Source organism: Gordonia sp. McavH-238-E (genome assembly GCF_022348225.1).
Classification (GTDB): domain Bacteria; phylum Actinomycetota; class Actinomycetes; order Mycobacteriales; family Mycobacteriaceae; genus Gordonia; species Gordonia terrae.
In genome coordinates, this window is record NZ_JAKRFE010000024.1 from 1 (window position 1) to 50,538 (window position 50,538).

General features: G+C 69.2%; 42 protein-coding genes, 1 pseudogene and 1 riboswitch. Of the genes and pseudogenes, 23 read left to right on the forward strand and 20 right to left on the reverse strand.

What is annotated here, in order from left to right:
• Positions 1-187 precede the first annotated feature (187 nt).
• Entirely contained in the window at positions 188-4,054 is a 3,867-nt protein-coding gene (locus MHN80_RS24040; RefSeq protein WP_239403962.1) for a Pls/PosA family non-ribosomal peptide synthetase, read from the reverse strand.
• 157 nt (positions 4,055-4,211) lie between these two features.
• Between MHN80_RS24040 and MHN80_RS24045 the strand changes: the two genes are divergently transcribed.
• The 3 genes from MHN80_RS24045 to MHN80_RS24055 all read left to right on the forward strand — a co-directional run bounded on the left by MHN80_RS24045 (position 4,212) and on the right by MHN80_RS24055 (position 5,932).
• Positions 4,212-5,186 carry an alpha/beta hydrolase gene (locus tag MHN80_RS24045; RefSeq protein ID WP_239403963.1) on the forward strand — a complete coding sequence of 325 codons (975 nt, stop codon included), beginning with the start codon at positions 4,212-4,214 and terminating at the stop codon, positions 5,184-5,186.
• Positions 5,187-5,190: 4 nt separating this feature from the next.
• The gene (locus MHN80_RS24050; RefSeq protein WP_239403964.1) at positions 5,191-5,577 is read left to right on the forward strand and encodes a DUF202 domain-containing protein; all 387 of its coding nucleotides are present in this window, start codon (positions 5,191-5,193) and stop codon (positions 5,575-5,577) included.
• Between the two features lie 73 nt (positions 5,578-5,650).
• Positions 5,651-5,932, forward strand: a complete 282-nt coding sequence (locus MHN80_RS24055; RefSeq protein ID WP_033205231.1) for a hypothetical protein — start codon at positions 5,651-5,653, stop codon at positions 5,930-5,932.
• 182 nt (positions 5,933-6,114) lie between these two features.
• On the opposite strand, the gene MHN80_RS24060 is transcribed toward MHN80_RS24055, so the two are convergent.
• From MHN80_RS24060 to MHN80_RS24070, 3 genes and pseudogenes are all read right to left on the reverse strand, one after another.
• Positions 6,115-8,031: an ABC transporter ATP-binding protein gene (locus MHN80_RS24060; RefSeq protein ID WP_239403965.1), complete on the reverse strand. Its 1,917-nt coding sequence runs from the start codon at positions 8,029-8,031 to the stop codon at positions 6,115-6,117.
• A gap of 131 nt (positions 8,032-8,162) precedes the next feature.
• Positions 8,163-8,861 (reverse strand): annotated as a pseudogene (locus MHN80_RS24065) (cysteine hydrolase family protein); the annotation flags it as partial.
• An 82-nt stretch (positions 8,862-8,943) separates the two neighbouring features.
• Positions 8,944-10,320: a cytosine permease gene (locus tag MHN80_RS24070; RefSeq protein ID WP_239403966.1), complete on the reverse strand. Its 1,377-nt coding sequence runs from the start codon at positions 10,318-10,320 to the stop codon at positions 8,944-8,946.
• A 183-nt stretch (positions 10,321-10,503) separates the two neighbouring features.
• Here MHN80_RS24070 and MHN80_RS24075 point away from each other — a divergent pair, with 183 nt between their 5' ends.
• Together MHN80_RS24075 and fgd are read left to right on the forward strand one after the other, a co-directional pair.
• Positions 10,504-11,190: a GntR family transcriptional regulator gene (locus tag MHN80_RS24075; protein WP_239403967.1), complete on the forward strand. Its 687-nt coding sequence runs from the start codon at positions 10,504-10,506 to the stop codon at positions 11,188-11,190.
• A gap of 133 nt (positions 11,191-11,323) precedes the next feature.
• Positions 11,324-12,334: a glucose-6-phosphate dehydrogenase (coenzyme-F420) gene (gene fgd / locus MHN80_RS24080; RefSeq protein ID WP_033205237.1), complete on the forward strand. Its 1,011-nt coding sequence runs from the start codon at positions 11,324-11,326 to the stop codon at positions 12,332-12,334.
• Between the two features lie 98 nt (positions 12,335-12,432).
• On the opposite strand, the gene MHN80_RS24085 is transcribed toward fgd, so the two are convergent.
• A complete protein-coding gene (locus MHN80_RS24085) occupies positions 12,433-13,332 on the reverse strand; it encodes a LysR family transcriptional regulator (protein ID WP_239403968.1) in 900 nt (299 codons plus the stop codon).
• Between the two features lie 94 nt (positions 13,333-13,426).
• Here MHN80_RS24085 and MHN80_RS24090 point away from each other — a divergent pair, with 94 nt between their 5' ends.
• From MHN80_RS24090 to MHN80_RS24115, 6 genes are all read left to right on the forward strand, one after another.
• Positions 13,427-14,515: a DMT family transporter gene (locus tag MHN80_RS24090; protein ID WP_239403969.1), complete on the forward strand. Its 1,089-nt coding sequence runs from the start codon at positions 13,427-13,429 to the stop codon at positions 14,513-14,515.
• A 274-nt stretch (positions 14,516-14,789) separates the two neighbouring features.
• Positions 14,790-15,086 (forward strand): hypothetical protein, encoded by a 297-nt coding sequence (locus MHN80_RS24095; protein WP_239403970.1) that lies wholly within the window; start codon positions 14,790-14,792, stop codon positions 15,084-15,086.
• A 17-nt stretch (positions 15,087-15,103) separates the two neighbouring features.
• On the forward strand, positions 15,104-15,706 hold the full coding sequence (locus tag MHN80_RS24100; protein WP_101820798.1) for a TetR/AcrR family transcriptional regulator: 603 nt from the start codon (positions 15,104-15,106) through the stop codon (positions 15,704-15,706).
• Between the two features lie 14 nt (positions 15,707-15,720).
• Positions 15,721-17,331: an FAD-binding oxidoreductase gene (locus MHN80_RS24105; RefSeq protein WP_239403971.1), complete on the forward strand. Its 1,611-nt coding sequence runs from the start codon at positions 15,721-15,723 to the stop codon at positions 17,329-17,331.
• A 40-nt stretch (positions 17,332-17,371) separates the two neighbouring features.
• Positions 17,372-19,570 carry a phosphate acetyltransferase gene (gene pta, locus MHN80_RS24110; protein WP_239403972.1) on the forward strand — a complete coding sequence of 733 codons (2,199 nt, stop codon included), beginning with the start codon at positions 17,372-17,374 and terminating at the stop codon, positions 19,568-19,570.
• The gene (locus MHN80_RS24115; protein ID WP_239403973.1) at positions 19,567-20,769 is read left to right on the forward strand and encodes an acetate/propionate family kinase; all 1,203 of its coding nucleotides are present in this window, start codon (positions 19,567-19,569) and stop codon (positions 20,767-20,769) included. The genes pta and MHN80_RS24115 overlap by 4 nt, the downstream gene beginning before the upstream one ends.
• Positions 20,770-20,885: 116 nt before the next feature.
• On the opposite strand, the gene MHN80_RS24120 is transcribed toward MHN80_RS24115, so the two are convergent.
• From MHN80_RS24120 to MHN80_RS24130, 3 genes are read right to left on the reverse strand one after another with little or no spacing between them, the layout of a single operon-like run.
• On the reverse strand, positions 20,886-23,480 hold the full coding sequence (locus MHN80_RS24120; RefSeq protein ID WP_239403990.1) for a serine/threonine-protein kinase: 2,595 nt from the start codon (positions 23,478-23,480) through the stop codon (positions 20,886-20,888).
• A 5-nt stretch (positions 23,481-23,485) separates the two neighbouring features.
• The gene (locus tag MHN80_RS24125) at positions 23,486-24,490 is read right to left on the reverse strand and encodes a glutamate ABC transporter substrate-binding protein (RefSeq protein ID WP_374206412.1); all 1,005 of its coding nucleotides are present in this window, start codon (positions 24,488-24,490) and stop codon (positions 23,486-23,488) included.
• A gap of 5 nt (positions 24,491-24,495) precedes the next feature.
• Entirely contained in the window at positions 24,496-25,947 is a 1,452-nt protein-coding gene (locus MHN80_RS24130) for a hypothetical protein (protein WP_004019761.1), read from the reverse strand.
• A 351-nt stretch (positions 25,948-26,298) separates the two neighbouring features.
• Between MHN80_RS24130 and MHN80_RS24135 the strand changes: the two genes are divergently transcribed.
• Positions 26,299-26,781, forward strand: coding sequence for an NUDIX hydrolase (locus tag MHN80_RS24135; RefSeq protein WP_101820842.1), 483 nt, complete (start codon positions 26,299-26,301; stop codon positions 26,779-26,781).
• A 17-nt stretch (positions 26,782-26,798) separates the two neighbouring features.
• Here the strand turns inward: MHN80_RS24135 and MHN80_RS24140 are convergent, their stop codons facing one another.
• Both MHN80_RS24140 and thiE read right to left on the reverse strand, forming a co-directional pair.
• Positions 26,799-27,182, reverse strand: coding sequence for a hypothetical protein (locus tag MHN80_RS24140; RefSeq protein ID WP_239403975.1), 384 nt, complete (start codon positions 27,180-27,182; stop codon positions 26,799-26,801).
• 323 nt (positions 27,183-27,505) lie between these two features.
• Complete coding sequence (thiE, locus tag MHN80_RS24145; protein ID WP_239403976.1) at positions 27,506-28,231, reverse strand: thiamine phosphate synthase; 726 nt, start codon at positions 28,229-28,231, stop codon at positions 27,506-27,508.
• 47 nt (positions 28,232-28,278) lie between these two features.
• Positions 28,279-28,389: riboswitch (TPP riboswitch) on the forward strand.
• Between thiE and thiO the strand changes: the two genes are divergently transcribed.
• The 6 genes from thiO to MHN80_RS24175 all read left to right on the forward strand — a co-directional run bounded on the left by thiO (position 28,384) and on the right by MHN80_RS24175 (position 34,924).
• Positions 28,384-29,448 (forward strand): glycine oxidase ThiO, encoded by a 1,065-nt coding sequence (gene thiO / locus MHN80_RS24150; protein WP_101820845.1) that lies wholly within the window; start codon positions 28,384-28,386, stop codon positions 29,446-29,448. It overlaps the preceding riboswitch by 6 nt.
• Entirely contained in the window at positions 29,445-29,645 is a 201-nt protein-coding gene (gene thiS, locus MHN80_RS24155) for a sulfur carrier protein ThiS (RefSeq protein WP_239403977.1), read from the forward strand. Before thiO ends, thiS begins: the two co-directional genes overlap by 4 nt.
• On the forward strand, positions 29,638-30,435 hold the full coding sequence (locus MHN80_RS24160; protein WP_239403978.1) for a thiazole synthase: 798 nt from the start codon (positions 29,638-29,640) through the stop codon (positions 30,433-30,435). The genes thiS and MHN80_RS24160 overlap by 8 nt, the downstream gene beginning before the upstream one ends.
• A gap of 69 nt (positions 30,436-30,504) precedes the next feature.
• On the forward strand, positions 30,505-31,443 hold the full coding sequence (locus tag MHN80_RS24165; protein WP_239403979.1) for an ABC transporter ATP-binding protein: 939 nt from the start codon (positions 30,505-30,507) through the stop codon (positions 31,441-31,443).
• Complete coding sequence (locus MHN80_RS24170) at positions 31,440-32,186, forward strand: ABC transporter permease (RefSeq protein ID WP_101820808.1); 747 nt, start codon at positions 31,440-31,442, stop codon at positions 32,184-32,186. The genes MHN80_RS24165 and MHN80_RS24170 overlap by 4 nt, the downstream gene beginning before the upstream one ends.
• A gap of 128 nt (positions 32,187-32,314) precedes the next feature.
• Positions 32,315-34,924, forward strand: a complete 2,610-nt coding sequence (locus MHN80_RS24175; RefSeq protein WP_239403980.1) for a LuxR family transcriptional regulator — start codon at positions 32,315-32,317, stop codon at positions 34,922-34,924.
• Between the two features lie 82 nt (positions 34,925-35,006).
• Here MHN80_RS24175 and MHN80_RS24180 read toward each other — a convergent pair whose 3' ends face one another.
• From MHN80_RS24180 to MHN80_RS24195, 4 genes are read right to left on the reverse strand one after another with little or no spacing between them, the layout of a single operon-like run.
• Positions 35,007-35,672 carry a phosphoribosyltransferase gene (locus MHN80_RS24180; protein WP_101820809.1) on the reverse strand — a complete coding sequence of 222 codons (666 nt, stop codon included), beginning with the start codon at positions 35,670-35,672 and terminating at the stop codon, positions 35,007-35,009.
• Positions 35,673-35,681: 9 nt separating this feature from the next.
• On the reverse strand, positions 35,682-36,152 hold the full coding sequence (locus MHN80_RS24185; RefSeq protein ID WP_101820810.1) for a nuclear transport factor 2 family protein: 471 nt from the start codon (positions 36,150-36,152) through the stop codon (positions 35,682-35,684).
• Positions 36,149-37,015, reverse strand: coding sequence for a hypothetical protein (locus MHN80_RS24190; RefSeq protein WP_239403981.1), 867 nt, complete (start codon positions 37,013-37,015; stop codon positions 36,149-36,151). The genes MHN80_RS24185 and MHN80_RS24190 overlap by 4 nt, the downstream gene beginning before the upstream one ends.
• 59 nt (positions 37,016-37,074) lie before the next feature.
• Complete coding sequence (locus MHN80_RS24195; protein WP_239403982.1) at positions 37,075-38,202, reverse strand: EamA/RhaT family transporter; 1,128 nt, start codon at positions 38,200-38,202, stop codon at positions 37,075-37,077.
• A gap of 275 nt (positions 38,203-38,477) precedes the next feature.
• Here MHN80_RS24195 and MHN80_RS24200 point away from each other — a divergent pair, with 275 nt between their 5' ends.
• From MHN80_RS24200 to MHN80_RS24210, 3 genes are all read left to right on the forward strand, one after another.
• Positions 38,478-39,674 (forward strand): hypothetical protein, encoded by a 1,197-nt coding sequence (locus MHN80_RS24200; protein WP_004022472.1) that lies wholly within the window; start codon positions 38,478-38,480, stop codon positions 39,672-39,674.
• 134 nt (positions 39,675-39,808) lie between these two features.
• Positions 39,809-40,009 carry a hypothetical protein gene (locus MHN80_RS24205; protein WP_239403983.1) on the forward strand — a complete coding sequence of 67 codons (201 nt, stop codon included), beginning with the start codon at positions 39,809-39,811 and terminating at the stop codon, positions 40,007-40,009.
• A 132-nt stretch (positions 40,010-40,141) separates the two neighbouring features.
• Positions 40,142-41,722, forward strand: coding sequence for an MFS transporter (locus MHN80_RS24210; RefSeq protein ID WP_239403984.1), 1,581 nt, complete (start codon positions 40,142-40,144; stop codon positions 41,720-41,722).
• Between the two features lie 10 nt (positions 41,723-41,732).
• On the opposite strand, the gene MHN80_RS24215 is transcribed toward MHN80_RS24210, so the two are convergent.
• Positions 41,733-42,308: a TetR/AcrR family transcriptional regulator gene (locus MHN80_RS24215; RefSeq protein ID WP_004022469.1), complete on the reverse strand. Its 576-nt coding sequence runs from the start codon at positions 42,306-42,308 to the stop codon at positions 41,733-41,735.
• Between the two features lie 120 nt (positions 42,309-42,428).
• Here MHN80_RS24215 and MHN80_RS24220 point away from each other — a divergent pair, with 120 nt between their 5' ends.
• Positions 42,429-43,667, forward strand: a complete 1,239-nt coding sequence (locus tag MHN80_RS24220; RefSeq protein ID WP_239403985.1) for an oxygenase MpaB family protein — start codon at positions 42,429-42,431, stop codon at positions 43,665-43,667.
• Here MHN80_RS24220 and MHN80_RS24225 read toward each other — a convergent pair.
• A complete protein-coding gene (locus MHN80_RS24225; protein ID WP_239403986.1) occupies positions 43,619-44,254 on the reverse strand; it encodes a pyridine nucleotide-disulfide oxidoreductase in 636 nt (211 codons plus the stop codon). The genes MHN80_RS24220 and MHN80_RS24225 overlap by 49 nt on opposite strands.
• A gap of 227 nt (positions 44,255-44,481) precedes the next feature.
• On the opposite strand from MHN80_RS24225, the gene MHN80_RS24230 reads away from it, so the two are divergent.
• Positions 44,482-45,969: a cryptochrome/photolyase family protein gene (locus tag MHN80_RS24230; protein ID WP_239403987.1), complete on the forward strand. Its 1,488-nt coding sequence runs from the start codon at positions 44,482-44,484 to the stop codon at positions 45,967-45,969.
• A 12-nt stretch (positions 45,970-45,981) separates the two neighbouring features.
• Here the strand turns inward: MHN80_RS24230 and MHN80_RS24235 are convergent, their stop codons facing one another.
• The 4 genes from MHN80_RS24235 to MHN80_RS24250 are packed head-to-tail and all read right to left on the reverse strand — an operon-like array spanning position 45,982 to position 50,381.
• Positions 45,982-46,659, reverse strand: a complete 678-nt coding sequence (locus tag MHN80_RS24235; RefSeq protein ID WP_239403988.1) for a TetR/AcrR family transcriptional regulator — start codon at positions 46,657-46,659, stop codon at positions 45,982-45,984.
• A gap of 50 nt (positions 46,660-46,709) precedes the next feature.
• A complete protein-coding gene (locus tag MHN80_RS24240) occupies positions 46,710-47,492 on the reverse strand; it encodes an ABC transporter ATP-binding protein (protein ID WP_239403989.1) in 783 nt (260 codons plus the stop codon).
• Positions 47,489-48,385: an ABC transporter ATP-binding protein gene (locus tag MHN80_RS24245; RefSeq protein ID WP_004022462.1), complete on the reverse strand. Its 897-nt coding sequence runs from the start codon at positions 48,383-48,385 to the stop codon at positions 47,489-47,491. The genes MHN80_RS24240 and MHN80_RS24245 overlap by 4 nt, the downstream gene beginning before the upstream one ends.
• Complete coding sequence (locus tag MHN80_RS24250) at positions 48,378-50,381, reverse strand: ABC transporter permease (protein WP_101820820.1); 2,004 nt, start codon at positions 50,379-50,381, stop codon at positions 48,378-48,380. Before MHN80_RS24250 ends, MHN80_RS24245 begins: the two co-directional genes overlap by 8 nt.
• Positions 50,382-50,538: the final 157 nt, after the last annotated feature.

Below are 50,538 nucleotides of genomic sequence, written 5' to 3' on the forward strand. Positions count from 1 at the left end.
ACGCGGCAACGAGAAAACGAAGAAGGAAATCATCCGATGCCTCAAACGCTACGTCGCCCGCGAACTCTACAAAGCCTTCACCACCGACCTCGGAGCGCTTGACAATCTATAGGACCATCTCGTCGCTTTCGCTCCTCGCACCTTAGGGAGCAGGGGCTGTGAACTGCGGTTATGCGGTCCCTTCGGATCAGCGAGGCCAGGGAGCGATGGGGTTTCCCTGCCAGCGGGTGTGAGCCGGGACCACATCTCCGCGCATGACCAGCGACGCCGGCCCCACGGTCGCCGAGTCGCCGAGTCCGGATGCGGGCAGCGCGACGCAGTGCGGGCCGAGGGTCGCCCCGGCCCCGAGCGTGACGCGGTCGATGGCCATCACACGGTCGTGGAACAGATGCGTCTGGACCACGCAGCCGCGTTGCACGGTCGCGCCGTCGCCGAGCGTGACGAGGTCGGCTTCGGGCAGCCAGTAGGTCTCACACCAGACGCCCCGGCCGATTTTCGCGCCGAGCATCCGCAGCCACAGGTTGAGGATCGGAGTGCCGGTCGCGGCGTTGGCGAACCAGGGTGCCGCAACGGTCTCGACGAACGCGTCGGACAGTTCGTTGCGCCAGACGAACGAGCTCCACAGCGGGTGCTCGCTGACCGTGATGCGGCCGACGACGAGCCACTTGGCCGCGGCGGCGGTGACGCAGGCGATCGCGCCGACGACGAGCAGGAGCAGGCCGCTCACCAGGGCCGCGACCCCGTAGTGCACGTGTACCGCGACGTACTGCAGCGCGAGCAGCAGCCCGACGCCCAGCCCGAACGACACCATGACGGGCACCAGGCGCAGCGTCTCGATGAGTGAGCGGGCGATCTTCAGGGTGGCCGGCGGGTCGAAGGTGCGCGAGGTGTCGATCTGGGCCGCGGTCCGGCGCAGGCGCACCGGCGGGCTGCCGAGCCAGCTCGACCCCGACTTCGCCCGATCGGGCGTTGCCGACAACACCGCCACCAGCCCGTTCTTGGGGACCTTGCGGCCGGGCCCGGTCATACCGGAGTTGCCGAGGAAGGACCTCTTGCCGATCTTCGCCTCGTCGATGTGCAGCCAGCCGCCGCCGAGTTCGTACGACGCGACCATCGTGTCGTCGGCGAGGAACGCGCCGTCGCCGATGGTGGTGAACCGGGGGAGCACGAGCGCGGTGGAGATCTCGGTCCCCACACCGACCTTCGCGCCGAGGACACGGAACCAGGTCGGGGTCAGCAGACTCGCGTACAGCGGGAACAGGTACGTGCGCGCGGCGTCGAGGAGGCGCTCGGTGATCCAGACCTGCCAGCCGACACGCGAACGAACCGGGTGGTACCCGGTGTGCAGGCCGATCGCGGCGAGCCGGACCAAGCCCGCGGTGATGGCTGCGAACACGAAGAGGCTCGTGATGGTGGCCGCAGGCAGCAGGATCAGCGCGCGAATCCCGGCGTCGCGCAACCGGTCCGCGGTCAGTGCCCAGGCCCCGATCACCGCCAGGCCAGACGCGAGGGAAATGAGCGGGATCGCGGCCAGCCCGAGCGACGACAACCCGTAGATCGGTACCCACCACGTCGCCCGCGGGGGCCGGTGGTCGGGCCACGGATGCTCGGCCTTCCCGATCTTGACCGCGGGGGAACCGGCCCAGTGCTGGCGGGCCTTGACCCGGCCGAACACCGCTGATCCGGGGGCGACGACGGCATCGCGTCCGACGACCGCGCCCGGGGTGAGCGTCGACCGAGCGCCGATCGACGCGCCGCGTTTGATGGCGATCTCCCCGATGTGGACGTCGTCGCCGTCGATCCACCAGCCGGAGATGTCGACCTCGGGTTCGACGGACGCGCCGTCGCCGACCGTGAGCAATCCGGTGACCGGCGGGATGGTGTGCAGGTCGACGCCGCGCCCGATCGTCGCTCCGAGAGCCCGCGCGAGATAGATCATCCACGGTGCCCCGGACAGGTTGGCGGCGCCGCTGGCGTCGAGGAGTCGTTCGGCGACCCACAACCGCACGTGGACGCTGCCGCCGCGCGGGTACACGCCCGGCGAGACGCCGGCAAGGAGCACTCGGGCGCCGAGAGCCGCGATGCACATGCGTCCGGGCGGGGTGATGAAGACGAGGAACGCCGCCAGCAGGACCCACCAGTTGATCTCGACCAGCCACTCGACGGTGCGGTCCATCCGCTCGGCGGCGAGCACCGCGAGGTTGTTGACCACGCCGAGCCAGGTGGCCCACTGCAGTCCGGTGAGCGTCGTCAGCGGGATGGTCAGCGCGAGCTGTGCCAGCCCGGCCGAGCGCGGGGTCGGTGCGATGTGGCGTTCGTCGATGCTCGTCGTCGGGCGGCGGGCGTCGAGCATCTCGGCCATCGACCCCAGGCGTGGATGGTCGTAGAGGTCGGCGACCGAGATGTCGGGGTATCGTTCGCGCACTGCGGTGACGAGCTGCGCCGCGGCCAGCGAGCCGCCGCCCTCGGCGAAGAAGTCGACGTCCGGGCTGGAGACGGTCATCCCGAGGACATCGGTCCACAGTTGCGCCAGCCAGAGCTCGGTCTCGCTCAGTTCAACGTCGTCATCCACTGGTCTGCTGCTGCCCGGCAGGGGCCAGGGCAGCGCATCACGATCAACCTTCCCCGAAGTGCGCGTGGGCAATTCGTCGACAAGGGCAAGGGTGGGCACCATCGCGGCGGGCAGTTGGCGGCGCAACTCGGCGTGCGCGTCGGCGACGTCGAAGCCGGGATCGGCCGACACGAGGTAGCCGACGAGCAGGCTGTTGCCCGCCGCGGACTTGCGAACGGCGGCCGCGGCGCCGCTCACCCCGGGCAGGTTCTGCAGTGCATTGTCGATCTCGCCGAGCTCGATACGCCGGCCGCCGACCTTGACCTGGTCGTCGGCGCGGCCCATGAACAGCAGGCCTGCGGTGTCCAGACGCACCAGATCGCCACTGCGATAAGCGCGTTCCCAGCCGAGGGTCGGCATCGGCGCGTACTTCTCCGCGTCCTTGGCCGGGTCGAGGTAACGGGCCAGACCGACGCCGCCGATCACGAGCTCGCCGACCTCGCCCTCGGTGACCGGTTGTCCCTGGGCGTCGACGACCGCGAGATCCCAACCACGCAAGGGCAATCCGATGCGTACCGGGCCGTCCCCGCCGAGTGGTGCGGCGCAGGCCACGACCGTCGCCTCGGTGGGGCCGTAGGTGTTCCACACCTCGCGGCCCGGGACGGCCAGCCGGTCGGCGAGCTCGGGCGGGCAGGCCTCGCCACCGAAGATCAACAGCCGCACCGCTTCCAGGGCCTCCGGCGGCCACAGTGAGGCCAGCGTGGGCACCGTCGACACGACGGTGATGTCCCGTGCCACCAGCCACGGTCCGAGGTCCATGCCGCTGCGAACCAGCGAGCGCGGCGCGGGCACCAGGCAGGCGCCGTTGCGCCACGCGAGCCACATCTCCTCACACGACGCGTCGAACGCGACCGACAGCCCGGCCAGGACCCGGTCGTGTGGGCCGATGGGGGCATCCGGGAGGAACATGGCCGCCTCGGCGTCGACGAAGGCCGCGGCGTTGCGATGGGTGACCGCGACGCCCTTGGGCTTTCCGGTGGACCCGGACGTGAAGATGATCCACGCGTCGTCGTCGGGCGTGGGGCGGGCGGGGGGTTCCGCGGGTGTCGACGTCGTCGTGGTCGACCGCGGTCCGTCGGCGTCGACGATGGCGTCGACACCGGCCTCGCCGAAGACGAGTTCGGCGCGTTCGTCCGGGTCGTCGGCGTCGACCGGCACGTATGCGGCGCCCGCGTAGAGGGTCGCCAGGATCGCGACATAGAGGTCTCGCGAGCCCGAGGGCATCCGGATCCCGACCCGGCTGCCCCGCCCGACGCCGACCTCGCCGAGCCGCGTGACGGTACGACGGACCACGGCCAGCAACTGGCCGTAGGTGAGGGTCATCTCACCGTCGTCGATGGCCGCCGCGTCCGGGTGCGCCCGCGCGGTGGCGGTGAGTACATCGCAGAGGGTGCGAGGGGGGTCTGCCTGCGCAGACAACAGGAACTGGGGAGGAATCGGCACCTAAACGGCACCTGCCGGGCACATCCGCGATCTGGTCACGAGTCCGAGAATATAGCCGACCAAGGTGACCGAACGACCTCGACACAGTGAACGGCGACCCCGACGAACGTACTGAAACGGACGGCCACGGGGTGTAGCTTCGGGCCAGGAGGATCTGATGCCCATCGTTCACCACCGTCGCCCGAGCCTTCGGTCTTTCCCCATGTGGTTCGGCGCACGAGTGTTCCTGAAGCCGGCGCTGTCGTTGTGGCCGGTCAACACGCCGGGGCTGGCGGGCCTGTTCCTCATCGACCGGATCATGGCGGTCGGACCCAAGCCCCGCGGCGTGGTCCGCGAACAGCTGGTCCTGGCCGGACGGCCGGCCGAGCTGATCATGCCGGTCGGACCCTCACGCCGGGACAGCGACACGGCGATGCTCTATCTGCACGGTGGTGCGTTCGTGGTCTGCGGACTCGGTACGCACCGATCGATCGCGGCGCGGATGGCGCGAGCGTGTGAGGTGCCGGTCTTCTCGCTGGAGTACCGCCAACTGCCGAAGGCGGGGGTCGGGACCTCCGTCGTCGACGCCGTCGACGCATATGCCGAACTGATCAACGAGCGGGGCTTCCGCCGTGTCATCGTCGCCGGCGACTCGGCCGGGGGGTTCTTGGCGGCGAAGGTCGTCGAGGCGGCCGTCACGCGCGGGTTGCCGACGCCGGCGGCGCTGATCGGGTTCTCGCCGCTGCTCGACATGGATCTCGGCGTTCATCCGGACCGGTCCAGCCGATCCGACGCCTATCTGCCCAAGTCCAAGATGGCCCGGCTGGCGCCCCAGTTCGACAAGGGGCCCGTCGAGCTCACCGGGGTCCGGCGCATCGCCGACGCCGACCTCACCTCGTTCCCGCCGACCGTGCTCGTCGCGGCCGAGGGGGAGATGCTCGAGCCCGACATCATCGACCTCGTCGAGTCACTCGACGAGGTGGGCGTCACCGCGGTGGCGCACACTTACGCGTGGCAGGTACACGCCTTTCCGGTGTTGAGCGCGCACCACCCCGAGACCCTGGACGCGGTCGAGGTGACCGCGGCCTTCGCCACCGAAGCGATTCGAGAGGGCAAGAGCACTGACGAACGAACGGGTAAGCGGGCCGGCTGACGGTGTGAGTGCTCCGGCGGCGCCGGGCCCGTCGTACGACGACGACCTGGAGATCAGGCCGCCCGGCGCGGTGGACGCCCGGTTCACCCTCGCCGCCGAACGCACCCTGCTCGCGTGGGTCCGGACCGCCCTCGGCTTCATCGCGGCCGGGATCGCCGTCGTCTACCTGTCGCCCGACGAGGCCACCCCGCTCCTCGACATCGTGCTGGGCGTCCTCATGGTCGCGCTGGGCGCCTCGCTGGCGGTACTCGGGGCCCGGCGATGGCGGCGGACGTCGCGGGCCCTGGTCACCGGCGGCGAGATGCCGGGGCCGCAGCAGGTCATGCTCGTGGTCGCTGCGATAGTGGTGGTGGCTGTCCTCGTCGCGGTCGTCATGGTGATCCAGTCCTGACCTGCGCCCACCACGACATCGTTTCCGCCGGGGCGGCCGTGCCAACAGTTGTCCCCGAATGCAGGAGATCATCGTGACCACCGGCCCCGACTTCTCGCGGAGCGCGCAGACGTTCTCGATGACACTGACCATCGTCGGCGCGACGATCCTCATCTTCTGCATCGGCTGGCTGACCGTCGGCTGGTGGCAGGAAGGCCGTTGGTTCTGGGTGGCCGTCGGGATCGCCGTGGTGGTCGTCAACATCGTGCTGATCGCCATGCAGCTCCGGCGCCGCCTCGGTGAGCGGGTCAAGGACACCGACGATCGTCCCCGGCGCCGCGGGCTGATCGACAACTTCGACGACCTCGACGACTGATCTCACCTCTGCCTCCCGAAGAAGCGTGAGGGCGACCACCCCTGCTCCCTGAGGAGCGGCCGGAGCTTGCGGGGGCCGCGGCCATCCCTGCTCCCTGAGGAGCGGCCGGAGCTTGCGGGGTCGGCGGCCATCCCTGCTCCCTGAGGAGCGGCCGGAGCTTGCGGAGGCCGCGTCTCGAAGGGTCACGCCGTCAGCGAATCCGAGTCCTCGGGGTCGTCGTCGGCGAACTGGGTGCGGTAGAGCTCGGCGTAGCGCCCGTTGCGGGCGAGGAGCGTCGGGTGATCACCGCGTTCGACGACGCGCCCACCCTCGAGCACGACGATCTCGTCGGCGGCCCGGATCGTCGAGAGCCGGTGGGCGATGACGATCGAGGTCCGTCCCTCGAGGGCCTCGCCGAGCGCCTCCTGAACCGCCGCCTCCGACGTCGAGTCGAGATGTGCGGTCGCCTCGTCCAGGATGACGACCGACGGCTGGGCCAGGAGCAGACGGGCGATCGTCATCCGTTGCCGCTCACCGCCGGACAGGCGATAGCCGCGTTCGCCGACGACCGTGTCGAGCCCCTCGGGCAGCGAGCCGACCAGGTCGTCCAGCCGAGCGCGACGGAGCGCGTCCCAGATCTGGTCGTCGGAGGTGTTCGGCTGCGCGAGAACGAGGTTGGCGCGGATGGTGTCGTGGAAGAGGTGGCCGTCCTGGGTGACGAGGCCGACTGTCCGGTGGACCGACGCCGTCTGCAACTTCCGGATGTCCACCCCGGCCAGCTCGATCGACCCCTCATCGACGTCGTAGAGGCGGGTCGCGAGACTCGCGATCGTCGACTTGCCGGCACCCGAACTGCCCACCAGGGCAACCATGCTGCCGGCCGGGACATCCAGGTCGACGTGGTGCAGCACCGTCGTCCCGGCTCGGTTGTCCAGCTGGGCAACCTCTTCCAGTGAGGCCAGCGACACCTTGTCGGCCGCGGGATAGGCGAACGAGACGTCGTCGAACCGGACGGACACCGGTACGGGCCGCCCACTCTCGGTGCCGGGCACCGCTATCGCGTCCGGGGCGTCGGTGATGAGGGGCCGGAGATCGAGCACCTCGAAGACGCGCTCGAAACTGACCAGCGCACTCATGATCTCGACCCGGGCATTCGCCAGGGCGGTCAGTGGCGCGTACATCCGGGTCAGCAGCAGTGCCAGTGAGACGACCGCGCCCGCGGACAGATGATCCTGCACCGCAAGCCATCCGCCGAGCCCATAGACCAGCGCGAGGGCGAGCGCCGAGACCAGCATCAGGGTCGTCATGAAATACGCCTGCAGCATCGACCGGCGCACGCCGATGTCGCGGACGCGGTCGGCGCGCTCGGCGAACTCGCGCGACTCGAGGTCGGGCCGCCCGAAGAGTTTCACCAGCGTGGCGCCGGGGGCGGAGAACCGCTCGGTCATCTGTGTCGACATCCGGGCGTTGTGCTCGGCGGCCTCGCGGGACAGCGCGGCCATCCGCCGGCCCATCCGCCGCGCCGGTACGACGAAGACCGGCAGCAGGATCAGCGCGAGCAGCGTGATCTGCCAGCTGATCGCGATCATCACGGCGAGGGTCAGGGTGAGCGTGACGATGTTGGAGACGACGCCCGACAGGGTGTCGCTGAATGCGCGCTGAGCGCCGATGACGTCGTTGTTGAGCCTGCTCACCAGGGCTCCGGTGCGGGTGCGGGTGAAGAACGCGACCGGCATCTGTTGCACGTGGTCGAAGACGGCTCGACGCAGGTCCAGGATGAGACCCTCGCCGATGTTTGCCGACAGCCAGCGGACCCCGATCCCCGCGGCGGCCTCGGCGACGGCGATCAGCGCGATGGCGACCGCGAGTCCGACGATCATCGTCTCCGAGCCGCTCTCGGTGATCAGGTTGACGACCCGGCCGGCCAGCAGCGGGGTCACCACCGTCAGCACCGCGGTGAAGATCGACAGCACGAGGAACAGGGCGATACGACGCCGGTGGGGTCGGGCGAATGCGCCGATCCGGCGGAGGGTCGCCCGGCGGTCGCCCCGCAACCGCTTGCTGTTGGGCTGGGTGGAGGACTTGTACATCATGTCCCAGGCCACGGACTGCATGCTCATGCCAACCACGGTAGAACTTCAACCGAGCTTCAAGTCCAGTGTGTTCGCCACCAGAGGAATCGCCCGCCGCGAACACGCCCCTCACCAGGGGTGCAGGTGCTACACGGCGATATCGACGCCCGCTCCCGGGCGATCACGGCGAGGAGATCCGACGACGCGGCGACGGCGCCGAACACGCCACCCTGCATCGTGACCATGTTCAGGGCGGCCTCGTGATTGGCGGGATCGGTCGCGCCCGTGCAGTCGGAGAGGATGAGGCATTCGTAACCGCGGTCGTTGGCCTCGCGCATCGTGGTGTGAACACAGACATCGGTCGTGATCCCGGTCAGGATGAGGTGCGTGATCCCGTTGGTGCGCAGCACGAGGTCGAGGTCGGTGGCATAGAAGGCGCCTTTACCCGGCTTGTCGATGACGATCTCGCCGTCGCGGGGAGCGACCTCCGGTACGATCTGCCATCCGGGTTCGTCGCGGATCAGGATGCGACCGCAGGGACCGGCGGAGCCGATCTCGGCTCCGATCCGTCCCGACCGCCAGCGTTTGTTGGCCGGGAGATCGGACAGATCGGCGCGGTGGCCCTCTCGGGTGTGGATGATCGTGAGGCCGGCGTCGCGCGCCGCGGCCAGGACCCGGGCGGTCGGTCCGAGTGGCGCCCGCGTCAACGACAGGTCGTAGCCCATCGAGTCGACGTACCCGCCCGGGCCGCAGAAGTCGGTCTGCCAGTCGATGCAGAGGAGTGCGGTGGCGGTGGGGTCGAAACCGCCGTCGTAGGGCCAGGCGTACGGCCGTGCGGCGCCGATCGTCGAAAAGTGCTGTGATGCAGAGGATGTCATGGATGGTTCCTGCTTCGGTGGGTGGGGGCTGCTGCTCCCTGGGTGAGTGGGCCTGCCGGACCCCGGGGAGCCTCGGAGGGCGTCAGACCGGCGCCGATTCGACACCCTCGGTGGCTGCGGGTGCCGTCGTCGACTGTGCCGACGACCGCCGACTCAGGAGCGCGGCAAGGACTCCCGACACGAGGATCCCCACCGCGACGACGCACAGAACGGGGGCGATGTAGTGCGTGACGAGGGCTGCGACCGCGCCGCCGCCCCACGCGACGAACGACGTCGCGCGCCAGGCGACCGGGGAATCGGCCGATGCGGCCCGCTTCGTCCGTGGGAGCACCTGATCCACGATGAGGACCGCACCGAGCGGCGGGACGACGACGCCGAGCAGGTTGAGCCAATCCTCGAAGTGCTGCCAGATTCCGGCGACGGCGAGCGCGACACCGACGGCCCCGAGAGCGACGGTCAGGACGCGCATCTTGATGCCGGTCAGTTCGCTCCAGCCGACGGCGCCGTTGTAGAGGCAATGCGTGCACACCGATCCGAGGTTGATGAACACGAAGGCGATCGCGATCGGGACCAGCACGCCGCCGTTGTCGATCAGGATGCCGAGGAATCCGCCACCGTTGGTCGCCGGATCGTCGCCGGCGCCCATCGCGACGATGATGCCGCCGATGGTCAGCGCGATCGTGTTGCCGACCGGGAAGGCGCTGAAGGCGGCGAGGAACGCCTGCTTGCCGTTGACCGACCAGCGGGTGAAATCGGCTGTCATGGTTCCGGAATCGGCGAACAGGGCGACCACGAGTGTGACCGCGGCACCAAAGGTGAGCGCGGTGGCGCCGGCGCCACCGGCGTACGAGGTGAATTCACCGGCGCCGGGCGCGGACGAGGCGTCGGCGATGGCGAGGACACCGAGGACGAGATAGAGCGGTGCCGCGATGACGCCGATCACGGTCAGCGCCCGGATACCCAGCAGCGTCGCCGCCACGTACCCGACGCCGGCGATCAGCGCGATCACTGTGGCGTTCCACCCCATGCTCGCCTCGAGCGTCGAGCCGGTGAGGCCGGTCTGGAAGGCGAACCAGCCGATCACGACAGTGGTGAGGAAGGCCGCGGGGATGCGATAACCCTTCGCGCCGAACGTCCGGGCCGCCATCAGTGCGAAGTTCTCGCCGGTGCGTCCCGCCTGATAGCTGAGCAGGCCGACGTAGACCATCAGGATCAGGTTGCCGACCGCAATCGCGGCCATGCCCGGCCAGAAGCCGAGCGAGTAGACGATCATGCCGCCGAAGACCGCGCAGGTGAGGATCATCGGGAACCCGAGCCACACCGATGACACCGCGAAGAGTGACTTGCGCGCCGACGCCGGGACGGGCCGGTCCTCGTACTCGTCGAAGGTCGCCGCCGCGTCGGGGGCGGTGTTGCCGGGTCCCGTCCCGGCGACGGGTATGTCTGAGGTAGAGCTCATGGGTTCCTCCCGAACCTCGATGCAAGTTCCTATAGGAAACGCTCGAGTCGTCGCGCTCTCGTTGCCGCGTCGTTAACAACCGATTAACCGAGACAGGAGGGCATTCGCGGCGAACTCTCGTCACGACGGTGGCCGGCATCGAGCGAGGATAACGAGAATCCAGAATTCATATAGGATCTCGCCATGAGTGAGAGCGTCGTGGGCGTCACCCCGGCCCCGGCCGACCGGATTCGCGCCGAGGTGGAGGAGGGCATCCTCTCCGGACGACTCGCGCCCGGTACGCGCATCAACGCCGACGAGCTCGCCCGGGAGTCGGGGGTCAGTCACATCCCTGTGCGCGAGGCCCTCCGTTCCCTGGAAGCCGAGGGGTGGGTCGTCCGTCGTCACAATCGCGGCACCTACGTCCGGGACCGGGATGCCGCCGAACTGTCGGACCTGTTCGAGGCACGGCTCATCGTCGAGCGGAAAGCGGCGTGGCTGGCGGCGCAACGACGCACCGCCGCGCAACTCGACGAGCTGGTGCAGGTCGTCGAACGTCAGGATGCGACGACCGATGACGCGGCGCTGTCCGCGATCAATTGCGACTTCCACGTCGGACTGGCGAGTTGTGCGCACAACCGAGTCCTCGAGTCGATGGTCGCCGACGTGAACAAGCGGGTGCGTTTCTACTATCTGCCGACCGCGGGCCGGCGGCACGACGTGTCGGTGGCCGAGCATCGGGCGATCCTCGACGCCGTGCGCGACCGCGACTCCGAGCGTGCGGCCGACCTGCTGGAGCGGCACATCGCCGACACACGGGCCGGAGCGTCACGGACGTTGACCGTTGGCGAGCCCGACGAGGCGTCTGCGGCCGGCAGCAGGGCCGGCTGACGGGGCGACAGGCTGGCGACGCCGCTGTCTGCGCACATGCTCTACGTTGGTATGCGAGGTCACAACACGATTCGGCCGACTCCGCAGACCGGCCCGCGCCGGCGGTGAGGCCGGTGGCAGAGGAGCGATGGACATGGCAGAACTCAAGCTCGGTTTCAAGGCATCGGCGGAGCAGTTCGATCCGCGCGAGCTGGTGGAGATCGCGGTCGCGGCCGAAGAGCACGGCATGGATTCGGTTGCGGTGAGCGATCACTTCCAGCCCTGGCGGCACAACGGCGGTCACGCGCCCTTCTCGCTGGCCTGGATGGCGGCGGTCGGTGAGCGCACCAAGCGGGTGCAGATCGGCACCTCGGTGATGACCCCGACCTTCCGCTACAACCCCGCGGTCATCGCGCAGGCCTTCGCCACGATGGGCTGCCTGTACCCCGGACGCATCATGCTCGGCGTCGGAACCGGCGAAGCGCTCAACGAGTACGCGACCGGTTTCCAGGGCGAGTGGCCGGAGTTCAAGGAACGATTCGCACGCCTGCGGGAGTCCATCACGCTCATGCGCGAGCTGTGGACCGGCGAGGAGATCAACTTCGACGGCGAGTACTACCACACGCAGGGCGCGTACATGTACGACATTCCCGAGCAACCGATCCCGGTGTATGTCGCCGCCGGCGGCCCGGTCGTGGCCCGCTATGCCGGTCGCGCCGGTGACGGTTTCATCTGTACCTCGGGCAAGGGTCCCGAGCTCTACACCGAGAAGCTGCTGCCCGCGGTCGCCGAAGGTGCGCAGAAGGCCGAACGCAACGTCGACGACATCGACAAGATGATCGAGATCAAGATCTCCTACGATCCCGATCCCGAACTGGCGCTGGAGAACACCCGGTTCTGGGCCCCGCTGTCGCTGACCCCGGAACAGAAGCACAGCGTCAACAGCTCCACCGAGATGGAGCGCCTGGCCGACGAGCTGCCGATCGAGCAGGTCGCCAAGCGGTGGATCGTGTCCTCCGACCCCGACGAGGCCGTCGAGAAGGTCAAGTTCTACACCGACGCCGGGCTCAATCACCTGGTCTTCCACGCCCCCGGACACGACCAGCAGCGGTTCCTCGACAACTTCGAACGCGACCTCGCCCCGCGCTTGCGCAAGCTCGGCTGACGCGGGAGTGGCTTCGACTCGGGGCGTCGCTTCGCTCCGGCCCGGCTCAACCAGCGGTGAGGCTTGATCCCTCCCGCCGGCTGAGCTTGTCGAAGCCCCTACGAAAAGCTGTGCGCCACAGCGGAGTCGAGCATGTCGAGGACTTGTCGCACCGGCGGTAGGTCGAGCCCTGCCTGGCGCACCCGGACCCGCACCTCGCGCGCGGGCGTGGGATCGAGGATCGGGATCGCCACGACGCCCGGCGGCAGGTCGATCAGGGCCAGTCTGGGGACGACGGTGAGTCCGACCCCGGCCGCGACGAACCGGATCGCGGTCGGGTAGTCCTGTGTCTCCACGCTGAAATCGGGTACGAATCCGACCGACGTGCACGCGTCCAGCAGTGCCTGTCGGCACGGGCCGCGCGCCACGTCGTTGTCGACCCACGGGACCTGGGACAGCTCACGGAGGGTCACCGACTCGAGCGCCGCCCACGGTGAATCCTCTGGTACGACAGCGTGATACGGGTCGGTGGCCAGTCGGCGATCGTCGAAGCCGCCGACCTCGGCAGCGGGGCGTCGACTGTCCGCCACGTAGATCTCGATGTCGGGTGACGTCGACGAGGGGCCCATCAGTTCGATGAGGCGCAGATCGAGTCGCAGTCCGGGGAATTCGCGGGAGATCGCCGCGACGATGGGCGGGATCCAGGTGGCGCCGGCGGAGGCGAAATAGTTGATCCGCAACTGGCCGAGTCGTCCGTCGCGCAGCTCCGAGATCAGGCCGTCGACGCGGGCGATCTGCTCGAAGACCGTGTCGGACTCGCGCGCCAGGATGGTGCCGGCCTCGGTCGGCACGATGCCACGACCGTCACGCTCCACCAGCGACAGTCCGGTCTCGCGCTGGAGCGTGGCGATGTGCTGACTGACCGCCGACGGTGTGTACCCGAGCGCGGCCGCGGCCCCGCCGATGGACTGCTCGCCGATGACCGAACGCAGGACGCGGAGTCGGTGGATGTCGACCATGCGGCGAGTATAACGCGGTCATTTCAGTGTCACTGAAGTTTTGGATTCAAGTATCCACTTGTCCTGAAGTGCCGGATGGGCGACTCTGGACCGTATGTCCCCGCGCCTGCCGGCATCTGCTGCGTCCGCCTCCGCATCGCTGCCCGCGCTGGCAGCGATCGTCACCGTCGTGTTGTGGGCGTCGGCCTTCGTCGGGATCCGTGCGCTGGGCGACACGTTCTCGCCGGGTGCCATGGCTTTTCTGCGGTTGCTCGCCGCGGTCATCCCGCTGACGGTCCTCATGGCGGTGGTGCGTCTGCGCGCGCGGACCACCGGAACGCCGACACGTCCGCTGTTCCCGCGGGGTCGCGCACTGGGAATGGTCATCGCCTACGGCGTCGCGTGGTTCGCGGGCTACACGATCCTGCTGAACTGGGCCGAGCGTCACCTCGACGCCGGGACCGCGGCGCTGCTGGTGAACCTGGCGCCGATCCTCGTCGCCGTTGCCGCGGGACTGTTTCTGGGAGAGGGATTTCCGCGCCATCTCGTGATCGGCATGACGATCGCCTTCGCCGGCGTGGTGCTGATAGCGCTCGGCGGATCCGCGACCGCGGACGCGCACGCCGACTGGCTGGGCATCGTCCTCGGGGTCGCCGCGGCAGTCCTGTACGCGACCGGCGTGTTGATCCAGAAGTCCGCACTGCGCGCCGTCGACGCGCTGACCGCCACCTGGCTGGGTGCGGTCGCGGGTCTCGTGGCGACCGCGCCGTTCGCCCCGGTCGCCGTCGGCGAGTTGGCCGGCGCCGAGCCGGGGGCGATCTGGGCGGTCATCTACCTCGGTGTGGGGCCGACCGCGATCGCATTCTCCACGTGGGCGTATGCGTTGGCGCGCACTGATGCGAGCGCGATGGCGGCCACGACGCTCGTGGTCCCCGCGATCGTCATCGTCCTGTCGTGGGTGCTGCTCGACGAGTTGCCGACCGGCGTCGGCATCGTCGGTGGACTGCTCTGCCTCGCCGGGGTCGCCATCGCGCGCCGATTGCTGCCGAGAAGGCCGCGCATGGCCCGCCCTGCGCGTAGCCTGGACGCATCGTCGCCGGCGATGGCGCCTCCACACCCACAACGGGGTCCCGGCACGACCGCAACCGAGGGGACACCGTCATGCGCAAGCTCGTCGCCGGTCTCGCGATCGGCGGATCGTTGACCCTGGGCGCGGCGGTGACGCTTCTGACCGTCGACTCGGAATCGCCTGCGGCGCCGCCGAATGTGAGCTGTCCGCCGTTCGCCGGGTCGGGGCCCGTCCCCGGGTGTTCGGTACACGTCGACGGGACTCGCATCCAGATCGATCTGTACAACAACGCGACGCGCAACCCGGCCGTGGTGTGCACCCTCACGCCGAGCGGTGCGCTGCGGCCCACCGACTCGACGGCGATGGGGCCCGTTCGCGTGGTTCTCTCGCGGCCACGGTGTTCCCGAACGTGTCGAGAACCTTCGTCGTCGAGTGCCGGGGCGGCGGTTCGGGCACCGACCGCGTGGAGCGTCAGACGACGATCACCGCGCGGGCCGAGGCGCCGGTGCCCGAGCGGACGACGCCGTCGTTCCGACGATCGTCACCTCCGCCGGCCCCGTCCGCTCCGTCGCAGTCACGGGAGTCCGATCGGCCCGCCGACGACCCGGCACCGCAGACGAGCACCCGAGATGCCGTCCCGGACGAGACCACGACCACGGCGCCGACCGTCACGACGACCACCACGACGGTTCCCGCCTCAGGCTGATTCGCTACGGTTTTCGCATGGATCGTGACCGCATGGTGGATGTCGGAGTCGGGCTCGTCTCCCGATTCGGGGCCAAGACGCTGAGTCTGACGTCGGTGGCACGGCACGCCGGGGTCGCGCGCGCCACCGCCTACCGGATGTTCGGCGGGCGCGAAGCGCTGGTCACGGCGATCGTGGAGCGCGAGGTCTCGCTGCTGCGGGTGAAGCTGGTCGAGTGGTCGGCCAGTGCGCCTGACGCGGCGGGCAAGATCCACGCGCAGGTGGTGAACGTCCTGCCGTACATCCGCAACCACGACGCGCTGCAGTACGTGCTGCGCAAGGAGCCCGAGGAGGTCGTCCGCGCGCTGGTCGCCACCAGCGATCCGGCCGGGCCGACGCTCATCCACCAGATCGTGGCGGAGACCCTTCCCGACCTCGAACCCGAGATCGGGGACCAGTTGTTCCCGAATCCGCGGGGGGCCGCGGAGTTCCTCGTGCGGACCATCTACTCCCTCATGCTCATCCCCGACAGCTTCCTGAGCGACGAGCAGATCGCCGAACTGGTCGTCCGGGCGGTCGTGCGAGACGACGCCGGGGGCGCGGCGCCGACCGGCGGTACCGGGCCGGGCACGGCGCGATGAGCGGCGGCGATCCGATGTCCGACGAAACCGCGATCCCCGTCGTCGAAATGCAGCGGCCGCGATGGGGAGACCCGGCGCGCACCGCCGAACTGCCGGGTGCGGCGGCTGCTCTCGCCGGCGACCGACCGGTCGATTCCGGTGTCGACCCGGCGACGATCACGCTCGCCCGACCGGTCGTCGATGCCGCTGTGCGAGATCAGATCTCGGAGATCGTCGGTGCCGACAACGTCTCCGATGCGGATGCCGCCCGGGTTCAGCACACGCGCGGTTACTCCACCCCGGACATCCTGCGGTTGCGTGCGGGCGACGCCGACGACGCACCCGATCTGGTCGTGTACCCGGGTGACCACGACGAGGTGGTCGCGATCCTGCGACTGTGTTCGGAGCGGCGGATCGCGGTGGTGCCGTTCACCGGCGGGACATCGGTGGTGGGCGGTCTGACGCCGGACCGCTCCGGGGTCGCCGGTGTGATCAGCCTCGACCTGCGACGCCTCGACCGCGTGGTCGAGATCGACGAGATCTCCCGCATGGCGACGCTGGAGGCAGGCCTGCGGGGGCCGGCGGCCGAAGCGCTCCTCCGCGAGAAGGGCTGGACCATCGGACATTTCCCGCAGTCCTACGAGGGCGCGGGGATCGGGGGGTATGCGGCCACCCGGTCGGCCGGTCAGTCGTCGGCGGGCTACGGGCGGTTCGACGAGATGGTGGAAGGGCTGGTGCTGGCCACTCCGCGCGGCACGATCGAACTCGGTACCGCGCCCCGCTCGGCGGCCGGCCCCGATCTACGTCAGCTGGTCCTCGGCTCGGAGGGCGTGTTCGGTGTCATCACCAGCGTCCAGCTGCGCATCCGGCCCGTCCCGACGACCCGCGTCTTCGACGCCTGGCGGTTCGCGTCGTTCGCCGACGGCGCCACCGCGCTCCGTCGGCTCGCCCAGGACGGTCCGCTACCCACCGTGCTCCGGCTGTCGGATGAGGTGGAGACCGCGTTGAATCTCGCCGATCCGGCCGGCGCCGGCGCCGGCGCCGAGAGTGAAGCGGATGGCGGGTCCGGGTGTCTGGTCGTCGCCGGGTACGAGGGTGCGGCCGACGAGGTGGCGCGGCGGCGGGACGCGGCGTCGGCGGTGCTGACCGATGTCGGGGGCAACGCTCTGGGTGACGGTCCGGGAGAGGCCTGGCGTACAGGCCGTTTCGCGGGGCCGTATCTGCGCGATCCATTGCTCGACGCCGGGGTGCTCGTCGAGACGCTCGAGACCGTCGCCTTCTGGTCGCGGCTGCACGAGGTGCGCGCCGCGGTGACGGCCGCCGTCACGGACTCGCTCACAGCGTCGGGCACGCCACCGCTGGTGATGTGTCACATCAGCCACGTCTACGAGTCGGGGGCGTCGCTGTACTTCACGGTCGTCGCGCCGTTCGGCGAGGACCCGCTGGCGCAATGGGCGGCGGCGAAAACCGCGGCCAATACCGCGATCCGGGCGTCCGGCGCGAGTATCACCCACCATCACGCGGTCGGGCGGGATCACCGGGACGCCTACCACGACGAGATCGGACCGCTGGCCCTCGACGCGTTGCGGGCGGTGAAGGGGTCGCTCGACCCGGCCGGGGTGTGCAATCCCGGGATTCTGATCTGACGCTCCATCCGACGGCCCGGCGCCCGGCGCGACCGCCACTATGCTGGGGCGCATGGCCACGGATGCAGTCCAGACCGCGAACGCCGACGGACCCGCGAGTGCGGAACAGGTCGTCACCGACACCACGACGAGTATCTACATCGCCTCGGCCGAGGGCGAGACCGGCAAGTCCATCGTCGCGCTGGGACTGCTGGCGTTGCTGTCGGCCACCGGCGGGCGCGTCGGCGTGTTCCGACCGATCTCGCGGACGGCCACCGACGACCGTGATCCGATCCTCGACCTTCTCCTGGACTACGACTCGGCCGACATCCCGTATGAGGACTGTCTCGGCGTCACCTACGAACAGGTCCACGACGATCCCGAGGGCGCGATCGCGGAGATCGTCGCCCGCTTTCACGCCATCCAGTCCCGGTGCGACCGCGTCGTCATCGTGGGCTCGGACTACACCGACGTCGGAACCCCGTCGGAGCTGAGCTACAACGCCCGGATCGCCGCCAACCTCGCTGCTCCGATGGTGTTGGCGATCAGGGCGATCGACCGGTCGCCGGCAGAACTGCATGGTCTGGCCGAGGGTCTGATCGCCGAGGTGACGGCCGCACATGCGACCCCGATCGCGCTGGTTGCGAACCGGTGCGATCCCGACCGTCTCGACGAGATCCGGGACCAGTTGCGCAGCACCGGTGTTCCCGCACTGTGTCTGCCCGAGGAGCCGGTGCTGTTCGCTCCCACGATGGGCGAGCTGAAAGAAGCGCTCGGCGCGACCATGTACAGCGGCGACGAGGAGTTGCTCGATCGTGAGGCGCTGCGGGTGATGGTCGGGGGCATGACCGTCGAGCACATCCTCGAACGACTCACCGACGGCACGGTGGTCATCACGCCCGCCGATCGGTCGGATGTCCTTCTCGCCCTGGTGAACGCCAACACCGCACAGGGGTTTCCGCGCCTGGCGGGCATCATCCTCAACGGCGGCCTCAAGCCGCATCCGATGATCGAGGCGCTGGTGAGCGGCTTGAAGCCGACCCTCCCGATCATCAGCTGTCCACAGGGCACCTACGACACCGCGCGCACCGCCGCCCACACGCGCGGCCGGCTCGGGGTGGGCTCGGCGCGCAAGATCGAGGCTGCGCTGTCGCTCATGGAGACCCACGTCGACCCCGAGAAGGTCATGCTCAACCTCAACGTGTCGACGCCGACCGTGGTGACGCCGCAGATGTTCGAGTACCGCCTGATCTCGCGCGCGCGTGCCGACCGGAAGCACATCGTGCTGCCGGAGGGGGATGACGATCGGATCCTGCGCGCGGCCAACCGGCTTGCCCGGCGCGGGGTCGCCGACCTCACCCTGCTCGGTGATCCCGACGCGGTGCGCGAGCGCTCCATCGAACTCGGACTCGACCTGACCGACGTGACGGTCATCGACCCGGCCGAGTCGGAGTACCTCGACGAGTTCGCCCGGATCTACACCGATCTGCGCAAGCACAAGGGCATGGATTTCGAACGGGCGCAGGAGAAGATGCGGGACGTGTCCTACTTCGGCACGATGATGGTGCACACCGGGCGCGCCGACGGGATGGTGTCGGGGGCGTCGCACACCACCGCGCACACCATTCGACCGGCCTTCGAGATCATCAAGACCAAACCCGGGGTGTCCACCGTCTCGAGTGTGTTCTTCATGTGTCTGGCCGACAAGGTCCTCGCGTACGGGGACTGCGCCATCGTCCCCGACCCGTCCGACGAGCAGCTCGCCGACATCGCCATCTCGTCTGCGCAGACCTCGGCGGCCTTCGGTATCGACCCCCGTGTCGCGATGCTGTCCTACTCCACGGGAACGTCCGGATCGGGCGCCGACGTCGAAAAGGTCAAGACCGCAACCGAACTCGTGCGGGAGCGGGAACCCGAGCTGCTGGTCGAGGGGCCGATCCAGTACGACGCCGCGGTGGAACCCTCGGTGGCGAAGACCAAGATGCCCGACTCGCCGGTCGCCGGTCGCGCGACCGTGCTGATCTTCCCCGACCTGAACACCGGCAACAACACGTACAAGGCGGTCCAGCGCAGCGCCGGAGCCATCGCCATCGGACCGGTGCTGCAGGGCCTGAACAAACCGATCAACGATCTGAGTCGCGGAGCCCTCGTCTCCGACATCGTGAACACCGTGGCGATCACCGCGATCCAAGCCCAGCAGGAGGGTGTGGACCCGATCGCCGAGAACGCCGGCGCCGCCGACGAGGAGGATCGTCGATGAGCGCGGCGTCCGGTGCGGTGCTGGTATTCAACGCCGGCTCGTCGTCGTTGAAATATCAACTGGTGCAACCGGCCGACGGCACGGTGCTCGCGGAGGGCATCGCGGAGCGGATCGGCGACACCGGCTCGTCGATGACGCATGAACAGAACGGCGAAACGGTCACCGAGACAATGGAACTCGACGATCATCTCGCCGCGGTCCGGCGTGCGGAGCGGTTCTTCGCCGACAACGGAACCGATCTGGCGGACGCGGGACTGAGCGCGGTCGGGCATCGGGTTGTCCACGGCGGCAGGTCGTTCTACGAGCCGACCGTCGTCACCCCCGAGGTGATCTCGGAGATCGAGCGCATCTCTCCGCTGGCACCGTTGCACAATCCCGCGAATCTGGTCGGAATCCTGGCCGCGCAGGAGTTGCTGCCGGACGTCCCGTCGGTCGCGGTCTTCGACACCGCTTTCTTCCACGGACTCCCGGATGCGTCCGCGACGTACGCGATCGACCGTGCGGTCGCCGACGAGCATGCCATCCGCCGCTACGGGTTTCACGGCACCAGCCACGAGTACGTGTCCGGGCGGGTGGCCGAGTTCCTGGACCGCGACCCGGCGTCGCTGAACCAGATCGTGCTGCATCTCGGCAACGGCGCGTCGGCGTCGGCCATCGCGGGTGGGCAGCCCATCGACACCTCCATGGGCATGACGCCGCTCGAGGGGCTGGTGATGGGAACCCGCAGCGGCGATCTCGATCCCGGGCTCGTGCTGCACCTGAACCGGGTGGCGAACCTGTCCGTCGGCGAGATCGACACGCTGCTCAACAAACGGTCGGGACTTCGAGGCCTGTGCGGGGAGAACGACTTCCGCGCCATCACGGAGCTGATGGATTCCGGCGACGACGCCGCCCGACGCGCCTTCGACGTCTACATCCACCGCCTGCGCCGCTATGTCGGCGCCTACGCCTTCGCCCTCGGCCGCGTCGATTCCATCACCTTCACGGCGGGGGTGGGGGAGAACTCGGCAGTCGTTCGCTCTCGTGCGTTGGCGGGCTTGGAAGGGTTCGGGATCGTCGTCGACGAGGAGCGGAACGCTGCGCGCGGCAAGGCTGCTCGTCGGATCTCGGCGGATGGCAGTGCAGTGGAGGTGCTCGTCGTGCCGACCAACGAAGAGCTCGCCATCGCGCGGCAATCGGCGGCGGTGGTCGGCGAGTGACACCCGCCGCGAGGGCGCCAGAACCCACCCCTTTTCCGTAAACCCAGCGGCCGGTGTGGCGGTGGGTTTACGGAAAAGTGGTGGGCTTGAGCGAACGGTAGGTTGGGTCGGTCGTCCTAGAACAGAGTGTTCGGCCGGACATAGTTGGCGAGGTCGACCAGCATGAACCGGTGGGCACGGTTGGTGCGGGTCAGACGGGCCAGCTGACGTAGCGAGCGCTCGGTGCCGGTGCGAATCCCGTACTCGGTGAACGGGAATCCGAGCAACGTCGAGGGTTCTTTGTCCTGTGCGGCATCCTCGGGGTTGTCGTGGATCCAGCCCAGCGCCGTGCCCAGCACGATCAGCAGCATCCGGGCCTTACGTGGTTCGGTGTCCGGGATCTGCTCGAGACGTCGGGCCGCCTCGACGATCTGCTCACGGGTCACCTGCGTGGTGGGCCGGCCGTGGACGAGCGCGATGATCGCCGTCGCGCGTGCGGTGTTGAAGTGGCGACTGGTGGCCGGCACCTCGTCGAGCGGCTGGATGGCGGCGTCGATGTCACCGGCGGCCACCGCGAGCCGGGCCAGTCCGAAGGCGGCGGTGACGATGCTGTGGTCCGTGAGCCACAGGTCGTGATAGTGGTGCTGCGCAACGTCATACAGCTTGGCGATCTTGTCCGCGGACTTCGCGGGCCCCTTCTCGTCGGCCAGCCAGCGGCCGATGAGTTCGGCAGTACCGGCGACGGCGAGCTTCGGTGCCACCTCGCCGGGCATCGCGCCGAGGACCTCGTCGAAGCGCTCGTAGGCGAGTTCGGGCTCGTCGTTCATCAGCGCGCAGATGCCCATGTACCACTCGACCCGCCACGAATCGCCATGGTGGGCCCGGACTTCCTGCAGGAGGGCGAGCGCGGTGTCGACGTCATCGAGTTGCAGGTGAGCGCGTGCCTCGGCGAGATCGATCTCCCGAGAGGGGTGGGCGTTCTTGACCGGTCGGCCGCCGAAGAGCGACGCGAAACCCTCTGCACGGGCGGTGTTGATGGAGTCGAGGGTCTGGCGCGGATCCGACAGCGCCGCCGAGGTGAGCAGGCTCGCGGCCGGGTCGAGCGGGTTGACCAGTGGGACGGGCAGCGCGTTGGCGATGTCCACCGGGTCGTAGAACGCCGCCTGATCGGGGTCGAAGAAGCCGTCGACGGGCGCGAGCATGAGGTCGGTGCCGAAGGTCGAACGTTGCGGGGTGAACACCGTGGACAGCGCTGGACGCGGAACGCCGGTGTGCACGGCGACCGTCTCGCGCAACACGTTCAGCACCTGCGTGCTCATCTCCTCCGCGGAGACGAAGCGGTCGGCCGGATCGGGCGCCGTGGCGCGCTGCAAGAGGCGGTAATACGACGGATTGTTCCGGAACAGCGGCGTTTTCGACGCGGTGGGCAGGCCGTCGACGTAGCGGCCGTGGCGCATCTCCATCGGCACGGTGAGGACCGCGAGGGTACGTCCGATGCTGTAGATGTCGGTCGCGATCTGCGGTCCGGTCTTGACGATCTCCGGCGCCTGGAACCCGGGCGTGCCGTAGAGGTGCCCGTAACCGTTGATCGGGGAGACGGCACCGAGATCGATCAGCTTCACCTCGTCACTGCCGACCATGATGTTCTCGGGCTTGACGTCGTTGTAGACCAGGCCGACCGAGTGCAGGTAGCCCACGGCGAGAAGCACTTCCAGGATGTAGGCCAGACCCTGCTCGACCGAGAGCAACGAGTTGTCCGGGTCTCCTGCGGTGATCTGCTTGAGCGTCTGACCGCCGATGTACTCCATCACGATGTAGCCGAAGCGGTCATCGTCGTCGACGTGCTCGACGAAGTTGTAGATCTTGACGATCCCGGGATGATTCACCGAGGCCAGGAACTGCCGCTCGGCGACCGCGACGCGTTGTGCCTCCGAATCCGAGGAGTTCAGCAGGCCTTTGAGGACGACGGGCCGATCGCTCACATTGCGGTCGATGGCCAGGTAGATCCAGCCCAGGCCGCCGTGGGCGATCGCACCGGCGATCTCGTACTGGTCGGCGACCAGTGTGCCGGGAGCGAGACCGGGAACGAACGAGTATCGGGCGCCGCAGTTCCCGCAATCACCGGTCGGCGGTCCGGCACCCTCGCCCTCGACGCGGCCGACCGGTTTGCCGCAGCGCCAGCAGAACCGCTTGTTGTCGGCGATCACCGGGTCGTCGATGACGGCGTCCTCGGGTTCGATGTCGGTGATCTTCGGCATCTCGACCAGGCCGCTGCCGAGCCTGCGTTCGTGCACCGGAGGACGGCGCCGCGGCACGAGTCGCCGGCCGAGCGGACCCGAGTCGGGCTCCGGATGGGGCACGGCCGGACGGGACCGCACGACGCGGTCGGTCCGATCGTCGGGGTCCACCCCGACGGTGAACACCGGTGCGACAGCCTGTGTTCCGACATCGGGGTCGGTGCGCCGACCGGGCCGCGGGTCGGTGGTGTCGTCGGAGCCGGCCGTCAGCGCCGCGAGGTCGGCCTTCTGGGTGCCGACCTCGCCGACCTCGTCCTGCCCGATCTCGTCCTGCCCGACCTCGTCCTCGCCGAGAAGCGCGTCGAGCGAGACACGCTGGGTGCCGAGGTCCTCGCCCCGATCGTCCCCGCCCCGATCGTCACCGCCCCGATCGTCGCCCGCCTGATCGTGGCGGACATCGTCGGTGTCGTGATCGTTGCGCGCTGCGCCGTCCATGGGCATCAGTCCCGGTAGTACGGCTGGGGCGCGCCGTACCCGCTGTCGAGGATGGACAACCACCGGTCGCGGATCTCCTGCCAGCGACCGGTCACGCGGATGCGCTCCAGGACCCCGTTGACGAACCGGATCATGTCGTCCTGGCCCTTCGGGATTCCGACGCCGTAGAACTCCTCCCCGAGGCTGGGGCCGACGACCCGCAACCACGGGTCCTGGGCGGCCAGACCCGCGAGGATGGCGTCGTCGGTGGTCGCCGCGTCGATCTGCCCCTGTTGCATCAGCACCAGGCAGTCGGCCCAGGTCGTCGTGCTGACGATGGTGGCGCGGGGCTGGATGGCCTGGATGCGGCCGATCGAGGTCGTCCCGCGCGCCGCGCAGACACGCTTGTCCGCCAGCTGCGCCGGGCCGGTGACATTCGAATTCCGGAATGACAGAATGCGCTGCGAGGCAACGTAATAGGGAGCCGAGAAGCTGATGTCGCGCAACCGGTCGCACGTGATGCTCATCGTCTTGATCACCACGTCGACCGTCATGTCCCGCAGGGCGTCGATCCGCTGGGCGGAACTCAGGACCTGGAACTCGACGCGACGGTCGTCGCCGAAGATGGCGCCGGCGATCTCGTGCGCGATGTCGACGTCGAAGCCCTGGATGTCGCCGGTGATCGGGTCGCGGAAGCTGAACAGGTTGGAGCCGATGTCGAGGCCGACGATGAGCCGGCCGCGTTCCAGGATCCCGGCCATCGTCGAGTTCGGCGGCATCTGGCGCGGGAGCGGCATCTGGGCGGGCGGCCGAAGTGTCAGGGTCGCATTGCAGGCCTCGGAACTCGGCAGTGGTTCGACCGGCACGTCGACCTGGACGCCGGGCAGCACCGGTGGTCCGGCGGTGGCGGTGGGCGGGGGCGATTCGGGTGCGGGAAACCGCACGCACCCCGTGGCGACGAGGCCGGTGAGCGCGAGCAGGACCACGAACGTCAGCACGCGGTGACGTGACGGGGTATGAGGTGCGGGCATGGTCGTCATCGGTACTCCCGGATCCGGGGGATGAGACCGCCCACGATCGCGACACCGGCGAAGACGGTGAGCAGCAGGATGCCGGTGCCGGTGAACCCGAGGACGCGCTGCGCGGTGTTGATGTCGTCGCGGAACGAGTTCCGGGCGGTGGTGATCGCGTCGACCAGCGCGGTGTCGACCGCGGTGTAGGCGCGCGCGGAGCTGTCCGGTCCGTCGCCGACGGTGTGCAGGCGGGCGAGACCGAAGTTCCCGGTCTGGATGTAGCGGCGGACGGCGGCGTCGGTGCGCTTCCACTCCGTCAGCGCCGCGGTCACCGTGTCCAGCTGCTCGGCGGTGACCGCACTGTCGCCGTCCTCGGTTCCGCCGCGCACGTCGTCGACGATGTTGCCGATCTCGCTGGTCGCCGCGGAGAAGCTGCGTTCGAGTCCGCCCTGGTCGCCGCGGCGGATCAGCGACAGCGTCTCCGCCGACCGGGCCTGTTGGGTGAGGATGCGGGCAGCGGTCAGGTCGCGGAGCGGGTCGGCGCCCTCGGTGCGGGCGTCGCTGGTCGCCGCCACCGACATCAGGCCGGAGGCGAGCAGCCACAGCGTCCCGATGCTGAGGGCGAAGATGGCCGCGACGATCCCGAGGTTGAACCGGCGGCGGGTTCGGCGCGCGAGGTAACGCGAGGTCAGCACCAGCGCGGCGAGCAGGAACAACAATGGCGCGTACACGGTCCACGGCGGGCGGGTGAGCGTGTGTTGGGGATCGGCGATGGCCATCGACCGCCGCTCGTACAGGCGCTGTGCGGCCGGGAGGATCTCGTCCTGCATCATCGACGACGCCTGGCCGAGGTACGCCGAGCCGACCGGGTTGCCGAGTCGGTTGTTGGTTCGCGCCGTCTCGATGAGACCGCTGTACACCGGGATCGACGTGGAGAGGGTCTCGAGGTCGGCGCTGACGGCCTGCTCCGCCCGGTCCGACGCCATGCCGGAACCGGGTTCGCTGGACGTACCGGTCGCCAGGATCAACGACGACGACGCCGTCGCCAGCGCGTCGGAGTAGCGCTGCCGCAACTCGGGCGTCTCGAGACCGCCCGAGATGAACGCGGCGTTCGCGGAGGCGTCGGCGATCGACAGCGAGCTGTAGAGGACCTGTGCGGCCTCGGCGAGCGGTTCGGTCCGATCGATGAGGCGCTGCAGGGTCTGGGTGCGGTCCTCGAGAACCGTCGACGCGTACAGCCCGGTGCTCAGACAGCCGAGCGCCAGGATGCCGCAGATGATGATGAGTTTGCCGGGGGTGGTGACCGCGAAGTGCCGGAGGGTCTGGAAGGGCGACTGGGCGCGTTCCCGGGCCGTGGCGACGAGTTCGCGCCGGTCGGCGAGCACCTGTCGGATCGGGGGTGAGGATTGCGCCGGTCGGATCGTGCGACCGCCACGCGTCAGCGCCGTCCGCACGGAGGACGCGTCGCCGGTCACCTACCTGATCCCTTCTCGAACGCTGGATCGTCTCCGGTGCGGTCGTACGGTCACCGGTTCCCCGTTCCGGATTCGCGTGACCGGGCGATCAACGCCAGGTGTTGTGTCATCTGGGTCATCGTTCACCGGGTCGTGCGTGTTTCACCCTATGCCATCGGGCGGGGTTCCTCCGGGCTCGACCGGCCCCGAGTCGCCGACCTCGACCGTTCGGCTCGCAGTGCGTGCAACCGGGTCGCCTCAGGGTTCGCCACCCGGGATCCGCAAGCGCTGCGCGGACTCCCTGGCAGGTGGCGCGCGTCTCACTTACGGTGGAGGCACCCGGTCGACGCGATCGGGTTGCGAGGAGGCGTGGTGCGCGGCGACGGCGACGGCTGGGTGATCGATCCCGACGGTTCACGATATTGGGGTGTCCACGGCGCGGCAGGTCTGCTGCTGCGGGCGCCGTTGCCGGAGGGATCGACCGGTGTGCTCCTCCAGCATCGCGCCGCCTGGTCGCACCAGGGCGGGACATGGGCGCTGCCCGGCGGCGCGCGCGACTCGCACGAAGGCGCCGTCGACACGGCGATTCGCGAAGCCGAGGAAGAAGCCGGCATCACCGGCGACGATCTGCGCGTCGTCGCGGCCGTCGTCACCCACGAGTCACCCGGCGGATGGACCTACACGACCGTGATCGCCGAGACCGATTCGCCGGTCCGCACGGTCGCCAACTTCGAATCCACCGAGCTGCGGTGGGTCGACGAGAAGCGCGTCGACCAGCTGCCGCTGCACCCGGCGTTCGGGCTCGCCTGGCCCACGCTTCGCGAGCGCATCGCGATGCTCGACCCCCAGAGCTGAGTCCCGCTCCCTACCCGTCAGACCCCGACACGATCGGCGTCCAGCAGACGGTTCGCGCCCGCGATCAGGGCGTGGACGTTCGCCTCGTCGCCGCTCGCACCCTCGCCGGCGGCCCACGCCTGGCGGCCGTCGTTCTCGCACAGCAGGAACGTCGTGACCACGCCGTCGACCACCCGCTGATGCAGGCGGACGATCTGAACCGGGGCGCCGACGTCGTGGAGGATCGAGGTCATCGCGCCGACCGGACCGGCGGCGACCGCGCTGCACGACCTGATGCGGTCGGCGATCGCGAGCGTCGCCCGGCACTCGACCAGGTCGCCCGGACACGACACGACCGACCATGATCCGAGCCTGATCGCGCCGCCACGGGAGTATTCGTCGGTGAATTCCTGCCAGGTCATCCCGGTCGCCTCCTCGTGCATTCCAGGGGGAAGCGGACGTCCGTACCGCTCGGTGAACAGATCGTCACCGCGGCGGTCGCCGCACTGATGCCACGAACAGGATGGATGGGACAGATGAAGAGGGTGCATCTCATTAACCGATTTCGGTCGAAGAACGGATGACCGACTGGAGAGCGCAACCGACCCGCAGCGGGGGGTCGGTCAGAGTCAGACCCCGCTGCGGCGGGTTACGAGAACGCTCGTGATGCACAACATGATCGGTCCACCATAGACCCGAGGTATCGACCGGGCAAACGTGTTTGCCCGACGCCGGCGGTGAGCCGCTACAGCATCCCGGCGAGGTCGCGGGCCGCGGCGGCCGGGTCGGCGGCCGCGGTGATGGCTCGGACGACGACGATGCGCTCGGCGCCGAGTGCGGTGACCTCGCCGACGCGGCCGGCGTCGATCCCGCCGATGGCGAACCACGGCTTCGGCGATTGTGGTGTCCCCGACAGCATTTCCGAAGTGGCGGAGACGAGGTCGAGGCCGGCGGCGGCGCGGCCGGGTTTGGTGGGCGTGGTCCAGCACGGGCCGACGCAGAAGTAGTCGACGTCCTCGTCGGCGATCGCGGCGGCGGCCTGGTCGGAGTCATGGGTCGAGGCGCCGATGACGACGTCCGGGCCCACGATCCGGCGGGCCGCCGACGCCGCGAGGTCGCCCTGTCCCACGTGCAGGACATCGGCGCCGGAGAGCGCCGCGATGTCGGCGCGGTCGTTGACCGCCAGCAATGCGCCGTGCGCATCGGCGACGGCCCGCATCCCGGCGAGGATCTCGAGTTCCTCCCGCGCCTCGAGGGTCCCGAACTCGCGTTCGCCCGGTGAGTTCTTGTCACGGAGCTGCACAATGTCGACGCCGCCCGCGAGCGCGGCATCGACGAAGTCGAGGAGGTCGCCGCGTTCGCGCCGGGCGTCGGTGCACAGGTAGAGGCGGGCCGCGGAGAGCCGACGACGACGGTCCGCCGCGCGGCCGGAGTCCGCGGACGCTGACGTGGTGGGGTTCGGGGTCGTCACGCCGACCAGGCTAACCGGACGCCCGAGGCCCGGGCGTAGGGTGGACCGCACGAACACACGGGAGTCCGGATCGGCCGGGCTGAGAGTGCGGACCCATCCGCTGACCGTCGAACCTGATCCGGGTCATTCCGGCGAAGGAAGGTGATTCCAGCGTGAATTCCCCTCAGCAGAAGCCTGCGCACCGCCCGCTCACGGTCGTGGGCGGCGGCGTCATCGGGTTGACGTGCGCGCTCGCCGCGGCCGACGCCGGGTGGCGGGTTCGCGTACTCGACGCCGGCACCGAGGAGCGCGCCTCGTGGGTCGCGGGCGGCATGCTCGGTTCGCTCGGCGAGGGAATCCCCGGCGAGGAGGCATCGCTCGCCCTGTCGGTCGAGTCGGTCCGCCGCTGGCCTGCGCTCGTGAAGCGACTCGACGATCCGGCCGTCGTCACCGCCACCGACTCGCTCTTCGTCGCGGCCTCGGCCACCGACATCGAGTATCTGCGGCACCTCGCCGACTTCGTCTGGTCCGGTCAGCCCGGCACCGATGCCGCGCTGCAGCCGGTGACCGGCCGCGACATCCGAACACTGGAACCGTCACTGAGTTCTCGACTCGTCGGTGGCTACCGCGCGATCGGGGAATGGTCGGTGGACAACCGCCGACTGCTCGAGGCGCTGCGCGCCGCGGCCACCAGTGCCGGCGTCGAGCTCGTCTCCGCTCGCCTCGAGTCCCTGTCCGATGTCGACGACCTGGGCCCTGACGCGCAGGTCCTGCTCGCCGCCGGACTCGGCACCGCGGCACTGTGGCCGGACGTCGACCTGCACCCGGCCAAGGGGGAGATCCTGCGGCTTCGTCGCACGCGGTGGTCGGTGCCCCCGCCCGACCACGTCGTCCGGGCTCGCCTGCACGGCCGCGCCGTGTACGTGGTCCCGCGCGAGGACGGGGTCGTCGTCGGGGCGACCCAGTACGAGGCGGAGGGGATGGCCGACCGGACGCCGCAGGCCGGTGGGGTCGCCGACCTGCTGGCCGACGCGATCGAGGTGATGCCCGGGCTGCGGACGTATGAGCTGACCGAAGCGGCGGCCGGCCTGCGGCCGTGCACCGCCGACGGGTTACCGCTCGTCACCCGCGTGGACGCCCGCACGGTCGTGGCGACCGGGCACGGACGCAATGGGATCGTCCTCGCTCCCGGTACCGCGGAGCGGGTCCTGTCGATCCTGGAAGGAGTCGAGGAATGAGTATCACGGTGAACGGCGAGACAGTGGACGTCGAGGCCGACGCCTCGGTGCGCGATGTGGTCGCCGGACTCGGGTTGCCGGATCGCGGGATCGCGGTCGCGGTGGACGGCGCGGTCGTCCCGCGCGGCCGCTGGGACCGGCACACCATGACCGATGGCGCCGTCGTCGAGATCGTCACGGCGGTGCAGGGTGGCTGACCAGTTGACACCCGACCCGTTGCGGATCGGCGGCCGCGAGTTCTCGTCTCGGCTCATCACCGGCACCGGTGGCGCGTCGAATCTCGCGACCCTGGAACGCGCACTCGTCGCGTCGGGTACCGAACTCACCACCGTCGCGGTCCGCCGCGTCGATGCCGCCTCGGGCACCGGGGTCTTCGACCTGCTGCGGAGGCTCGACATCGCGGTTCTGCCGAACACGGCGGGGTGCCACACCACCGCCGAGGCGGTGCTGACCGCGCAGTTGGCGCGCGAGGCGTTCGAGACCGACTGGGTCAAGCTCGAGGTGGTCGCCGACGAGCGCACCCTGATGCCCGACGCCATCGAGCTCGTCGACGCGGCGGCCGCCCTGGTCGCGGACGGATTCGTCGTCCTGGCCTACACGAATGACGACCCGGTCCTGGCCGCACGACTCGCCGATCTCGGCGTGGCCGCGGTGATGCCACTCGGCTCGCCCATCGGGACCGGCCTCGGAATCCTCAACCCGCACAACATCGAGATGATCGTCGACGACTGCCGCACCCGCTTCGACGACCCGCTGCCGGTCATCCTCGACGCCGGCATCGGTACCGCGAGCGACGCGGCCCTGGCGATGGAACTCGGTTGCGACGGAGTACTTCTGGCCACCGCGGTGACCCGCGCGGAGAACCCCGAACAGATGGCGACGGCGATGCGGCATGCGGTGATCGCGGGCCGGCTGGCCGCGCGGGCGGGCCGGATCCCCAAGCGCTTCTGGGCCCACGCGTCCTCGCCCGGCCGGGAGCAGAGCTGACGGTCGCCCGCGACAGGCCGTCCGAATGACGGACCGGGCCGCTCCGGCTTGGACGGCTATGGTCGAGGCGTGTTGCGGGTAGCGAATCTGACGAAGGACTTCGGCGGTCAACGCGCGGTCGACGACCTCACCTTCGAAGTCGGGCCGGGACGGGTGACCGGCTTCCTGGGGCCCAACGGTGCGGGCAAGTCGACCACGATGCGCATGATGCTCGGTCTCGATCGCCCGACCTCGGGTACGGCCACGATCAACGGTCAGCGCTACCGCGACCTCGACCACCCGCTGCGTCAGGTCGGCGCGCTGCTCGACGCCCGGTGGGTGCACCCGAACCGCAGTGCGCGTTCTCATCTTCGATGGCTGGCGGCGAGCAACCAGATCCCGGTCGCCCGGGTGGACGAGGTGCTCGAGACGGTCGGGCTCACCTCGGTGGCCAAGAAACGCGCGGGCGGCTTCTCGCTCGGCATGTCGCAGCGACTCGGGCTGGCGGGTGCCCTCATCGGCGACCCGCACACGCTGTTGTTCGACGAGCCGGTCAACGGCCTCGACCCGGAGGGGATCGTGTGGATCCGCGGGTTCATGCGCAAGCTCGCCGCCGAGGGTCGAACGGTGCTGGTGTCGAGCCACCTGCTCACCGAGATGTCGCTCACCGCAGATCATCTCGTCGTCATCGGGCGGGGGCGGCTGATCGCCGACTGCTCGGTGGGTGAGTTCACCGGACGGGCTCGGCAGTCCGTGCGGGTGCGCGGCCCGCAGCTGGAGCAGTTGCATGCCGCGCTCGCCGCGGCGGGGCTGAACCCCGCACCGGGAGACCCGGATGATCGCGGGCGTCCGGTGATGCGCATACCGGACACCACAACCGATCACGTCGGCGATCTCGCCGCCGCCGCGGGCATCACGTTGCACGAGCTCTCCGCCGAGTCGGCGTCGCTCGAAGAGGTGTTCATGTCGATGACGGCCCACGCTGTCGACTACACCGCCACCGACAATCAGGGGGGAGTGAGCCGGTGATCGCCGCGATCAACGCCGAACGGATCAAGCTCGCCAGCACGCGGTCGCCGTACTGGTGCCTCGGTGTCGTCGTCGTGCTGGGTCTGGGCATTGCGGTGCTGCTCGGTGCTGTCGCCGGAACCTCGTACGGAAGTCCCGGCGAGGCCGACACCCTCACCGGCGACTTCCTGATCGGCGTCGACCAGTTCGGGGTCGCGGTCCTGGCGATCATGGCGATCCTGGGTGTCACCACCGAGTATCGCTTCGGCACCATCCGCCCGACCTTCGCCGCGATTCCGCGCCGCCCACGGGTCCTCATCGCGAAGGCGGTCGTGTTCGGCGGACTCTCGTTCGCAGTGGTCGCGATCCTGTGCGTCGTCGCGGTCGTGGTCGCGCAGATGCTGTCCGGTGTCGGGGTCTCACTGACCGGGTCCGAGACCGTCCGACATCTCTGGGGCACGCCGGTTTTCGCGATGCTGTGCGCGCTGATCGGCCTCGCGGTGGGGGCGCTCGTGCGGCATTCGGCGGGCGCGGTGGCGATCATGCTCGTCTGGATGCTGGCCCTCGAGCGCATCGTGTCGGTGCTCCCGCGTGTGGGTGAGCACATCGTGTCGTTCCTGCCGTTCCTCAACGGCTGGAACTTCCTCGCGGGTGGCAGCGACACCTTCCACTGGAACGCCTACGGATCGTTGCTGTACTTCGCGGCGTTCACTCTCGTGCTCCTGGCGGCGGCGGTGGCGGTCACGAACGCCCGGGATGCGTAGTTCGCGTACTTCGATCCGCTGATGTCGAATCCGGGATTCGCTGAGTGCTGGCCACTGCCATCCGGTTGGACCACATTGGTGCTTCGGCGCGGCCCATTGTAGGGACCGGCAGACTAAAATTCGCGGTTATGTCCACGAATTGGCCGCTTGTCGAGCGCGATCGGGAGTTCCGCACGATCCAGGCGGCACTCAGGGGTGAGACGACCGGTTGTGGCGTGGTCCTGACGGGCGACTCCGGCGTCGGCAAGACCACCCTTGCGCGGCATGTCACCGCCGAGTTGCCCACGGGGGTGCGATGGGTCGCGGGTACCGAGTCCGCGCGGTCGATCCCGCTGGGCGTCTTCGCTCATCTCGTCGGCCCGGCGACGTCGAGCGATCCGGTCACCTATCTTGCGGCAGCGCGTGAATCACTGCTCGCCGACGGCGATGTCGTCATCGGTGTCGACGACGCCCACCTCCTGGACGAACTGTCGGCGACGCTCCTGCATCAACTCGCGATCGACCGTGCGGTGCACATCGTGGCGACCGTGCGCAGCGGCGAGACCGTCCCGGATGCGGTGACCTCGCTGTGGAAGGACAACCATCTCACGCGGATCACGTTGTCGCCGTTCACCAAAGAACAGAGTGTCGAGCTCATCGAGTCCGTGCTCGACGGCCAGCTCGAGGAGCACTCCGCGAATCTCATGTGGGAGGCCTCCGGTGGGAACGCACTGTTCCTCCGGCATCTCGTCGACGGCGCCCGGCAGGCCGACACCCTGCGGCAGGTCAACGGTGTGTGGCAACTCCGCGGGCGTGCCGCCATCACCTCGGAGCTCGCGTCGCTGCTCGAGGGCCGGATCGAGCAACTGGACGGTTCGGTCCTGGGCGCGCTGAAGTACTTGAGCCTGTGCGAGCCGCTCGACATCGACGTCCTCGCCGAACTCGCCGGTGAAGAGGCCGTCGAGGAGGCCGAGATCGCCGGCTTGGTGCGCATCACCCGCGACGGGCGGCGCCTCGATGTCGCGTTCCACCACCCGCTGTTCGGCGAGGTCATCCGACGCCGGCTGGGTCTGGTCTCGTCGCGACGGCTGCGCGGCCGACTCGTCGAGGCGCTGCGGTCACGTCCCACGAACACTCCGGCCGAACGCATTCGTCTCGCCGACCTCGCGATCGAGAGCGACGTGGAGATCGATCTGTCGTTGGTGCGGACAGCAGCCCGCGACGCACTGAATCTCGCGCAGACACCACTCGGCGAACGCTTTGCGCGCGCGGCACTCGACGAGGGCGGGGGACTCGAGGAGGCCGAGCTGCTCGCGCGGGCGGTCATGTGGCAGGGGCATCCGGATGAGGCGCGGGACATCCTGGCGCGGTTCTCACCGGATGACCTCGACGAGGGCCGGCTGGTGCTGTGGGGCAACTCGATCATCGGCAACACATTCTGGGCGCTCGGTGATGCCGAGCGGGCCGACGAGATACTGCAGCTGCTGACCGAGCGCGTCACCCACCCCGCACTCACGCCGATCGTCACCGGAATCGCCTCGGCATGTGCGCTTTTCGAGAATCGGATCGACGAGGCGATCGCGCTGTCCGACTCCGTCCTGGCCGAGTCCAAGGTGCTTCCCTGGGCGGTGGAATGGGCGGTGTTCGGCGGCAGCCTCGCCCGCGCGGTGGCCGGCCGGGGAGCGGAGGTCCGGGCGCTGGCCGAGCACTCACGGGAGGTCGAGGTCGACGGGTTGCTCCGGTTCCCCACCGGCTTCGGCGAGACCCTCGCGCTGACCCTCACCGGCCGGCTCGGCGACGCGGACGTCGCGGCGGGACGCTTCGTGTCCGCCGCTCAGACCGCGCAGTACCTGGGCTGGGCGATGTCGGGAATCCTGGTCGCGGCAGTCGAACTCGCGCGCGGATCGTGTGCGTCGGTGACCCGTCGGATGGAGCAGACACTCGCGATTCTCGACAGCGGCCGGTTCTCCGAGTCCTGGAACTTCCCCGCCCACATCTTCCTGGTGCAGGCCCTCAGCGCACTGGGGCAGGCAGACCGTGCCGGCGCCGCGCTGGCCAAGGCGCGGGAGAAGTCCGGCACGCACGTGGCGGTGTTCGGGCCGATGCTCGCCATCGCGGCGGCCTGGCAGGCGGCCGCGGCCGGAACCGTCACGCCCGCCGTCGAACTCGCCCATTCCGCGGCGGCGTCCGCGCGCGCCGCGGGTCAGTTCGCGGTGGAGGTCGAGGCATTGCACACCGCGGCACGCTTCGGTGAAGGGGGCGTCGCCGATCGGCTCGCCGAACTGGCGGAGCGCGTCGACGGTCCGCTGTCGGACCTGTACGCGCGTCACGCAGCGGCGCTGCGTGACGGCGACGCGGTCGAACTCGATCTGTGTTCGGCGGCGTTCGAGGACGCCGGGGTGTGTCTGTCCGCCGCCGATGCGTCGGCGCAGGCCAGCGTTTTGCACGACGCGGCGGACAAGCGGTCGGCGACCGTGGCGTCGGCCGCGGTGGCGAACCGGCTGGCGTCGGCGTGCGGAGGCCTGCGGACACCGGCGCTGATCTCGGCCGCGCAGCCGTTGCCGCTGACCTCCCGCGAGCGCGAGATCGCCAACCTCGCGGCAGCGGGCCTGTCCAACAAGGACATCGCCGAACGGCTCACCGTGTCGGTCCGCACCGTCGAGGGGCACCTGTTCCGCGCGTACACCAAGCTCGATGTGGGCGACCGCGCCGAACTGGCCGAGCTCCTGCTCAAAGACGCTCGGCCGCAACCGCGCTGACATCCACCCGTAGAAAAAGACAGTCGACGGCATGTCGGCGGTGTCGCCCTGACGGGTTGTTTTCAGGGGGTGCGCCGGCGGCTCAGTCGCCCGGCCGGCGAAGGGCGGTGATCACCTCGTCGTCGTCGACCTGGGCGAAATCCTCGTAGGACAGGCCGACGGCGCGGAACGGTTCCGGCGTCACGAGAACGATCACCTCGTCGACTCCGCGGTCCCGTAGGCGGTGAACCGAATCCGACGGTGCGGTCGGTACGGCCACCACCACGCGGGCGGCCCCGACGGCCCGGACGGAGTCGACCGCCACGGCCATGGTCGATCCGGTGGCGAGTCCGTCGTCGACGAGAATGACTGTCCGGCCGAGGAGTTCGGCTTCCGGGCGGTCGCCGCGATAGCGTCGTTCGCGATCGTGCAGAAGACGGCGTTGCCGGTCGGCGGCCTCCTCGAACTCGGCGCGGGACACCCCGAGGTGACGGGGCATGTCGTCGTTGACCACCAGATGGCGCGCGGTGACCGCGCCCATCGCGAACTCCTCGTGACCCGGCGCCCCGATCTTGCGGACCACCAGGACATCCAGGTCGCAGGCTCCCGCCGTCCCTGCGATCGCGTCGGCCACCTCCCGCGCCACGGGGACCCCACCGCGGGCGAGGCCGAGGACAACGGGTGGCGCGAGGATGTTCGCCACCGTGACGACCCGCGCACCCAGCAGGCGGCCCGCCTCGCGGCGGTCGGCGAAGGTGCGCGGGCCCATCGTCCGGCCTCAGACCCGCACTGCGGGACCGACCTTCAGTGCAAAGCTCGGCAGGTCCGCGAGACCGATGGTCGCCTCGTAGGTGCGGTCGTAGCCCGTGCTGCTGATGCGCCAACCGTCCGCGGTGCGACGGTAGGTGTCGTCGTAGAACGCGGCGCCGATGAGCATGAACGAGAACTCGGCGACGATGACCCGGTCCTGGAGGTACCAGCGACCGTGTGCGGTGTCGCCGTCGATCTCGATCTCCGGGTGCGCGACACGGTGTTCGGTGATCACCGCGGGTCCGACGTTCGTCTGCATGTACCCGACCAACTCGTCCCGGTCGGAGAAGCTCAGTCCCTCACCGTAATTGCCGGTGACGTCGTCGGTGAGGGTCGATGCGAACGTCGTCCAGTCCTTGGTGTCGAGTGACCTCAGATACCGGTATTTGAGGTTCTCGATCGCCCGGAGGTCCTCGAGTCGACCGTCGGATGCACTCACTTCGTCCTCGTTCCCGGCAGGATTCCCGCGTCGATGACGGCCTTCACGACCGGCCTGGTCCGCGCCAGCAGATCGTCGGTGCCGGCCCAGATGGACTCTCCCGCAGCATCGGTGGTGGCCTCGATGTCGTCGTAGGTCGCCGCGCCGGAGGCGGTGAGTCGGTGCCCGTCGTCGACGCGTTCGGCCAGCCCGGCGTCGGCGAGACGATCGACGCTGTCCTCCCAGTCCTGCTCGGACCACCCGCGGGTCAACAGCACGATGCGTTTGCCGAGTGTGCGCCGCCGGACGGTGGGGTCGGGCAGCTGTGCCTCGTGGAAGACGGCCGCGTCGAATCCGTTGAGTCCATGGAGCGCGAGGGCGGCGATGTGGTTGTCGCCGCGCCATTCTCGGAGTACCGCGATGGCGTGCCACAGCCGCAGTCGTGCGGTGTCGGGCGTCGGAGCCGTCGACCACGCGGCGGCCAGCGGGCGACCGCCGAGCGGCAGGCCGGCCGCGAGATCGTAATAGGCAGAAGCGAGTTCATCGAGCTCTGCATCGTCGATGGAGTCGCCGAGGATGTCGCGCAGCGAATCGTCGAGCATCTGGTTGCGCCGGTCGTGGACCCGCTCGAGCCCGGCGTCGATGGCGGCCGTCCAACTCTTCGCGATCAGTTCGGGGTTGAAGTTGTAGAAGGCGGAGGCGACGACCGAGGCCGTGCACGGGCCGAACGGCGCACCCCGCGCACCGACGTAGAAGGCGTACGGATCGAGCCCGGTGTCTTCCTGTGCGCCTTTCAGTCCGGGGTTGAAGTAGGCCAGGATATGGAAGGGCTCGAGGGTCTCGTAGGCGAGCCGGGCCGCGGAGCCCGTGCTGGTCGATGTCATCAACCCACCCTCTCCATCTGCGGGGCGGGTGTCAACCATCTGCGGAGCAGGCGCAGCGGTCAGTTGCGGCGGGAGTCCCGGCCGCCGTAGACGGAGTCGTCGCCGACCGACCAGAAGCCGGGATCGGGTGACGGGTCGCTCGGGGGCGGGTCGTCACCCGGCGCCCGGAACCCGTCGGTCAGCGCCGACCCGTCGGTCAGCGCCGCCCCGTCGGTCCCGGCCGGTGTGTCGGCGGACGCCTCGTCGGATTCGGGCTCCTCGCGGCCACGGCGCCAGCCGCCCTTCATCGGCGGCGCCTCGCCAAGGTGGTCCGGGTCGACCGAGCCGTACCACGCGACCAGCACGGCGCCGATGACCGCGCCGACGAAGCCGAGGATCGCCAGCCAGCCGAGTCCGGGTTTGGCCGTGTCCTCGAGGAACACGACCCCCACGAGACTCGGACCGGCCGTCTCGCCGACCACGAGGACAGCGGTCACCCCGTTCACCGCGCCGAGTTGGAGTGCGACCGTCTGGACGTAGAAGCCGACCGCGCCCGCCGCGGCGATGGTCCATGCGGCCGGATCGCTCAGCAGGGCGACGGGGTCGAACGGTTGCACTCCGTCGAGGATGCGGACCGCGATGGCGATGATTCCGAACAGCAAGCCGGCCGACGCCCCGCCGACGATCGCACCGGCCGGGCCGAGGTTGTAGACGCCCACCAGGGCCAGGGCGCACAGGGCGAGGGTCGCGACGAACAGGCCCCAGTGGAATCCGACCTCCTCGCCACCGCCGGTGTGGTGGGACGACGCCACGCCGAGCAGGCAGAGCGACATCACGACCAGCCAGATGGCGACCCATTCGCGGGTGTGCAGCGCGATGTTGAGGATGATCGTGCCGAGCAGTGCGGTGATGACGAGGTTCGCCGACACGATGGTCTGGGAGAGGAACAGGGGCAGGAACCGGGCGGCGAGCGCACCACCGGCGAACCCGAGGACGACCAGCGTCGTGCCGAGGATGAATGCGGGATCGACCAGCGTCGACATGGTCGACGAGAGGGTCGGTGCGCCGTTCTCGTTGGTGATGCCCTCGCCCTCGTCGGCGGCGGCTTCGGCGACGCGGCGCGCACCGAGCGCGCGCAGGACCGTCGACATCCCGTAGGCGACTGCGGCGAGACAGGCGGCGATCACGCCGATGACGAACAGCTGCATGCCTCCTCCAACTCGGCCTGGATGAGCCTCTGGTGAAGCCCGGACCGCCGACCACCCCGACTACGAACTCACGCGATCGGCCGAGGTGACACCGGCTCCGCGCTGGTGCTGGTCGCGATACCGCAGGTGCGACGTGCCGGCCGATCGTGGAGAAACTAACAGCACGAACCGACAGGACGGTATCGAATATTCCCTCGCGCGCAGAATTGTGGGCGGGATCCCCTCGACGATCGGCCGCCCGTACGTCGCGCGCCGGCGGCACTAGACTCGCTCGGGTGAACAGCGCCGGAAAAGCCCATGTACTGATCACATTCGGCAGGTCGTTCCTGACCCTGGAACTCGCGCGGCTCATGGCCGCGGCCGGGCACCGTGTCAGCATCGTCGATTCCATCCCGGTCGGGATCGGCCGGTTCTCCAACGCGGTGAGCGACTTTCACCGGGTGCCGCCACCGAAGTTCGAGCCGCTCGCGTACTGCCACGCGCTCGCGCGGATCGTGAGCGAGAACGACGTCGACATGGTGATACCGGTGCACGAGGAGACCGACATCATCGCGATGCTCGCCGATCTGTTCCCACCCGAATGTCGCCTGTTCCTCTCCGATTTCACCACCGAGAACCGGCTGCACAACAAGTACGATTTCCAAGAGCTTCTCGTCGAACTGGGCATCCCGACGCGCAAGTTCGCGCGGGTCACCGGTCCCGAAGACGTCGGAGCGCTCGACTTCTCCCAGCCGTTCGCGCTCAAGCGGTGTTATTCGCGTGGGTCGCAGAAGGTCCACAAGGTGACCCCCGGCGATCCGCTCACGTGGCTGGAGCACGACGAGCAGAACCCGTGGATCGCGCAGGAGTGGGCGTCGGGGAACAACTACTGCACCTATTCGGTCTGCCACGAGGGCCGCGTCTACGCGCACGCCACCTACCCCGTCGACTACGCCATCGACGGCAGCTCGTGCCTCAACTTCCGATCGGTGGACCATCCGCAGATCGCCGGCTGGGTCCGTGACTTCGTCCGCCGGGTGAACTTCACCGGCCAGATCGGATTCGACTTCATCGAGGACCGGAACGGTTCGGGGGACGCCGCCGATCTGTTCTGCATCGAATGCAACCCGCGCGCGACGAGCGGGATCATGATGTTCACGCCCGAGGACGGAGTCGACCGCGCGTTCCTCGGGACCTGGGACCCCGACGACGGGCCGATCACCCCCGGCTCGGGCGTCGACAAGATGATCGGGCTGGGCATGCTGCTCTACGGGTGGCGCTCCTCGTCGCGCAAGGACCGGACCCTGCGCGACTTCGTCCGTGACTTTCGCGGCGCGTCCGACGTGGTCACGTCTCCCGGCGACCAGAAGCCGGCGTTGATGCTCCCGTTCGCGTATGCCGGAATCCTCCGCAGCTGCCTCAAGTACCGCGTCGGACTCGCCGAGGGTTTCATGCACGACCACGAGTGGGACGGTCTCCGTATCAGCCTGTGACCTCTCCTGGGATCCGACCTCCGGGACGGGTACGACGCGGGCGCCGAGGCGTAGACTCTGCAGTCACCATCACCTGCGTGTTGACCCCATCCGCAGGGTTGTCCGGGGGGACTCGAGCTCGAGGGGAGCTGCTCATGAGCATGTCCAGGATCATGCGTCGTACGTCTGTCGGGGTGGCCGCCGCCGGTGCCGCCTGCGCGATCGGTCTGGCCACCGCGCCGACGGCCTCGGCCGCGCCGGCCGTGCAACCGGTGCAGCCCGTCCAGGCTGTCGGTTCGGTCGCGATCTGCTTCGGCATCCCGATCGGGCCGGCCACCATCAGCGTCTGTCTCTGATCGGACTCACTGAGATCCCATTGCTGTTCGTCCCGGCCTCCGGGACGAACAGCAACGTGATCGCGTGACCGGTTTGTGCCCGGTCCGCTGAGATCCCGGGCCCAATGGTCCTCGCGCACGTACGATTCCCCGATGACGTCGACAACGGCCGTGGTCGAGGCGGGTACGGCCCCGAAACGGGCGAAAGCGATCCTGGTCGCGCTGATCCTGGTGGCCGGGGTGGCCAACATCAATCTCGCGGTGGCGAATGTCGCGCTGCCCGACATCGGGAAGGCGCTCGACGCGAGTTCGACGCAGCTGAACCTGGTCGCGGTCGGCTACTCGCTCGGCCTCGCGGCGTCGGTGCTCTACTTCGGCGCGCTGGGAGACCGGCACGGCCGCAAGCGAATGCTCGTCATCGGTATGTGCCTGTCGATCCCGGCGTCGCTCGTCGCCGGGTTCGCGCCCAACGTCGAGGTCCTGTTCGGCGCCCGCCTGGTGGGTGGCATCGCGGCGGGCCTGGCCTTCCCGACCACCCTCGCGGTGATCACCGCCCTGTGGTCGGGACCGAAACGCGTCCGCGCGATCGCCGCGTGGTCGGCGTTCGGCGGTGCGATCTCGGCGTTGGGGCCCGTGCTGTCCGGGGCTCTGCTCGAGGTCCTGTCGTGGCACTCGGTGTTCCTCGTGACCCTTCCGCTGGCCGTCGTCGCGCTGCTCGCCGCATGGCGGCTGGTGCCCGCTGACAACGGTGACGAGGCCGCGGTCGTCGACAACCTGGGCGGCGTCGTGTCCATCGTGATGGTGGGGTCGCTCGTGCTCGCGATCAACTTCGCCCCCAACTCCGATCAGCGACTCCAGGTCTACATCCTGGCCGCGATCGCGTTGCTCACCGGCGCGGGCTTCGTCTGGCGGCAGCTGCGGGTGCGGGTTCCGTTGTTCGACCTACGGATCGCGTCCCGACGGACCTTCTGGGTCGCGGCGGTGGGCGGGCTGATCGTGTTCGGCACGCTCATGGGAGCGATGTTCATCGGGCAGCAGTACATGCAGAACGTGCTCGGATACTCCACCCTCGCGGCCGGCGCCACGATCCTCCCGGCGGCGGCCGCCATGATCGTCGTGGCACCACGGTCGGCAAAGCTGGTGCAGAACATGGGTTCGCGCTTCACCTTGCTGTCGGGCTACGCGTTCATCGTCGTCGGCCTGGTGCTCGCGATGCTCACCTGGGACGAGCACGCCCACTTCTGGCATGTGGGCCTGGTCTACGTCCTCGTCGGGGTGGGCGTCGGTCTCGCCGGCACCCCGGCGTCGCAGTCGCTGACCGGTTCGGTGCCGGTGCAGCGCGCCGGGATGGCGTCGAGCATGTCCGATCTGCAACGCGACCTCGGCGGCGCGATCCTGCAGTCCACCCTCGGCGCGATCCTGACGGCGGGTTACGCAAAACAGTTGCAGCAGAGCATCTCCGATTCACCGCAGGCCGACCAGGTGACCGAACAGACCGAAGCCGCGCTCACGAAGTCGTTCTCGAGTGCCGAGGTCATGGCCGAGCGTTACCCGCAGTATGCCGATCAGATCATCGGTGCGGCCCGCGACGCGTTCGTCCAGGGTGACAAGAACGCCTACGGCGCGGCGGCCGGCATCGTCCTGCTCGGTGCGGCCGTGGTGTTCTTCTTCTACCCCAAACACGAGGCGGAGCGAACGGCGATGGCGGAGTACGCAGAACAGCGCAGCCTCTGAGACCCGGACCTCAACCGGCAGCATCGGCGGGTGGTGAATCGAAAGCCGCCAGCAGCATTCGCGCCGCCATCGCGACGAGCGACGCCCGGTCGGCGTCCCGCGGCCGCTGCAACGCGATGCGCAGGCACAGGCTGGCGGTCGCGCCCATGGTGAGGAACACCAGTTCGTCGATCGCCCGGTCGTCGAGGTCGGGCCGCAGACGCGACGGCAGAATCCGCGCGAGCGGGAGGAGGGGTCCCTCGACCTCCGCCCAGGCGTCGCCGAAGCCGTGCTCGCCGATCTCGAGTGAGGCACGCAGTACCGGCGCGTGCGACTCGAACGACGACACCAGGGTCTCGACCACCGTGACCATCGCGATGTCCGGTTGCTGGTCCATCGCCCGGCCGATACCGCTCGCGAGGGTCGCGGTGATGTCGTGGACGGCGGCGAGGCGCAGCTCCTCGACGATCGCGTCCATGTCGGCGAAGTAGCGGTACACCGTCCCGATGCTCACGTGCGCGTGGCCGGCGAGTTCGGCGGTCGTCGGCCGGCGGCCGGGGCGACGCTCCAAAAGAGTGAGGGTAGATGTGAGCAGCCGCTGGCGCATCTCCCGGCCGCGTTGCTGTTTCGGCGCACTGCGTCGTTGCAGTGCTGTACTTTTCGAGTTCGTCGACGATGCCATCAAAAGTGAATGGTAAGTGAGGATTGCTCGTGTTCTCATGGATTGATGGAACGGACCGCGCCCGCCGACCTCGTGAACATCGACCTCGCCGTACAGCGGTTCGGGACGGCCGGCCGTGACTGGCTCGACCAGATGTGGCTCGCGGACCCACTCGCCGACGCCGTGGCCGCCGACCGGCAGCCCGGCGGCCCCACGACGACCGTGCTGCGGGCGGCGCTGGAGAGCGGCATCGACTCGGTCGACGACGCCACCGACTCGCTGCGGGCATTGTTCGGGTTCCTCGACGACGAGCCCGACTGGGTCGATCACGACCGGATGAGCCGCGCGGCTGATGCGCTGGTCGTCAACACCGCGCCGCTGGGCATCGTGCTCGGCGCGGCCTCGCTGGTCCGCGGGGCGGGTAACACGATCGCGGGCAAGCCGCTCGCGGTCACCGGACGGTATGTGTCACAGCCGGCGGTGCGCTCGGTCGAGGTCGGTGAGTGGCTGGGTCAGGTGCTCACGCCCGGCGGGATGCGTCGTGACGGACCCGGTTTCGCGTACACGGTACGGGTCCGGATGATCCACGCGCACGTCCGCCACATGCTGCTCACACGCGGGGACTGGGACGAGAAGGCCTGGGGCGTGCCGATCCCGCAGCCGTACATGGCGTTCACGATCGCCGAGTTCGGGCACATCGCGATCGACGCGATGCACAAGCTCGGGGTGCGGTTCACCGACCGCGAACTCGACGACATCTACCACCTGTGGCGATACGTCGGGCACGTCGTCGGCATGAGTCCCGAGCTGAACCCGGTGTGCGAGGCCGACCACGTCCGCATCGAAGACCTCTACCGGTTGACCTCGCCGGGGCCGGGCCCCGATGACCGGGACTTCGTCGTCGCGCTGACCGACGACTACCTGGTACCGGAACTGGCCGCGGTCTTCCCCGGACCGGCGGCGCTCCGACATCGGCTTGCGGCGACGACGATGCACGGCCTGCAGCGGGTCTTCATCGGCGACGCCGACGCGGATGCGCTCCGGATTCCCGACGGCCGGCTCAAGCATGTCCTGAGCCGGGTCGGGCCGGTCCTCGCGGCGGCCGGGTCGGTGCAGCGGGTCGGGGGAGCCCGACGCGCGCGGACTCGGCTCGAGAAAGCCTATCGCGCACGGGACGTCGCGATGGCGCGGATGCGCACGGACTACCGCGTCACCCACGACCTGGTCGACGCCGCGCCCGGACCCCAGAGCGCCGATCAGCCCTCGAAGCGGCTGGCGGCGGTGACGTCCTCGGTCAGGCAGTAGCCGACCGAGACAGGCTGTGCGAACGACCATTTCGTCTCGTCCTCGGTACAGGTGAGGGAATCCCCGCCCCGGCTGACGGTCTTGGCGAGGATGGTGCTGACCGCGGGGGAGGCGCTGCACTCGACCTCGCGGTAGTCGGCGAGCTTGCCGCCGTTGACCGGGATCTGGTAGCACGCGTCGACCGCGAAGTTGGGTGTGAGGCAGAGCTTCTGGTCGCCCTCACCGAACGTGAGCGCAGAGGTGTTGGGGGTGCCGCACTCCGCCGAGGTGTTGACCTTGTCGGCGGCGTAGAAGGTCAGCCCCTCGGTTCCTTCGCAGTCGGCCTTCGTCGCCTCGACCTTGCCCTCGCCGGCCTCCGAGCCGATCTGCAGGCACTCGCCCACGTCGATGTCGGAGGCCTCCTCGATCGACTGCGTGCCGACGCTGACACTGCAGGCCGCCAGCGCCGAGAAGCCCACGCAGGCCGCGATCACCGCGGCACGCCGACCCAACTGCCAGAAGGGCCTGGCCACGGGCGGCACGTCGTCACCGGGTCCGGCAATCCGATCGGCGGAGGCTTGCGAATAGCTGGGGATGCTGCGCGACATCGTCGTTCCTATCGTCTGGAGTGGGCGGATGCCCGGTCTCGGCTGCTCATCGTGGTGATCGGGTGATGGACAACAGGATGTCGCCAGGCGCTTGGTGCGAACTTGGGGTCGACTTGTCCGGTCCTTGAGGGGCGCGTCCAAGTCGGGAGTGGAGGGTGCGTCGGAGTGGTTTCGACAAGCTCAACCAGCTGGGGGCGCTCGACCAGCGGAGGCAGAGAGGAGAGCCGATGTCCGTTCCGTCCGGCGGTGTGGTCCGGGTGGTGCTCCCGCATCAGTTGTTCGAATCACACCTCGACGCGGAGCCCGGCACCCGCTTCGTTCTCGTCGAACACGATCTCATGTTCCGGCAGTACCGGTTCCACGTACAGAAGCTCGTCCTGCACCGGGCGAGTATGCGCAGGTTCGCCGATCGGTTGCGGGACCGGGGCTTCGACGTCGACATCCTGGAGACCGACGCCCAGCAGTCCAGTCACGACAAACTCGTCGCCCACCTGTCGCGTCGGAAGCCGTCGTCCATCCACCTCTATGACGTCGTCGACGACTGGCTGTCCGGGGATCTGCTGGCGGCCTTCGACCATGCCGGGTGCCCGCTCGCGGCCGACGACATCGCCGAGAGCCCGAACTTCCTGACCACCCGTCGCCAGCTCCGGGAGTTCTTCGGCGGCAGCCGGCCGCGGATGCAGCAGTTCTACACCTGGCAGCGCCGGCGGCTCGGCATCCTCGTCGACGACGACGGCAAGCCGGAGGGCGGCCGGTGGAGCTACGACTCCGAGAACCGGAAGAAGCTGCCGAAGGGCCACGAGGTTCCGCAACCGACACCGCCCGCGCGACATCCGGAGGTCGACGCCGCGATCGCCTGGGTGTCGGATGCGTTCCCCGACAACCCGGGCGACGCGGACGCCTTCGGGTGGCCGACGGCTCACGACGAGGCGCGGGCGATGCTCGAACAGTTCCTCGCCGACCGGTTCGCGGAGTTCGGTCCGTACGAGGATGCGATCAGCGCCGAGCACCCCTTCGTCTTCCATTCGCTGCTGACGCCCGGCCTCAACATCGGGCTGTTGAGTCCGCGCACGGTGCTGACCAGGGCGCTGGAGGTCGGCGCTCGAAACCGCGTCCCGCTGGCCGGCCTCGAGGGTTTCGTGCGGCAGCTGATCGGCTGGCGGGAGTACATGCGGGCCTCGTATGAGATCCGCGGACGTGGCCTCCGCAGCCGGAACCACCTCGGTCACGATCGCCGGCTGCCGGACGGGTGGTGGACCGCGGAGACCGGCCTCGAACCGGTGGATCTCGTGATCCGGCGGGTCCTCGAACACGGGTATGCCCACCACATCGAGAGATTGATGGTCCTCGGCAATGCGATGTGCCTGCTCCGTATCGACCCCGAGGAGATCTACGAGTGGTTCATGGAGATGTTCGTCGACGCCTACGACTGGGTGATGGTCCCGAACGTGTACGCGATGAGTCAGTTCGCGGCGGGCGAGGCGATCACCACCAAGCCCTACGTCTCGGGTAGCAACTACCTGAAGAAGATGTCGGACATCCCGGCCGGGGACTGGGCCGAGGACTGGGACGGGCTCTACTGGACGTTCGTGCGCGACCACCGGGACGTCTTCGAGGCCAACGCGCGCTCCAACTTCCTCGCGCGGGCCTACGATCGGCTGCCGTCGGGCACGAAGGCGGCGCACAGCCGCCGGGCGGGACGATGGCTGGGGTGATCGATCCGGTCGTCAGCGCCCGCCGAGTGACTCGTCGAGCGCCCGCAGCTGTTCCGGGCGCACGTCGCGGAGGACGGCGAGGGTCGCGGTGATCGCGAGGTCGCAGGCCTCGTCGACGCCGGCGCCGTCGACGATGAGCGCGCGGTGCGCGACGTCGAGGCTCATGCCCAGCAGGAGCGAGGCGAGGGTGTCCGCACTGGCGGCGATCCGCGCCCCGCGTTCGGCGTAGTTGTCACGCAGGCGTGCGGCGATCCGGGGTTCGAGCGCGGCATAGAGCCGGCGGTCGCTGCCGCCCTCCCGATGACCGATGAGGACGCGCAGGCCTTCCGGGTGGCGTCGGGCGTAGTCGAACAAGGCGAGCACCGAATGGCGGGCACGGGCCCCGTAGGGCATGTTCACACTCGCGTCGTACACCTCGAACATGAACGAGGTGAAGGTGTCGAGTTCGCGGGTCATCACGCGATTGACCAGCTCGTCGCGGGAGTCGAAGTGCGCGTACAGGGTCACCCGGGTGGTGCCGCCGCGTTCGGCGATGGCGGTCATCGTGGCGCGTTCGGCACCGACCTCGGCGATGACCGCGCACGCGGCGTCGAGCAATTCGTCGTCGGTGGGCCGGTTGCGTGTGTTGCGTGGGGGTCGTGCGGTGTCGGCATCCGTCCGCACCGGATCGTTCTCGTCTCCGACGGCCACGTCGTCCGGTCCCCGTTCGTCTCGTCCTGCGCCTCTGCTCGTCGTGCGGCCTAGGAGGCGAGATCGTCGACGGTGCGGCCGAAGTAGGCCGCCTCGACCATGTCTCGGCGACTGCGGAGTTCGCCTGCGGGCGCCGAGAGTGCGACACGACCGTGGTGGAGCACGATCGCGGCGTCGGCGATGCCGAGCGCCAGGTCGATGTGCTGCTCGACGAGGACGACCGCCATCTGGTGTTCGTCGGCGATCGACCGCAAGCGGGGCAGCAGGTCCTGGACCGCGACCGGGGACAGACCGAGGCTCAGTTCGTCGATGAGCAGCACTCTCGGATTTGCGAGCAGCGCCTTGGCGAGCGCCAGCATCTGCTGTTCGCCACCGGACAGATTGCCGCAGCGCCGCCCCCGCATCGTCTTGAGTTTGGGAAAGTACTGGTAGGCGGTGTCGAGGTCGGGTCCGTTGCGACGTCTGGCGAGACGGAGGTTGTCCGACACCGACAGCCGGTGGAACACCCCGCGCGTGTCGGGTACCAGAGTCACCCCGCGACGCGCATTGCGTTCGATCCGGCGGTCGATCGGATCGCCCAGGGCGGTGACCGTGCCCGACATCAGGCCGAGCGCACCGACCGCGGCGAGGAGGCTCGTCGTCTTGCCGGCCCCGTTCGGGCCGAGCAGGGCCAGGATCTCGCCCGGCCGGACGGACGCGCTGAGACCGCGGACGGCAGGGACCCCGCCGTAGCCGACGGTGATCTGGTCGATCTCCAGCACCGGTGCGGCCGGGTCGGGTGTCGTCGATCCCGGCCCGTTCGGCGTGGACGACGACTCGGCGTGCGTGCTCATGGCGTCTCCTTCGGGGCGTGCCCGGTCGGGCCGATGTCTGACGGTCGTTCGGTGTCGATGCCCCCACCGGACGGGCCGGCCGGCGGAACAGGTGGATCGACGACCGCATCCGGGTCCACCTCGGGGCTGCCGAGGTAGGCCGAGATCACCGCGGGATCGTCCTGGATGGCGGCCGGTGGTCCGCTGGCGATGACACGACCGAAGTCGAGCACGTACAGACGGTCGCACACGTCGAGCACCAGGGACATGTCGTGGTCGATGAGCAGGATGCCGATGCCGGTCGCGGCGATCCGACGGAGTTCGATGCCGAAGTCGCGGCTCTCGTGGGTGTCGAGCCCGGCGGCCGGTTCGTCGAGCAGGACGAGCTGGGTCCCGCCGACCAGCGCGCGGGCCACGCCCACGAGTTTCTGCTGCCCGAGGGTCAGCTCGCCGGGGAGTTGATCGGCGGCATCGGCCAGGCCGACGAGTTCGAGCGCCGAGGAGATGACGTCGGCCGGGGGTCGGGACCCGTTGACGACGTCGGCGAGCATGGCCCGCAGGCCGACGGGTTGTACTGCCACGGCGAGGTTCTGGGCGACGGTCAGATCGGTGAACAGTTCGCCTGCCTGCCATGTCCGGGCCATACCCGCCCGGCGTCGGCGATGCGGGCTCGCCTTGTCGAGTCGCTCCCCGCGCAGTGACACCGTGCCGGTGGCCTTCGTGAACCCGGTGACCGCGTCGACGAACGTGGTCTTGCCTGCGCCGTTGGGGCCGATCAGCCCGACGATCTCGCCTGCTGCGACCGAGATGTCGATGTCGGAATTGGCGCTGACGCCGCCGTACCGGACCGACAGTCCACCGGTCTCGAGAAGTGTCGTCGCCGTGGCCGGCTTGTCGAGTGTCGACTCAGACATGTGCGCCCTCCGGTGCGTTCTGGGCCGCCCCCGGGGCTTCCGGATGGGGCGGCGGTCGGTGGCGGTGTGCGCGTATCCGCTCGCCGAACTCCGACATCGCACCGGCGACGCCGACCGGGTTCAGCACGGCCATCAGCAGCAGGCTGCCGGCCGCGAAGAGCTCGTAGTACTCACCGAGACTGAGGGTTTGGTTGAGGAACACGTAGCCCACGCCCAGCGGTCCGATGATGCCGGCGAGAACCGCGCCGGCGAACGAGGTGATGCCACCGACGTAGGTCATCGCGAGCAGGGTGAGTCCGATCATGACCGTGAACGAGCCGGCCGACAGCTGGCCCCGGCTGTAGCCGATGAGACAGCCACCGATGCCGGCGAGGAACGCCGACAGCGCGAAACCGAGCAACTTGGTCGCGGCCACGTTGATCCCGACCGACGACGCCGCGCGCTCGTTGGACCGTACGGCCAGGAAGGCACGGCCGGTGGAGCCACCCATGAAGCGCAGCACCACCAGGGTCGCGATCGCGACGACGATGAGGACCATCAGCGAGAACCGGATCGTGACGAGGTTGGTGCCATCGCGCACACCGAGGTCGATGCCGAAGATCGTCGGGTCCGCGATGAGGTTGCCCTCGAAGGAGGTGATGGCCGGGTTGTTGAAGACGAAGCTCTGGATCGCCAGTGCCGCCGCCAATGTCACGACGGCGAGCTGGGCGCCTCGGATCCGCAGTGCGGGTACGCCCACCAGTACGCCGAGACCGGTCGCGATCAGCGCCGCGAAGATCATGCTGAACGGGAAGGGTACGTCCCAGTTGGTGGTCAGCTTCGAGAGCGCGAAACCGGCCGCACCGGCAAACGCCATGCTGGCCAGCGAGATCTGGCCGAGATAACCGGTGAGCAGCACCAGGGACAGGGCGATGAGGCTGAGGATCACCGAGGTGACGACGCCGAAACGCCAGCTGCCGGAGGTGACCAGGATGGCCGCGACGACGACGGCGATGCAGACGACCGTCGGGATCACCCGGATGCGTGGGATGCGGACCGCGGGCATCCGCACCTCGCCGAGCGAACCGCGGGACGGGATACGACCGCCGAGGAGGAAGAGGGCGACGACGACGATGATGAACGGGACGGCGTCGCCGAGGCCGGCCTGCGCCCATTCGGGCCACCAGTCCTTGGTGGTGAGCCAGGTGATCACCGACTGGAAGGCGCCCAGGACGAGGCCTGCGGCGCACGCGATCCCGAAGGAGGTGAGCCGGCCGACGAGCGCGACTGCCAGCGCCGGGATGACGAAGAAGGTGTAGCTGGTCTCGGTGAGTCCGATCGTGTACGACGCGAGCACGACGATGAGTCCGGTGGCCGCTCCCGTCAATGCCCACACGATGCCCGCGAGGCGGTCGGGGGAGTAGCCCGAGAGTCGCGCCGCCAGTTCATCTTCGGACCCGGCGCGAGTCGCGACGCCCAGGGTGGTGAGGCGGAAGTAGGCCCAGAGGACGAGGGAGATGACGATGGCGACACCGGCCAGGATCAGATCCGAGACGTTCACGACCGCACCGGCGATGTCGATGGTGTTCTCCGGCAGGATCGCCTCCGCGAAGAGGTTCTCGGTCTCGAAACGTAGATGCACCAGGGCCTGGATGAAGAGCATGAGGCCCACGGAGGCGACCACCTGTGCGAGCACCGGAGCCGAGCGTAGCGGCCGGAAGATGAGCACATGCGCGAGCAGCGCCCAGACCACCGCGCTGAGTACACCGAGCACCAGCGCGAGTTCCATTGACGTGGGCTCGGATTCACTGCCGAGTTGCAGGGTGCCGATCGGCAGGACGAGACTGCCGTCGGTGCGTAGCGCCGCGACGAGGTAGACCGAGTACAGGCCGATGGCGCCCTGCGCGAAGTTGATGATGCCGGTGGCGGCATAGATGCCCACGAGGGACGACGCGAGCACCGAGTAGATGGCACCGGCGGATAGTCCGAGGAAGACGAACTGGAGGAACTGGCCCATGTGGCGTACTCATTCGTTCGGCGCGGACGGATCTCACGCGCGTGAGGGGTGCGGGATTCGGGGGGTCGAGGCTTCAGGACGGGGGGCAGAGCCGGGTGTGGCGGGGGGGGTGGTCACCCCCCCACCTCACGACCCGTCTCCGTAGGGGCCCGGGGTG

What these genes read in the sequence shown, in the direction of transcription:
- MHN80_RS24045 (WP_239403963.1), top strand. Translation starts at nt 4,212, where the DNA reads ATGCCCATCGTTCACCACCGTCGCCCGAGCCTTCGGTCTTTCCCCATG.
- MHN80_RS24060 (WP_239403965.1), bottom strand. Translation starts at nt 8,031, where the DNA reads ATGAGCATGCAGTCCGTGGCCTGGGACATGATGTACAAGTCCTCCACC.
- MHN80_RS24070 (WP_239403966.1), bottom strand. Translation starts at nt 10,320, where the DNA reads ATGAGCTCTACCTCAGACATACCCGTCGCCGGGACGGGACCCGGCAAC.
- MHN80_RS24075 (WP_239403967.1), top strand. Translation starts at nt 10,504, where the DNA reads ATGAGTGAGAGCGTCGTGGGCGTCACCCCGGCCCCGGCCGACCGGATT.
- fgd (WP_033205237.1), top strand. Translation starts at nt 11,324, where the DNA reads ATGGCAGAACTCAAGCTCGGTTTCAAGGCATCGGCGGAGCAGTTCGAT.
- MHN80_RS24085 (WP_239403968.1), bottom strand. Translation starts at nt 13,332, where the DNA reads ATGGTCGACATCCACCGACTCCGCGTCCTGCGTTCGGTCATCGGCGAG.
- MHN80_RS24090 (WP_239403969.1), top strand. Translation starts at nt 13,427, where the DNA reads ATGTCCCCGCGCCTGCCGGCATCTGCTGCGTCCGCCTCCGCATCGCTG.
- MHN80_RS24100 (WP_101820798.1), top strand. Translation starts at nt 15,104, where the DNA reads ATGGATCGTGACCGCATGGTGGATGTCGGAGTCGGGCTCGTCTCCCGA.
- MHN80_RS24105 (WP_239403971.1), top strand. Translation starts at nt 15,721, where the DNA reads ATGTCCGACGAAACCGCGATCCCCGTCGTCGAAATGCAGCGGCCGCGA.
- pta (WP_239403972.1), top strand. Translation starts at nt 17,372, where the DNA reads ATGCTGGGGCGCATGGCCACGGATGCAGTCCAGACCGCGAACGCCGAC.
- MHN80_RS24115 (WP_239403973.1), top strand. Translation starts at nt 19,567, where the DNA reads ATGAGCGCGGCGTCCGGTGCGGTGCTGGTATTCAACGCCGGCTCGTCG.
- MHN80_RS24120 (WP_239403990.1), bottom strand. Translation starts at nt 23,480, where the DNA reads ATGGACGGCGCAGCGCGCAACGATCACGACACCGACGATGTCCGCCAC.
- MHN80_RS24125 (WP_374206412.1), bottom strand. Translation starts at nt 24,490, where the DNA reads ATGCCCGCACCTCATACCCCGTCACGTCACCGCGTGCTGACGTTCGTG.
- MHN80_RS24140 (WP_239403975.1), bottom strand. Translation starts at nt 27,182, where the DNA reads ATGACCTGGCAGGAATTCACCGACGAATACTCCCGTGGCGGCGCGATC.
- thiS (WP_239403977.1), top strand. Translation starts at nt 29,445, where the DNA reads ATGAGTATCACGGTGAACGGCGAGACAGTGGACGTCGAGGCCGACGCC.
- MHN80_RS24175 (WP_239403980.1), top strand. Translation starts at nt 32,315, where the DNA reads ATGTCCACGAATTGGCCGCTTGTCGAGCGCGATCGGGAGTTCCGCACG.
- MHN80_RS24180 (WP_101820809.1), bottom strand. Translation starts at nt 35,672, where the DNA reads ATGGGCCCGCGCACCTTCGCCGACCGCCGCGAGGCGGGCCGCCTGCTG.
- MHN80_RS24190 (WP_239403981.1), bottom strand. Translation starts at nt 37,015, where the DNA reads ATGACATCGACCAGCACGGGCTCCGCGGCCCGGCTCGCCTACGAGACC.
- MHN80_RS24195 (WP_239403982.1), bottom strand. Translation starts at nt 38,202, where the DNA reads ATGCAGCTGTTCGTCATCGGCGTGATCGCCGCCTGTCTCGCCGCAGTC.
- MHN80_RS24205 (WP_239403983.1), top strand. Translation starts at nt 39,809, where the DNA reads ATGAGCATGTCCAGGATCATGCGTCGTACGTCTGTCGGGGTGGCCGCC.
- MHN80_RS24210 (WP_239403984.1), top strand. Translation starts at nt 40,142, where the DNA reads ATGACGTCGACAACGGCCGTGGTCGAGGCGGGTACGGCCCCGAAACGG.
- MHN80_RS24215 (WP_004022469.1), bottom strand. Translation starts at nt 42,308, where the DNA reads ATGCGCCAGCGGCTGCTCACATCTACCCTCACTCTTTTGGAGCGTCGC.
- MHN80_RS24220 (WP_239403985.1), top strand. Translation starts at nt 42,429, where the DNA reads ATGGAACGGACCGCGCCCGCCGACCTCGTGAACATCGACCTCGCCGTA.
- MHN80_RS24225 (WP_239403986.1), bottom strand. Translation starts at nt 44,254, where the DNA reads ATGTCGCGCAGCATCCCCAGCTATTCGCAAGCCTCCGCCGATCGGATT.
- MHN80_RS24230 (WP_239403987.1), top strand. Translation starts at nt 44,482, where the DNA reads ATGTCCGTTCCGTCCGGCGGTGTGGTCCGGGTGGTGCTCCCGCATCAG.
- MHN80_RS24240 (WP_239403989.1), bottom strand. Translation starts at nt 47,492, where the DNA reads ATGAGCACGCACGCCGAGTCGTCGTCCACGCCGAACGGGCCGGGATCG.
- MHN80_RS24245 (WP_004022462.1), bottom strand. Translation starts at nt 48,385, where the DNA reads ATGTCTGAGTCGACACTCGACAAGCCGGCCACGGCGACGACACTTCTC.
- MHN80_RS24250 (WP_101820820.1), bottom strand. Translation starts at nt 50,381, where the DNA reads ATGGGCCAGTTCCTCCAGTTCGTCTTCCTCGGACTATCCGCCGGTGCC.